At 31.0% G+C, this 57,671-nt stretch carries 35 protein-coding genes (1 of these 35 cut by a window edge); 21 read left to right on the forward strand and 14 right to left on the reverse strand.

Features of this window, described 5'->3' with window-relative positions; translation table 11 throughout:
• The 14 genes from CHB63_RS00680 to CHB63_RS00745 form a co-directional block, all read left to right on the forward strand.
• On the forward strand, positions 1-4,939 hold a 4,939-nt coding region (locus CHB63_RS00680), incomplete at its 5' end, for a pectinesterase family protein (protein WP_176420168.1).
• 6 nt (positions 4,940-4,945) lie between these two features.
• Positions 4,946-6,805: a right-handed parallel beta-helix repeat-containing protein gene (locus CHB63_RS00685; protein WP_089376515.1), complete on the forward strand. Its 1,860-nt coding sequence runs from the start codon at positions 4,946-4,948 to the stop codon at positions 6,803-6,805.
• 65 nt (positions 6,806-6,870) lie between these two features.
• The gene (locus tag CHB63_RS00690; RefSeq protein WP_089376516.1) at positions 6,871-7,818 is read left to right on the forward strand and encodes an alpha/beta hydrolase; all 948 of its coding nucleotides are present in this window, start codon (positions 6,871-6,873) and stop codon (positions 7,816-7,818) included.
• Positions 7,819-7,841: 23 nt separating this feature from the next.
• Positions 7,842-8,840, forward strand: coding sequence for a DUF4861 family protein (locus tag CHB63_RS00695; RefSeq protein ID WP_089376517.1), 999 nt, complete (start codon positions 7,842-7,844; stop codon positions 8,838-8,840).
• Between the two features lie 5 nt (positions 8,841-8,845).
• Positions 8,846-9,298 carry a cupin domain-containing protein gene (locus tag CHB63_RS00700; RefSeq protein WP_245856723.1) on the forward strand — a complete coding sequence of 151 codons (453 nt, stop codon included), beginning with the start codon at positions 8,846-8,848 and terminating at the stop codon, positions 9,296-9,298.
• Positions 9,299-9,310: 12 nt separating this feature from the next.
• The gene (locus CHB63_RS00705; protein ID WP_089376519.1) at positions 9,311-10,558 is read left to right on the forward strand and encodes a glycoside hydrolase family 88/105 protein; all 1,248 of its coding nucleotides are present in this window, start codon (positions 9,311-9,313) and stop codon (positions 10,556-10,558) included.
• Positions 10,559-10,564: 6 nt separating this feature from the next.
• Positions 10,565-11,614, forward strand: a complete 1,050-nt coding sequence (locus CHB63_RS00710; RefSeq protein ID WP_089376520.1) for a Gfo/Idh/MocA family oxidoreductase — start codon at positions 10,565-10,567, stop codon at positions 11,612-11,614.
• Complete coding sequence (locus CHB63_RS00715; RefSeq protein WP_089376521.1) at positions 11,611-13,236, forward strand: glycoside hydrolase family 43 protein; 1,626 nt, start codon at positions 11,611-11,613, stop codon at positions 13,234-13,236. The genes CHB63_RS00710 and CHB63_RS00715 overlap by 4 nt, the downstream gene beginning before the upstream one ends.
• 10 nt (positions 13,237-13,246) lie before the next feature.
• On the forward strand, positions 13,247-14,866 hold the full coding sequence (locus CHB63_RS00720) for a DUF5060 domain-containing protein (protein ID WP_089376522.1): 1,620 nt from the start codon (positions 13,247-13,249) through the stop codon (positions 14,864-14,866).
• 17 nt (positions 14,867-14,883) lie between these two features.
• Positions 14,884-16,008, forward strand: a complete 1,125-nt coding sequence (gene pelA / locus CHB63_RS17280; RefSeq protein ID WP_089376523.1) for a pectate lyase — start codon at positions 14,884-14,886, stop codon at positions 16,006-16,008.
• 17 nt (positions 16,009-16,025) lie between these two features.
• A complete protein-coding gene (locus CHB63_RS17285; RefSeq protein WP_089376524.1) occupies positions 16,026-16,922 on the forward strand; it encodes a pectinesterase family protein in 897 nt (298 codons plus the stop codon).
• A 40-nt stretch (positions 16,923-16,962) separates the two neighbouring features.
• Entirely contained in the window at positions 16,963-18,393 is a 1,431-nt protein-coding gene (locus CHB63_RS00735) for a Gfo/Idh/MocA family oxidoreductase (protein ID WP_089377535.1), read from the forward strand.
• Positions 18,394-18,440: 47 nt separating this feature from the next.
• Positions 18,441-19,193, forward strand: a complete 753-nt coding sequence (locus tag CHB63_RS00740; protein ID WP_089377536.1) for a rhamnogalacturonan acetylesterase — start codon at positions 18,441-18,443, stop codon at positions 19,191-19,193.
• Between the two features lie 4 nt (positions 19,194-19,197).
• Complete coding sequence (locus CHB63_RS00745) at positions 19,198-20,130, forward strand: alpha/beta hydrolase (protein ID WP_089376525.1); 933 nt, start codon at positions 19,198-19,200, stop codon at positions 20,128-20,130.
• Between the two features lie 7 nt (positions 20,131-20,137).
• Here the strand turns inward: CHB63_RS00745 and CHB63_RS00750 are convergent, their stop codons facing one another.
• The 12 genes from CHB63_RS00750 to CHB63_RS00805 all read right to left on the reverse strand — a co-directional run bounded on the left by CHB63_RS00750 (position 20,138) and on the right by CHB63_RS00805 (position 45,622).
• The gene (locus CHB63_RS00750) at positions 20,138-23,281 is read right to left on the reverse strand and encodes a glycoside hydrolase family 2 TIM barrel-domain containing protein (protein ID WP_089376526.1); all 3,144 of its coding nucleotides are present in this window, start codon (positions 23,279-23,281) and stop codon (positions 20,138-20,140) included.
• A 93-nt stretch (positions 23,282-23,374) separates the two neighbouring features.
• Entirely contained in the window at positions 23,375-25,744 is a 2,370-nt protein-coding gene (locus tag CHB63_RS00755; RefSeq protein WP_089376527.1) for a glycoside hydrolase family 95 protein, read from the reverse strand.
• A 33-nt stretch (positions 25,745-25,777) separates the two neighbouring features.
• Complete coding sequence (locus CHB63_RS00760) at positions 25,778-27,289, reverse strand: cellulase family glycosylhydrolase (protein WP_089376528.1); 1,512 nt, start codon at positions 27,287-27,289, stop codon at positions 25,778-25,780.
• 1 nt (position 27,290) lies between these two features.
• Positions 27,291-29,513 carry a glycoside hydrolase family 3 C-terminal domain-containing protein gene (locus tag CHB63_RS00765; protein WP_089376529.1) on the reverse strand — a complete coding sequence of 741 codons (2,223 nt, stop codon included), beginning with the start codon at positions 29,511-29,513 and terminating at the stop codon, positions 27,291-27,293.
• Positions 29,514-29,520: 7 nt separating this feature from the next.
• Entirely contained in the window at positions 29,521-31,674 is a 2,154-nt protein-coding gene (locus CHB63_RS00770) for a glycoside hydrolase family 3 C-terminal domain-containing protein (protein WP_089376530.1), read from the reverse strand.
• Positions 31,675-31,702: 28 nt separating this feature from the next.
• Complete coding sequence (locus tag CHB63_RS00775; protein WP_089376531.1) at positions 31,703-33,292, reverse strand: GH39 family glycosyl hydrolase; 1,590 nt, start codon at positions 33,290-33,292, stop codon at positions 31,703-31,705.
• A 25-nt stretch (positions 33,293-33,317) separates the two neighbouring features.
• Positions 33,318-35,318: a glycoside hydrolase family 97 protein gene (locus tag CHB63_RS00780; protein ID WP_089376532.1), complete on the reverse strand. Its 2,001-nt coding sequence runs from the start codon at positions 35,316-35,318 to the stop codon at positions 33,318-33,320.
• A 17-nt stretch (positions 35,319-35,335) separates the two neighbouring features.
• A complete protein-coding gene (locus CHB63_RS00785; protein ID WP_089376533.1) occupies positions 35,336-37,732 on the reverse strand; it encodes a glycoside hydrolase family 31 protein in 2,397 nt (798 codons plus the stop codon).
• Between the two features lie 16 nt (positions 37,733-37,748).
• A complete protein-coding gene (gene galB / locus CHB63_RS00790; protein WP_089376534.1) occupies positions 37,749-40,214 on the reverse strand; it encodes a beta-galactosidase GalB in 2,466 nt (821 codons plus the stop codon).
• 184 nt (positions 40,215-40,398) lie between these two features.
• Positions 40,399-42,402, reverse strand: a complete 2,004-nt coding sequence (locus tag CHB63_RS00795) for a DUF2264 domain-containing protein (RefSeq protein ID WP_089376535.1) — start codon at positions 42,400-42,402, stop codon at positions 40,399-40,401.
• A gap of 6 nt (positions 42,403-42,408) precedes the next feature.
• A complete protein-coding gene (locus CHB63_RS00800; RefSeq protein WP_089376536.1) occupies positions 42,409-44,346 on the reverse strand; it encodes a sialate O-acetylesterase in 1,938 nt (645 codons plus the stop codon).
• Positions 44,347-44,401: 55 nt separating this feature from the next.
• A complete protein-coding gene (locus tag CHB63_RS00805) occupies positions 44,402-45,622 on the reverse strand; it encodes a glycoside hydrolase family 88 protein (RefSeq protein ID WP_217898390.1) in 1,221 nt (406 codons plus the stop codon).
• A 450-nt stretch (positions 45,623-46,072) separates the two neighbouring features.
• Here CHB63_RS00805 and CHB63_RS00810 point away from each other — a divergent pair, with 450 nt between their 5' ends.
• From CHB63_RS00810 to CHB63_RS00840, 7 genes are all read left to right on the forward strand, one after another.
• Positions 46,073-48,574, forward strand: a complete 2,502-nt coding sequence (locus tag CHB63_RS00810; RefSeq protein ID WP_089376538.1) for a glycoside hydrolase family 9 protein — start codon at positions 46,073-46,075, stop codon at positions 48,572-48,574.
• A gap of 209 nt (positions 48,575-48,783) precedes the next feature.
• On the forward strand, positions 48,784-49,656 hold the full coding sequence (locus tag CHB63_RS00815; protein WP_089376539.1) for an AraC family transcriptional regulator: 873 nt from the start codon (positions 48,784-48,786) through the stop codon (positions 49,654-49,656).
• A 14-nt stretch (positions 49,657-49,670) separates the two neighbouring features.
• A complete protein-coding gene (locus tag CHB63_RS00820; protein ID WP_089376540.1) occupies positions 49,671-50,534 on the forward strand; it encodes an AraC family transcriptional regulator in 864 nt (287 codons plus the stop codon).
• 178 nt (positions 50,535-50,712) lie between these two features.
• The gene (locus CHB63_RS00825; RefSeq protein ID WP_089376541.1) at positions 50,713-51,585 is read left to right on the forward strand and encodes an AraC family transcriptional regulator; all 873 of its coding nucleotides are present in this window, start codon (positions 50,713-50,715) and stop codon (positions 51,583-51,585) included.
• A gap of 324 nt (positions 51,586-51,909) precedes the next feature.
• Positions 51,910-53,013: an SGNH/GDSL hydrolase family protein gene (locus CHB63_RS00830; protein ID WP_141107231.1), complete on the forward strand. Its 1,104-nt coding sequence runs from the start codon at positions 51,910-51,912 to the stop codon at positions 53,011-53,013.
• A gap of 7 nt (positions 53,014-53,020) precedes the next feature.
• Entirely contained in the window at positions 53,021-54,013 is a 993-nt protein-coding gene (gene mgrA, locus CHB63_RS00835; protein ID WP_089376543.1) for an L-glyceraldehyde 3-phosphate reductase, read from the forward strand.
• Positions 54,014-54,018: 5 nt separating this feature from the next.
• A complete protein-coding gene (locus tag CHB63_RS00840) occupies positions 54,019-55,392 on the forward strand; it encodes a sialate O-acetylesterase (protein WP_089376544.1) in 1,374 nt (457 codons plus the stop codon).
• A 102-nt stretch (positions 55,393-55,494) separates the two neighbouring features.
• Here CHB63_RS00840 and CHB63_RS00845 read toward each other — a convergent pair whose 3' ends face one another.
• Both CHB63_RS00845 and CHB63_RS00850 read right to left on the reverse strand, forming a co-directional pair.
• Complete coding sequence (locus tag CHB63_RS00845; protein WP_089376545.1) at positions 55,495-56,832, reverse strand: glycoside hydrolase 5 family protein; 1,338 nt, start codon at positions 56,830-56,832, stop codon at positions 55,495-55,497.
• Between the two features lie 8 nt (positions 56,833-56,840).
• Positions 56,841-57,671 carry the 3' portion of a glycosyl hydrolase gene (locus tag CHB63_RS00850; RefSeq protein ID WP_141107232.1) on the reverse strand. 732 nt of this gene lie beyond the right edge of the window, so the window shows 831 of its 1,563 coding nt (coding positions 733-1,563); the start codon falls outside the window, past its right edge — the gene reads right to left on this strand; the stop codon is at positions 56,841-56,843.

A 57,671-nucleotide genomic window follows, 5' to 3' on the forward strand; every position in this document is an offset into this window, starting at 1 on the left:
ATATCATATTTATGGTGATGGAGCAAAACCATCTTATTATAGAATAGTACGTAAAGATGCACCAACAATTGAGCTAACTGGAAACGTTGATATTACATCAGCAACAGAAATTCCTTCAGATTTTGCTATTAAGTTTATGAATGCCGCAGGTAAGACTTGGGAAACTACAGTTATTGATGGAGCATACCAAATAGAATTAGCTATTGATGCTACTTACGCCATTAGTTTAGTAAATGCAGATGGATACGAAATAGTTGGTAACTCTTTGCTAAGCATTGATGAAAACACAACTACTCTAGATATAACTATTATTGCAACTCCAAACGGATTACCAGATGTTTGGGATTTTGGAGCAGCGCAATTAGATGTAGCAAATTACAACAACATATTAACCGAAGATACTATCAACGCTTGGTATGAAGGAGTTGATCCAGGTACCGAAGGGATAAAAATACCTGATACTTTCACTAATGGTGTATTAACTTGGGTTGGTCAAGCAGATAAAGATAGATTAAGAAGTTCTAATACAAATCTAACTCGTTATGATTCAGATGCAAAATCTGAAGAATATGCAGGAAGATTCTATATAAATTCATCTTCTACAAGTCGTTATTTTAGTATAGAACTAAATGAAGGTGATGAGCTTACAATTTTCGCTTCATCGAGTGCAGATCAAGGTGAAATTCATTTTGTAAATGCAGATGAAAATGAAGCTCAAGATGATGTATTACAATTAGCAAAAGAAGGAGAGAGTGTTAGTGAGGTTAAAGTTATTGCAAAAACAACTGGAACATATCATATTTATGGTGATGGAGCAAAACCATCTTATTATAGAATAATACGCAGTGATGCACCATCAATTGAATTAACGGGTAATGTAGATGCTCCTAGTGATATTTCTGCAATTTATTCAATTCAGTTTACAAACGAAGATGGTCAGTCATGGGAAACTTTTGTTACTGATGGAATATATCAAATTAATTTACCAATTGGTAATACTTACAATGTTAGTTTAAACAATGCAGATGAATATGCAATTACAACAGATACTTTATTAAGTGTTGACGAGAACACAACAACACTTAATGTTACAATCTTAAACAAAAAAGATTTACCTGTTAGTTTACCAAATGTTTGGGATTTTGGAGCAGAACAACTAGATGAAGCTCTATATATTAATATGTTGAATGAAGATGCTATCAATGCTTGGTATAGTAGCGATATCGAAGTTGGTTCATCAGGAAATAACATTCCTGATTTTACTTCTGGAATATTAAGTTGGACAGGTAAGCCAACATCAGATAGATTAAGAACTACAAATACAAACTTAACTCGTTATGATGAAAACACATCTGGGGTTGAAGGATTTACTGGTAGAATATATGTGAATGGAGGAGGAGTTAGAACTCGTTTTATTAGTCTAGATTTAGATGAAGATGATGAAGTTACACTATTTGGAATATCTCAAAATGGTAATGGTAATTTTCATTTTGAATATGTAAATAATCCTTCTGTTCAAGATGATGAAATGGCAGTAGGTGCAGATATCACTGAAATAAAATGGGTTGCAAAAAATTCAGGAACTTATGAAATTTATGATGCAGTTGATAAACCAAGTTATTTTAGAGTTATTCGTACACCAGCAACTTATGTTTCATTAAAAGGAGATGTTGATACTTCTTTAGCAGAAAATATACCTACTGGATATACTTTATTATTTACTAATGAAGCAGGTAAATCTTGGGAAACTTCACCTAGTGGCGGAAAATATTTAATAGATTTACCAGCAGGTTATTCTTATGAAATGAGTGTTAACAATGCAAATGGATTTATTATTACTAGTGAAACAAATGTTAGTTTAGGAGAAACAACTACTATACATAATATTATTATTCAAGAAGTAGATCTTTATGAAGTTTCTGGTTCAATCGAAGGTCTAGGATCTAACATTGCAAATCTTAACTTAATTTATACTGTAGATAGTGAAGCCGACACATCTTTCGAACCAGAATCTGTAATTGATTTTGAAAATAGTACTTACACAGTACAATTAGAATCCGATATCGAATATACTATTTCAGCAGAAGGAGTGAATGATTATACAATTCCTGCAAATACAATTACGATTTCAACTAGTGATACAACAGCAAATGTTGTTTTTGAAGAAAAAGCAACTTATGCGGTTACTATTGAAACTCCAGGATTAGACACAGAACAACAAGGTAAACTTTCAATAACATTTTCTAATTTAAATGAAACAGATTATAGTTATACATTTGATGATATAGCTGCTGTTTCTTTAAGAGATGGAGTATATGCAATTACGGTAGATGGTTTAGATGAATATCCTATTGAGCTTGCACTTACTTCAAATTTAGAAATAGCTGGCGCTATAGCAACTAAAACATTAAACTTCAAACCAGTTACTAATTGGGCTTTTGATGATAAAATTATTACATCAAGTACTGCTTTTTATAAAGGATTATCATTTACTGGAACTGCTGGAACTATTAAAAATGAAATGGCAAAAGGTCATTTAGTATTTAAAACAGGAGGAGAAATTAATGTACCTCTTCAGCCTGGAGAAAAAATGATTGTTTCATATTATTATGCTGCAGATTTCTCTATTGAAGGAGGGACTGCAATAACTACAAATAGTGGAAGTACTTCTAATTTAGAAACAGTTGAGTATTTATATACTGGAGATGTTACTGGTATAGCAACAATATTAAGTAATGCTACATCATATATAACTAACATCGCCGTTGTAACAGTAGTTGACTACACTCCTGAAATAAGGGTTGGTGTTGATAAGGATTTCCAAACAATTAATGGAGCTCTTAAAGCTATTGCACAAATGGATAGACCAAATAATGAGCGTGTAACTGTATTAATTGATGCAGGTAATTATGAGGAAATGGTAGTGATTAATAATCCTAACATTACTTTAAAAAATGACTCTCAGGAACCTAGTATAGAATTAACAAATAATGGAGTAGATATTGATGATAATGCCGTACGTATCACTGCTTATTACGGTTATGGATACAACTACTTTAGTCAAGGTACAGATAACAAATGGAGTGCAGAATCTTTAGAAGTAAACAAAGCAAATGGATATCAAGAGTATACAAATGTTTCAGGTACAACAAATGCTTCTTATTGGAATGCAACTTTAGTTGTTTCTAGTGATGGATTTATTGCTGAAGATATTATTATTGAGAATTCATTTAATCAATACATTTCTCAAAAAGAATCTGAAGATGTATTAGTATTAGCAAGTGGAAATAAAGGTGTAAGACCAACTAATTATGGTAATACAGATGTTCAAAATCGTAGTTTCGTAGAGCGTGGCGCCGCAATTGGTGTAGCAAATGGTACAGACAAAGTGATCTTAGATAAATGTTTGGTTGTTGGTAGACAAGATACTTTCTACGGAGGTTCTGATTCCAGATTAGTAGCCTACAAAGGTGCTATGATGGGCGCTGTTGATTATATTTTTGGTGGTATGACAGCAGTATTTTATAAAACTGATTTAGTTTTGAATACAAGTGATACTAGTGGTGATGCTGCTTATATTACAGCTGCTCAACAAGGAAGTGGTAGAGGTTTCTTAATGTATGAATGTAATATAATATCAACAGTTCCAGGTGTAAACACAGCGTCTACACAAGGTGCTAAACCAGGCTTTTTTGGAAGACCTTGGCAACCAACAACAAGTGAAGTTGTATTCTACAATACCAACATAGATGTATCTACATACACTGGTTTTGCAGGAAAATCTTTGATTGATGCTGAAGGTTGGAAAAACTCATTAGGTGGAGAATCTGCTTTTATGTATGAGTACGGAACTAAAGAGAGTTCAGGTGAAAACAATTCAGGTAACCGTGCATCTTGGTCTACGGTATTATCTGCACCAACACTTACAGACGGTAAGGAAATAACTACATTCAATTTTACAAAAGGTAATGATGATTGGGATCCAATTCCTAGCCTTATTGAAAATGAAGATTCAGACAATGATGGAATATTGGATTCAGTAGATAACTGTATTAATACTTATAATCCGGATCAAGCAGATTTTGATAATGATGGAATTGGTGATGTTTGTGATGATAGTGATTTAGATGGTTTAGTGGATAGTGAAGATAATTGTCCAAATTCTGCTGAAGGTGTTACTATTGATGTATTTGGATGTGAAGTATTTGAACTTGGTGCAGAGAGCTTTAGTTTAGTTGCTACTTCTGCTTCTTGTAATGGAGGAGGTGACGGATCAATTAATATTAATGCATTAAATACAGATTACACTTATAATGTTTCTGTTAATGGATCTAGCACTAATGAAACCGGAACTTTATCTTCATCTAATGGATATACTTTAGATATTACAGGTCTTAATCCTGGAGCGTATGAAGTTTGTATTACAATTGAAGGAAAAGATAATTTCGAACAATGTTACAACGTAATTATTGAAGGTCCAGCACCACTTGACACATTCGCAACTGTAAATAAAGCTAATAATCAAATTACTTTAAACTTAGATGGTGCTTCTCTTTATTATGTTAATCATAATGGAAATTTAACAACAACTACTAAATCAATTGTTGTAATTGATTTGGTTGCTGGTAAAAATACAGTTGAGGTTACAACAGATTCTTCATGTCAAGGTAAATATTTCGAAGAGATATTTGTTTCAGAAGAGGTTGTTGTATATCCTAACCCAACAAAAGGGCATCTTCAAGTTTTTGTTGAAGGTATAGATACTAATGTTGATGTAATGTTGTTTGACCTTAAAGGAAATCAGTATATATCAATATCTAAAAGTGTTCCTTCTAATAGGGTAATAGAGCTTGACTTAACGAACTTAAATACTGGAGTGTATTCACTTTCGTTAAATTCAGATACAATTCGTCAATCAATAAAAATCATTAAAGAATAATTTATTATGAAAACCATAAAATATTTATTAAATACCAAAGTTCTTCTGGTTTTTATAGCCAGTATACTGATATTCTCTTGCTCAGATGAAGAAGAGGGTGTTCCAACTTATGAAACAACACCAGGTCAGGCTGTGTTGTTATTACCTTCACATAATCAAGAATGCGAGCAAGGTGAAGTAGTTGAGAACAAAGCGGATGTAACTTTTAGTTGGGAGGAATCAGCCGACACTGAAAGGTATAATATCACAGTAGTTAATTTAGTTACTAAAGATATTACACTTAATGTTGGTCTTACTTCAAATACAACAACTATTAAACTTTTAAGAGGCTACCCTTATTCTTGGGTAGTAACTTCTAGAAATTCGGGAGATGTTGTTACAACTTCAGAAGTATGGAAATTTTATGTGACTGGAGATGGAGTAGCTAATAGTATTCCTTTTCCTGCTACCTTAGCAAGCCCACTTTCTGGAGCAACTGTAAAACCAGTTGATGGAAAAGTAATTCTTGAATGGGAAAGTGAAGCTACAGACGTTGATGGTGATGAACTTACATTTACAATATTTGCTGATACAGTTGATGGTAATCAAGAACCAATTGAAGAATGGCAAAACTTAACAGAAACTAGCTTAGAAATCTCGGTTGAAGATGATACAATTTATTATTGGCATATAGAAGTGAGTGATGGAGTTAATACCTCAATTAGTTCTGTATATACATTTAGAACTGGTGATTATGACTCATCTGCTATTGATGGTACTGTAGTAAGTACTTCTCAAGAAGTTTTAGCGGCAATTGCTTCAGCTAAACCGGGTGAGAAGATTTATATTCACGGTGGAGATTATATATTTGATTCAACAATAGATTTTGATAACAGTGGAAGTACAGGAAATGTTATTTCATTACTTGTATATCCAGGCGACGAATCTAGACCAAAGTTTGATTTTTCTTCTATGTCAGAAAATTCTTCAAACCGTGGAATACAATTAAAAGGATCATTTTGGTATATAAAAGGTATTGATGTATTTGGAGCTGGTGATAATGGAATGTATATCCAAGGAAATAACAATATTATCGAATTCTGTACCTTTAGTGAAAATCATGATACAGGATTGCAAATTGGAAATGGAGCAGCAAACAATACTGTTTTAAATTGTGATTCTTTTTACAATGCTGACTCTACACTTGAAAATGCTGATGGATTTGCTTGTAAACTAGATGCTGGTACAGGTAATAAATTTATTGGTTGTAGAGCATGGCAAAACCTTGATGATGGTTGGGATGGTTATTTAAGAGGTGCAGATAATATTAGTACTATCTATGAGAACTGTTGGGCTTTTAAAAATGGACTCTTAAAAAGTGGAGCTGTAGGTGCTGGAGATGGTAACGGTTTTAAAACTGGAGGTAGTGATGATAAATCTTTAAAACACAATGCTGTTTATAAAAACTGTATTTCTGCGGGTAATACTCATGATGGTTTTGATCATAATAGTAATAGGGGTGATGTAACAATGTACAACTGTTCAGCTTATAGTAATGGTAATAATATCAGTTTTGGTACTGGAAATATTGCGAATTCGTTAACTATAAAAAACACTGCTAGTTTAGCTGGCGGAAGTTCTGATAGTTTTGAAGCTACAACAACTGATATAGCCAATAACAGTTGGCAAAATAATATTTCTATTGCTTCTGATGATTTTGTAAGTTTAGATATGGATTTATTAAGTAGCCCTAGAAATGTTGATGGTAGTTTACCAAGTATAGATTTTATGAAATTGGCAACAGGTAGTGATCTTATTGATGCTGGTGTTGATGTTGGAATTGAATTTACTGGATCTGCACCAGATATAGGTGCATTTGAAAAATAAATAAACTAGAAGTAAATATGCATTCTAGTAATTTTTAAATAATTGTGAATTATATAATAATTAAAATGAGTTTAAAATTACACTTGATAGCATTCTTTTTTTTAACGACTGCTGCAAGTGTAATTTCTCAAAATACCGCAAAACTTGATACAAGTTATTCAGTATATAGTTCATTTATTAAGTACAAAAAAAAGTTTCCACAAATTAAAATTGTAAAGCCGCAAACATTTGAAAATGTTGTTGTAAAAAAGGAAATTGTTTATAAAGAAATAGGTGAACGGAAATTACATTTAGATGCTTTTTACAATAATAGCGAGCAGTTAAAACCTGCAGTAATTTTAATTCATGGTGGTGGATGGAGATCTGGTAATAAATCTCATATGATTCCTCTAGCTCAAAGCTTGGCATCAAAAGGATATGCTTGTTTTACTGTTGAATACAGGTTGTCATTAGAGGCAAAGTTCCCGGCAGGGATTCATGATGTAAAAAGAGCCATTCAATTTATAAAAGCAAATGCAGATAACTATAATATTAATACTGCAAAGGTAGCTGTATTAGGCTCTTCTTCGGGTGGACAAATGGCTGCATTAATTGGAACTACAAATAACAATCCTGCTTTTGAAGAAATAAATAATAATTACATTCAATCCTCAAATGTACAAGCAATAGTTGATCTAGATGGTGTTTTAGCATTTAAACATCCAGAATCATCTGAAGGAGAAATGGCCGGATTTTGGTTAGGTGGAAACTCAACAGAAAAGCTTGAAACCTGGATGAATGCTTCTGCATTAACACATACAGATAAAAACACACCACCAATATTGTTTATAGGGAGCCAATATCCTCGTTTTCTTGCTGGAAGAGATGATATGATTAAAATATTAGATAAACATGGTATTTTCAATCAGGTTGAATCAATAGAAAACAGCCCTCATACTTTTTGGTTATTTCAACCTTGGTTTAAAGAAACTGAATTATATATTTCAACATTTCTGGATAAAATATTTAAATAAAATAAAAAGTAAAATTAATAGATATGAGATCATTAAAAATCGTGGCAATTTTGCTACTTATAAGTTTTGTTGGTTGTAAAAATCAAGATAAAAAAACAACAGTTGAACCCGAAGTTATTGAAGAAACGGAAACTTTAACAACGTATGCTGAAATCTCAATTAAAGAAGGAGGGCACTGGGAAGGTAGAGAATATATTGATGGAAATTTTAAGAATGTAACCGAACTTAAAGTACCTGTAGAACACACTGATCATTCTTGGTTTATAAGATATGAGGGACCAGGATGGGAAAGTAGTAAAGTTGGATACAGAATGTATTTAGACTGGAGAAATGCTATTGATATTTTTGGAAAAGTAACAGACACTATGGTGCTGTCAAAAGTAGGTTTAGATGGTTTTGATTCTTATCATGAAAAACAATCTTGGGGACAAGATATTTTAAAAGCTGGTAAAGGATTAGGAATTGGTTCTATTGGAAGGTTTGTAAATAATGAAGTTTTACACTTTAAGAAAGTAGATTCAACATTTGCAAAAGTTGAAAATGCAATAGGAAAATCAACTGTTATAACCGATTATTATGGTTGGAATACGGCAAATGAAGCAATTGATTTACATCAGGTTTTATCGATAACTCCAGATGTGCGATATACAAAACACAGTATTCAGCCGTCAAAAGAAATTGAAGGTATTTGTACAGGTATTGTAAAACACGGTGTTAATTATTTCACTAAAGAAAGTGAAAATAAAGAATGGGGATATATTGCAACTTATGGCATACAAACATTGGCTGAAGTACCTGATAATTTAGGAATGGCAATATTTTATGAAGTTGAAACAGTTAAAGAAGTAACTGAGTGGGAACACGACCATTTATTATTATTTAAACCAACAACAAATGAAATTTCATTTTACTTTTTAGGTGCCTGGGAGCAGGAAAAAGATGGAATTAAAACAGAAGCAGATTTTTTAACTTATTTAGATGGGTTATTAAATGAATTAAATACTAATAATTCTCTAAAATAAAATTGATGAGTAAATTTAAGCTTAAAAGTTTTTTCTTGGTTTTCATGATTTGTTTGTTTGTAGTTTCATTTCAATCGATTTCAGCTCAGGAAAGAAGTAATGATTCAATTACAAAATTTACAATAGAAAATTGTGTAAATCAATTTACTATGGATAAAACTGTAGAGACCAAAGTTGGTTATCAATACTGGTTTGCAGATAAAGAGTTTATTGATGGGCGCACTTTAAAAATGAGTGTGGTTGCTCCGCATAAATCAACACACGCGCCACATAAACATATAGAAGACGAATTCTTTTTTGTTTTAGAAGGAACTGCTGAATTCTTTTTGGATGGTAAAACTAAAACTGTTGGAGCATATACAAGTTTGTATTGTCCATCAATGGTTATGCACGGAATTAGCAATGTAGGAGATACAGAATTAAAATATTTAGTTATAAAAAAATATCAAAAGGATTAAAAATTAATAATTATGAATAATTATAAAAAAACAATTCAAGTTTTAGTAGGATTATTTTTTGTTTTAGTAGCTTTTTCAAGTTGTAAAGAAGTGAAAAAAGATAATCAGGAGAATCAATCAGTTAAAGAACTTGTAGTTTCAGACACGTTGAAATGGTCAGAAAGAATGATGCTTTCAGAAATACAACGCTTCCCAAAAGCTTCTTTATTAGATTTTAGAGAAACGCCAAAATGGAGCTATACAAATGGATTGGTTTTAAGTGCTGCTTCAAGAGTTTATGAACAAACTAATAATCAGAAAATTTATGATTATATATATGAATATGCTGATGAGATGATTGATAGTATAGGAACTATAAATACCTACAAATTATCAAATCAAAATCTGGATATGATTAAATCTGGAGATGTACTGCTGTATTTGTATTCAAAAACAAACGAAGAACGTTTCTTAAAAGCTATTGAAACTTTAAATAGTCAAATGGAAACACAGCCAAAAACATCAGATGGTGGGTATTGGCATAAAAAAATATACCCAAACCAAATGTGGTTAGACGGATTGTATATGGCTGAACCTTTTCATACTAAATATGCGTTGGATTTTGTTGAAGATAAAGATAAAGCCCAAAAAATATTTGATGATGTTGTACTTCAGTTTGATTTAATCCAAAAGCATAGTCGAGATGAAAAATCAGGACTTCTTTTTCACGGATGGGATGAAAGCAAAGAACAAAGATGGGCAAATAAAGAAACGGGAAATTCTCAACATTTTTGGTCAAGAGGAATGGGTTGGTACGGAATGGCAATGGTAGATGTTTTAGATTTTTTACCTGAAAATCATCCAGGAAGAGAAAGAATTATTACTTACTTAAACCAGTTTGCAGAAGCAATTACTGCAGTGCAACATGAAACAGGTTTATGGTATCAGGTATTAGATCAGGGAGATAGAGAAGGAAATTATTTAGAAGCTACAGGAACTTCTATGTTTACTTATGCATTCGCAAAAGGTGTTAGAAAAGGCTATTTAGATAAAAAATATTTAGCAGTTGCGGAAAAAGGTTATCAAGGGCTTTTAGACAATTTAATTTCTATTGAAGATAATGGAGTTGTGAATCTTAATAAATGTTGTGGTGTTGCAGGTTTAGGAGGTAATCCTTATAGAGATGGATCTTTTGAGTATTATATGAATGAAATTATTCGTTCTAACGATCCAAAAGGAACAGGACCTTTTATTATGGCAAGTCTTGAATTAAACAGATAATCTAAAATGAATAATTCTCCAATAAAAACCGCTTTATGTTCATTTGGAATGAGTGGTGTTGTTTTTCACGCGCCTTTTATTTCTGTAAATCCTAATTTCAATTTGTATGGAGTTTTAGAAAGGACAAAAAACCTAGCGCAGGAGAAATATCCAACTATAAAAACATTTAGAACATTGGAGACAATGTTAGCAGATGAAAATATTGAATTAGTTGTTGTTAACACACCAAGTGTAACTCATTTTGATTTTGCAAAGCAAGTTATTAATGCAGGTAAAAATATAATAATAGAAAAACCAATTACCGCAACTGCAAAGCAGGCGGAGGAGTTAATCAAATTAGCAAAAGAGAAAAATGTAATGCTTTCGGTTTATCAGAATAGAAGGTATGACAGTGATTTTTTAACGGTTAAAAATATATTGGATCAAGGAATACTTGGCGAAATTATAGAAGCAGAGATGCATTATGATCGTTTTGAACCAGGTTTAAGTTATAAAGTTCATAAAGAAACTCCAACTGCAGCCACAGGGACTTTGTATGATTTGGGCTCACATCTAATTGATCAGGCTTTGGTGTTATTTGGTTTGCCTAATTCTGTTTTTGCAGATTTAGACACCTTTCGTTTAAATTCAAAAGTAGCAGATTATTTTGATGTTAAATTGATTTATGATTCACATCGTGTAACTCTTAAATCTAGTTATTTTGTGAGAGAATCGTTGCCAGGAAATATTTTTCATGGTAGAAATGGTTCTTTTATTAAATCTAAAGCTGATATTCAGGAAAAAGAGTTGCAAGCTGAAAAAAAGCCAGGAACTACTGATTGGGGAATGGAGCCTGAAAGCGAAAACGGATTATTGCATACAGAGAAGGATGGTAGAATTATAATGGAATATATCCCAACCTTAAAAGGAGATTATATGGAATATTATGATGGAATTTATGGGGCAATAAGAAATAATAAATCAGTACCGGTTTCTGGAGAAGATGGTAAAAATGTAATTAAAGTTATTGAAGCCGCAATTAAAAGTAATAAAGAAAAAATGGTAATTCAACTATGAAAAAAAAAATAGCAATTTTGTTTTTATTTAGTTTTGTTTGTATAATGGCACAACAAACGGAAACAATTTCGCAAGTTTGGGTTGCAGATAATGGAGATGGTACCTATAAAAATCCAATTTTATATTCAGATTATTCCGATTCCGATGTTGTAAGAGTTGGAGATGATTATTATATGACTGCTTCCAGTTTTAACGCGGCTCCAGGATTGCCAATCTTGCATTCAAAAGATATGGTGAACTGGAAATTAATTAACCACGCATTACAAATACAAATTCCAGATGAAACATTTAAAGTACCACAACATGGAAATGGTGTTTGGGCACCAAGTATTCGTTATCATAATGATGAAATTTACATTTATTGGGGAGATCCGGACTTTGGAATTTATATGGTGAAAACGAAAGACCCTTATGGAAAATGGGAAGATCCTATTTTAGTTATGGAAGGAAAAGGATTGATAGACCCTTCTCCTCTATGGGATGATAATGGAGAAGTGTATTTAGTGCATGCATATGCAGGAAGTAGAGCTGGTGTTAAAAGTTTATTAACTGTCAATAAAATGAATCCTGAAGGAACTAAAGTTATAGATAAAGGGATTCATGTTTTTGATGGTCATGATAATCATGACACTGTGGAAGGTGCAAAATTTTATAAGAGAAATGGTTATTATTATATTTTTGCTCCTGCAGGAGGTGTTGCAACAGGTTGGCAACTTATTTTAAGGTCAAAAAACATTTATGGCCCTTATGAAGAAAAAGTAGTTTTAGAACAGGGTAGTACAAATATAAATGGCCCACATCAAGGCGCATGGGTTGATACTCCGAGTGGGGAATCTTGGTTTTATCATTTTCAAGATGTTGAAGCCTATGGAAGAATAGTGCACCTGCAACCTGTTGTTTGGGAAAAAGATTGGCCAGTAATGGGACAAGATTTTGATGGTAATGGTATAGGTGAGCCTGTTATGTCTTATAAAAAACCCAATGTTGGGAAAATTTATCCCATTGAAACACCTGTGGAAACAGATAATTTTGATAATTTTAATATAGGACTTCAATGGCAATGGAATGCAAATCCGAATGTTTTGTGGCATGCTAAATTACCTGGAAACGATTTTTTAAGACTTTTTTCAATTAAATCTGTTGAAGACTCAGAAAATCTTTGGATGGTCCCAAACTTATTACTTCAAAAATTTCCTGCTCCAAATTTTACAGCATCAACCAAAATTTCATTATATCCTGAAGAAGCTATAAGTGGTAAAACAGCCGGACTTATAATTATGGGAATGGATTACGCAACATTAAGTATATCTCATGACGAAAACGGGTATTTTATTAAACAGACAGAAGCAATTGGTGCTATAAAAGGTGTTGAGGAAAAAATAATTTCAGAAAAAAGATTGAAATCGAATTCAGCTTATTTTAGGGTGGAAGTAACTGCTCCAGATGCTATGTGTCAATTTAGTTATTCTGAAGATGGTAATAAATTTAATAAAATTGGAAAACCTTTTAAAGCGCAACCAGGTAAATGGATAGGCGCAAAAGTTGGAATATTTAATGTTAGCACACAAGAAGCCAAACGTGGAGGATATGCTGATGTAGATTATTTTAAAATAACAAAATAATAAATTCATTATGAAATTAAATTTCAAGAATTCAGCCATAATAATAGTGCTAGTTTTTTTAAATAGTTTCAAAATTTTTGCTCAAGAAAAAGTTGAACAATGGAATCGTTTTGAAATTAAACTACAACATCATAATAAAGGAAATAGTTTTAATGATGTGCAACTTTCAGCGAAATTCTTTAATTCTGACACCACCTTTTTTGTTAGTGGGTTTTACGATGGAAATGACATTTTTAAAATTCGTTTTATGCCACAAGAAATTGGTAAATGGAATTATATTATTTTAAGTAATATAGATTCATTTAATAATAAAAAAGGAAGTTTTGAATGTATAAAAGCAACAGGCAAAAACCACGGAATTATAAAAGTTAGTGATACTTATTATTTTAAACATGCTGATGGTAAAAATTACTATCCTTTTGGAACTACTGCTTATGCATGGCAACATATGGGAAATGAACTTCAAGAAGAAACACTTAGATCTTTAAAAAAATCAGGATTTAATAAAGTGAGAATGTGCGTTTTTCCGAAAGATTATACTTTAGTTAAAGAGGAACCAATATTTTATCCTTTTGAAGTTAAAAAAATAGAGACAGATACTAAAGGAAAGAAAGTATTTACATGGGATTTTGAGAAATTCAACCCTCTATTTTTTCAGCATTTAGAAGAAAGAATAGATGATTTAGCCAAACTTGGAATTGAAGCTGATTTAATTCTTTTTCACCCATACGATAAAGGTCGATGGGGATTTGATTCAATGCCAAATGATATTAATTTAAAATACTTAAAATATTTAACAGCTCGCTTAGCATCTTTTAAAAATATTTGGTGGTCGCTTGCAAATGAGTGGGATTTTCTAAAAGCTAAAACTGTTAAAGATTGGGATTTATTAACTAAGACTGTTGTAAAAAACGACCCTTATATGCATATGTGCTCTATTCATGGGTCAACGTCCACTTATTATAATTATTGGAAACCAGAATTTACACATGTTAGTATCCAAGATGAAGCACCTGTATTGAACTCATATTCTGCAGCAACCTTAAGAAATATTTACAAAAAACCTATTGTTTTTGATGAGGTTGGTTACGAAGGTAATTTAAAATCACGTTGGGGAAGGCATAGTCCAGAACAAATGACACATTTAGTATGGAATGGAATTATTGCAGGGACTTATGTTACCCACGGCGAAACTTATATGTTTCATAATGAAAAGGATACTATCTATTGGGCAGATGGCGGTTCATTTAAAGGAACTAGCTGGAAACGAATTTCATTTTTAAGGGATATTGTTGAAGAAGCTCCTGAACCATTATTTATGGCTGACATTAGTCGCGATTTAAATACGGCATCAGCAGGAAAAGGTTATTATTTAATATATTTTGGAAATGAAGTTAACGAATCTTGGTTTTTTAATTTGCCTAAGAAAAACGGTGATTTAGAAAAATTAAAACCTGGCACAAAATTTAAAGTCGAAATTATTGATACTTGGGATATGACTATAACTACACATCCAATAACATTTGAAACCAAAGCAATTGACAATTACCGCTTTTATGATAAAGATATGAAAGATATTCGATTGCCTTTAAAACCATATATAGCATTAAGAATTACGGAAATTCATTAAATAAATATTTAGAAATAATGACAATAAATAATATAAAATCAATTTGTTTTTATGCACTTTTTTTAATTATTGTAACTAATGTTCAGTCCCAAGTACATAATAAAAAGTGGGAAAGTATTACGAATAAAGAAGAAGGTTCTTGGTTTGCTTCAAATGAAGCCAAAGAAATAGCTGAAAATGTATTGTTGTATCAAAGAAATATTGGTGGATGGGAGAAAAATATCCAAATGCACAAACCATTATCGGATGATGAAAAGCAAGAACTGATAGATCTTAAAAATTCAACAAAAGGTTGCACAACAGATAATGGAGCAACCTATCAGGAAATGATTTTTCTTTCTAAAATGTACAGACAAGTACCTGATGAACGGTATAAAAAGGCATTTCTTTTAGGCTTAGATTATATTTTAGAAGCACAGTATAATAATGGAGGATGGCCTCAATATTATCCTTTAAGAAAGGGATATTATACGCACATTACGTATAACGATGATTCCATGGTTAACATTTTAAAGGTACTGGAAGAAATTAAAAATAAAACGAATTATTTTTCAATTAAACCATCTGAAGAAATAATTGAGAGAGCTAAAATTGCTTTTGATAAAGGTATTGATTGCATTATAAAAACTCAATATAAGCAACATGGTGTTTTAACAAGTTGGTGTGCACAACATGATGAAAATACTTTAGCGCCAGCCAAAGCTAGAGCCTATGAGTTGCCTTCTTTAAGTGGAAAAGAATCAGCTAAAATTGTGTTGTTGTTAATGACTCTTGAGAATCCATCAGAAGAGATAAAGATAGCTGTAAATAGTGCTGTAAAATGGTTTGAAAAAGTTCAAATTAATGGACTTCGTGAAGATCGAATTTATAATGAAAAAGGTAAAATTATTAATAAAATAATGGTTCCAGATGAAAATGCGAAACCAATTTGGGCTCGTTTTATGGAATTGGATGATAACACTCCTTTTTTCTGTGATCGTGATGGAATTAAAAAAGCAACCTTGGCTGAAATCGGGGCAGAACGTAGAAATGGTTATGCCTGGTATACAAATGAACCTAAAGAAGTTTTTAAGAAATATGTCAAGTGGAAAAAAAAGTATACTGTTTCAAAAGATAAAATTGAAACTGTAAAAAAAAACTAAAAAATGAATATAATGTAATTGTTTCTAAAGACGGAAGTGGAGATTATACCAGTATTCAGGAAGCAATTAATAATTCTAAATCTTTCCCTTATGAAAGAGTAATTGTAAACATTAAAAACGGTGTTTATAAGGAGAAAGTTCATGTGTATTCATGGAATACAAAAGTTTCATTTTTAGGTGAAAGTAAAGAGCAAACAATTATTACTTATAATGATTATTTCGATAAAATTAATTTAGGTAGAAATAGCACTTTTCATTCATCAACAGTTTTAGTTGAAGGGAACGATTTTATTGCTAAAAATTTAACTATTCAAAATACTGCAGGTGAAGTTGGACAAGCAGTTGCTTTAAGTGTAAATGCAACCAGAGCGCTTTTTGAAAACTGTGCATTTTTAGGTTATCAAGATACAGTTTATACAGCTGGAGAAGGGTTTAAGCAATATTTTAAAAACTGCTATATTGAAGGGAGCACCGATTTTATATTTGGAGAAGCTACTGTTTTGTTTGAAGATTGTACGATTCATAGTAAAGCAAATTCTTATATTACAGCAGCATCAACACCTGAAAATCAGAAGTTTGGTTATGTTTTTAAAAATTGCAAGTTAACAGCAGATGAAAATGTGACAGATGTTTATTTAGGAAGACCTTGGCGAATTTATGCTAAAACGGTCTTTATAAACTGCGAAATGGGAACACATATAAAACCAGACGGTTGGCATAATTGGGGTAAAAAAGACGCCGAAGAATCTTCATTTTATGGAGAATACAATTCTATTGGAGATGGTTCCAATCCTACTAAAAGAGTTTTATGGTCCCATCAACTTAAAAAATCCAAAGCAAAAAAATATACTGCTAAAAATATTTTAGTTGGTAAAAAAAATAGGGATTCAAATCCAATTTGGTATAATAATTAGGTTAAAATATGTAAATCAAAAAATTAAAATATTCTTTATTATGAATTCAAAAAGCAAAAATGAAATAACTCGCAGAAAATTTGTTAAAACAGCTGGAGCTGCAGTTGCAGGATCAATGATAATTTCCCCGGCTTTTAGTAATATTTTAAATGAAGCAACCGGAAAGAAACGAGTTGCTATGGTTGGAACCGGAAGCAGAGGAAACTCATTTTATGGTAAGTTTTTGAAGGAAGAATATGGCGATATAGTAGAATTTGTTGGTTTATGTGATATAAACAAAGGAAGACTTGAGTATTCTAAAAAAAATATTGGTGCTGATTGTCCAACATTTACAGATTTTGACGAGATGCTAAATACTGTTGATATAGATTTATTAATGGTTATAACTGTTGATGCTACCCATCACGAATTTATTGTAAAAGGACTAAATAAAAATATTGATGTAGTTACTGAAAAACCAATGACTACCGATGAAGAAAAATGTCAAGTAATTTTAGATGCTCAAAGAAAATCAAAAGGAAAATTAATAATGGCCTTTAATTATCGGTACGGAAAGGTTTTTACAAAATTGAAAGAAATTATTGAAACTAAAGAAATAGGAGATTTAATTTCAATTGATTTAAACTGGTATTTAAATACGTTTCATGGAGCTGATTATTTTAGAAGATGGCACGGAATTAGAGATAAATCTGGAACTCTTTTATTACATAAATCTGCTCATCATTTTGATTTATTAAACTGGTTTATTGGATCGGATCCGGTTGAAGTTTATGCAAATGGAGCATTAGAAAAGTATGGTAAAAATAACGCGTTTAGAGGCGAAAATTGCAGATCTTGTGAGCATACTAAAGAATGTGAGTTTTATTGGGATATCACCAAGAAACAAAAATACATGGATTTATATGTTCAGAATGAAAAGTACGATGGATATTTAAGAGACAATTGTTTATGGAGAGAGGAAATTGACATTTTCGATAAAATGTCCGTTTTAGTAAAATACGCTAATAATGTTGAGGTAACTTACTCACTAACAACCTACTCGCCATTTGAAGGATTTAGAATTGCTTTTAACGGGAAGGATGGAAGATTAGAAACTCATGAAGGGATTCCTTGGAGAAATACAGAAAATGAAGATGAGGCTAAACTTCATGAAAAGGAAATGGATAATTCTTCACATACAAAAATGGAGCATAAATTTCATGAAATAGTTACGCAGCGTAACTTTAAAGACTATAAAAGAATAGAATTTCCATATGTAAGATCTGGACACTGGGGAGGAGACAAATTAATGTTTGATGAAATCTTTAGAAGTAAAAGTGTAAATCCTGCATTAAATCATCCTGCAAATGTTAGAGATGGTTCATTAGCCGTTTTAGTTGGAATTGCTGCACGTAAAAGTATTGATACTGGTATGCCAATAAAAATTGCTGATCTAACAGATTTAGTCCCTCAAATCAATAAATGGGGCTAATTATGTTAATTCAAACTAAATTTAAAAATAAATTAAATAGGATTAATATGAGAATTAAATGGATGTTAATAGTTTCAATTGTGTTTTTATTTAGTAGTTGCGCGACAGCTCAACAAATCACTATTTATACAATTGGGGATTCTACAATGGCAAATAAGCCAAATCCAGAAGAAAATCCAGAAAGAGGATGGGCTCAAATACTACCAGATTTTTTTACAAGTGATGTTGTAATAGATAACAGAGCTGTTAATGGTAGAAGTACTAGAAGTTTTATCACTGAAAAGCGTTGGGATTCGGTGTTGAAAACCTTAAAAAAAGGAGATTATGTTTTTATACAATTTGGTCATAATGATCAAAAAGAGAAAGATCCGAAAAGATACACCAATCCACATACAGCCTATCGTAATAATTTAATTCGTTTTGTAAAAGAAACTCTAGAGAAAGAGGCAATACCAATAGTTTTTTCTTCAATAGTTAGAAGAAATTTCAATGAATTTGGAACATTAGTAGATACTCATGGTGCTTATCCAATGGAAGCTCGTTTGGTAGCCAAAGAATTAAATATTCCCTTTATAGATCTTCAATATTTAACTGAACAACTAGAAGAATCTTATGGAGTAGAGGATTCATTAAAGTTGCATTTACATTATAAAGCTGGTGAAATACCATATTACCCAGAAGGTAAAGAAGACAATACACATTTGTCTGAAAAAGGAGCAACTGAAGTTGCTAAAATGGTAATTAATGAGTTGAAAAAAATGAATAACTCATTGATAAATTATATCAATTTAAAAATATAATACTATGAAAAGCTTAAAGAAATATCTATGGATTAGTGCTGTGGTAATATCATCTAATTTTAGTTTGTTGGCACAATCAGAAATAATTAATTTATGGTCAAATACAATTCCGGGAGCTATAATTAATAAAGATTATCAAGAAATTGAAGTAATTAAAGATGGAGAATTAAGCGGGACTAGCAAAGTTGTGCAACCAACTTTATCGATATTTTTGCCAAATAAAGAAATTTCAAATGGAACATCTGTTGTAATTTGTCCGGGAGGCGGATATGGACATTTAGCTATCAATAAAGAAGGATTTAAAGTTGCTAAATGGTTTAATAGTTTGGGAGTAACAGCTTTTGTTTTAAAATACAGAATGCCAAGTGATATTATAATGAAAGATAAAACAGTTGGGCCTTTACAAGATGTTCAAGAAGCCATGCGGTTTGTAAGACGAAAAGCTAAAAAATGGAATATAGATGCTAATAAAATTGGAATAATGGGATTCTCTGCTGGTGGACATTTAGCAGCTACTTTATCGACACATTATAATGATGTTGTTTATGAGGTTAAAGATACCACAAGTGCCAAACCAAATTTTTCAATTCTAATTTACCCAGTAATTTCGATGATGGATGGAGTTACGCATAATGGATCTAAAACCAATTTATTAGGTGAATCACCTTCAGAATCATTAATCATTAAATATTCTAATGAAAAGCAAGTAAACTCAGAAACTCCAAAAACTTTTTTAATTCATGCAACTGATGATGGTTCTGTTCCTGTTGAAAACAGTATCAATTATTATCTTGCATTAAAAGAAAATAAAGTTTCTGCAGAAATACATATTTACCAAAATGGCGGTCACGGTTTTGGGTTGGGTGTTAAAAGTACCAGCCAATATTGGCCAACAGATTGTGAGAACTGGTTAAAAATTAATAATTTAATGGAATAATTAAAACTTAATTACTTGTTGGCGTTATTTTAAACTTAAGTGAATAGTTTTTATCGGTTAACCTATATGGTTCCAATGGCCACGCACCCCAGGAATTGACACTTCCTAAGCCCATTTGTTTAAAGTCAATGGCTACTCTGGTTAAATCTCTTTCTGAAATTTCGCCAGCATGACGCTGATTTTTTTCTAAACCATCATCTAAATCTTCATTTAAATAATGTAGAGCAGTTATTTCTAATAATGTACTTCCTTCAAAAGTAATTTTTTGAGTATCATTTAATAGTGAATACCAACGAATATCAGTTTTATTTCCTGTTTCCTGTGGTCGAATATATGGGAAGTATTGTTCAGAAACTGTCTGCTCAAAAACGCCAACATTTGTACAGAAATTTCTATCTATATAATTTTCATGAGGTCCTCTTCCATAATATTTAATGTTGTTGAAATCCTTTGGTAAAACCAGTTCCATTCCAAATCTTGGTAACATTGGCACTACAGCATCTTCATCTATTTTAATTTCCTGATGTACTAGTAATTCACATGTGCTTGAAAATTCGTAGTTAATAATTAAGTCAGCAAAAACTTGTGGAAGTCTATAAGTAGCTTTCGCAAATAGTTTATTATTTGCATCAATTTTATGAGTAAATTCTTTGAGAGATATGCTGTCAACAGCATTTTTCCAGGCACGTAATTTAGTCTGTAAAGAAGCGCCCATATCATTATCTGTTGGGGATCTCCAAAAGTTTGGTTTTAATTCAAATCCGTTTTTAATAATAGGTTTATTATTGTGTGAATAAGAATTTATAAAACCTGTTTTGGTATTGAAAATTAGTTCAGATTCATTACTCGTAAAAATTAAACTATTCTCTTTTTTTGAAGTTTTTATAGTTTCTTTTCCAGTAACTTTGATAGAACTACTCCAATTATCTACTAATTTTAATTGATTTGAGGCAATTTCGTGATCTTTTGCTAAAAATGGTTCTTTAGCTTTTAAACGATACGAAAAATTTACAAGAGCTTCTTTAAAATTGCTTTTTGGTAGTTGAAAATTTAATTTAAATGTTTTCTTTTCCTGCGGCTTAATATCCAAATTTTCAATAATTCCTTCGGTAAATTTTTCTCCATCAATTAAAAGCTCCCAGTTTAAAAATACGTTGTCTAAATTTTTAAAGAAAAACTCATTAAATACTTCAATATCTCTATTTTCTTTAGCTGCCCAGGATGTCCAAATATTTTGCTGCACTTTTTTAACTTCAAATGCATGTGGATTTGGTTTTCTGTCTGGAGAAAAAACACCATTATTTAAAAAATTATTATCACTTGGTACGTCCTTTGGACCATAATCGCCACCATATGCAAATATTTTAGTGCCATCTTCCTTAATTTTTAATAAAGATTGATCTACCATATCCCAAATAAAACCACCTTGAAAATTGTGGTATTTCCGTGTAATATCCCAATAATCTTTGAAGTTCCCTATAGAATTACCCATAGCATGTGCATATTCACATTGAATAAACGGACGTGTTTGTGTTTTGTTTTTTTCGGCATATGAAACCATCATTTCTGGAGAAGCATACATCGGATCTATAATGTCAGAATTCCAATCGAAATCTAAACTATGATAATTTAAATGTGCTCTTTCATATTGCACTGGTCTTGATGAATCACTATTTTTCATCCATAAATAACCTCGATAAAAATTATAACCATTTCCAGCTTCATTTCCCATACTCCAAATAATAATTGAAGGGTGGTTTATATCACGTTCAATCATACGTTGCATTCTTTGTAAATGTGCTAATTCCCAAGAAGGTTTGTTACCAAGAGTTTTGTCAGTATCATAGCCAATACCATGAGATTCAATATTAGCTTCATCAACAACGTACATTCCGTATTTGTCGCATAACTCATAAAAATATGGATCGTTAGGGTAGTGTGATGTTCTAACGGCATTAAAATTAAATTCCTTTAAAACTTTAATATCCTTTTCCATGGCTTCTTTAGAAATAGTTTGACCAGTAATTGGATCTGTTTCATGGCGATTTACTCCTTTTATATAAATGGCTTTTCCATTTACCAATAAATGACCATCTTTAATTTCTACTTTTCTAAACCCAATATTTTTATGAATAACTTCAATAATGTTGCCTTTTGAATCGGTTAAAGTATAACTTAGTTTATATAAATTTGGAATTTCAGCACTCCATTTTTTAGGATTATTTACTGAAAATTCTATAATTGGATTTTCAATTAAATCATTCAATTTTGAAATTTTTTCAATTAAAATAGTTTTACCATCTTTTAGTTGAAATTTCACTTTGAATTTGGTCTTCTTTTCTGTTGAAAATGAAGTAGTTATTTTTAATTTTCCGTTGATATAGTTATCATCTAAATCGGGAATAATTTCAATGTTTTTTAAGTGGGTTTTATTTCGGGCATATAAATAACAATCTCTTGTAATTCCGCTAATTCTCCAAAAATCCTGACATTCTAAATAAGAGCCATCGTTCCATCTCATTAATTTTAAAACAATAGTATTTTTACCTTTTCGTATATAATCATTGATTTTAAATTCTTGAGGGAGTTTACTATCTTCTCCATATCCAACATAAGTTCCGTTTACCCAAACTTTTAAATTAGATTTTGCGGCCCCAATGTTTAAATAAACATCATTTTTAAGCCAATTTTCGCCAACAGTTACTGTTTTACGATATACTCCAGTCGGGTTATATTCTGTAGGAACTTTAGGCGGATTTATAGGTATTAAATTATTAAACTCGTAAGGAATATTTGTATAAATAGGGTAACCATAACCGTTAACTTCCCAGTTTGCTGGAATTTTAAAGGTATCCCAAGTACTATCGTTATAATTGGTTTCAAAAAAATCTTTAGGTAAATCAGTTGGTTTTTCAACCCATTTAAATTTACAATTACCGTTTAAACTTATGTAGTTGTTAGATTTCGTCCAATCGTTTTGAAGGGCTAATTTTTCGTTTTCATAAACAAAATAAGAAGAATGCATCGGTTCTCGGTTTTCTTCATTTTTTGTTTCATCTAGCCAATTTGGCTTTTCATTTTGACTAAAAGAAAAATTAAAAGTGAATAGGACAGTAAGTGTTAATATGATTTTTAAAACTAGATTTTTCATTATCTGAATTTAAATATAATTATGTAGGCTTTAGATTGCCTGATTTTCTTTTATAAAGTTTAATTACTTTATGGAAAAATCAATAGGATAAATTTAAAACTTTTCAAGTTTAAAATTAAATGTATTTGGTACATCTTTTAAAAGATTTACTTCTTTTTCAATTTCACCATATTTAACTTTAATTGTTTTTGAACTTTCAGACTTTAATGTTAACTCTTTTAGGTTACCATTGTTCCAGGAAATATCAATGGTAATATTCCCACGAGCTTTTAAACCTTTTATAGTCCCATTTTTCCAATTATTTGGCAAAGCTGGTAAAATTCGTAAAAAACCTTCGTGTGATTGTAATAACGCTTCAGCAACTCCAGCTGTAAAACCAAAATTCCCATCTATTTGAAATGGAGGGTGAACGTCTAATAAGTTACCATATAGAGAGCGTTGCATAAATAAATTGATATTTTCTTCAACTGCATTTTTATCTAGTAATCGAGCAAAAAAGTTGATAATCCAAGCTCTGCTCCAACCAGGACCAGCGCCTCCATTATCCAATCTAAATTGAATGGTTTTTTTTGCTGCCTCAAATAATTCAGGATTTTCACTTGTAATATCGTCTCCAGGGTGTAGTGCGTATAAATGAGATATATGACGATGTCCTTTTTCAGGTTCTTCATATTCTCTATCCCATTCCATCAATCTGCCATCTGATCCAATTTTAATTCCAGAATGTAATTTGGCTCTTTTTTGTTTTATATTTTTAGTGAATTCATCATTTATTCCTAATATTTTAGCAGATTCTAATGCATTGTCAAATACTTCTGCAATAATTTGATGTCCCATTGCATTTCCATTTGAAACAGCCGCAGGTTTTCCATCTGATGCTAAGTATGAATTTTCAGGAGAAGTTTCAGGTGTTGAAATTAATGTTTGATCTCTTTTATCTAAAACCAACCAATCTGCATAAAATTCAGCATAAGATTTTATTGCAGGATAAGCTCTTTCACGCAAAAAAATGGTGTCTTGGGTAAATCTAAAATGTTCCCAATAGTGCTGAGCAATCCAACCTCCACCATGAATCCATGAACCCCAATATGGTTTTGCAGCTCGCATCCACGGCGCTCCCCATAAATCTGTGGTGTGATGAGCAACTGTTCCGTTCATTCCATATTGCTCTTTTGCTAAAATTTTACCTCTTTCAATCAATCTATCTGTTAAATCAAATAAAGGCTCGTGGCATTCACTTAAATTAGTAACGTCAGCCAGCCAATAGTTCATTTGTAAATTGATATTTAAATGATAATCAGCGTTCCAAGGTGCATTAATATGTTCATTCCAAATGCCTTGTAAATTTGCTGGATTTGTATTTGGACGAGAACTTGAAATTAATAAATAGCGACCGTAATCAAAAAGTTTTTTTGATAAATCTATGTCTTCTTTTCCTTCTTTAACTAATGTTAATCGTTCATTTGTTGGTAAAGTATCTAATTCGTGATGTCCTAAATCTAGTGTTGTTCTATTGAACAAATTTTGATAATCCTTTATATGATTATTTAGAATCTCGTCGTAACTTTTAGTATTTAATTTATGAAGTGCTTCTGTATTTTTTTCTTCATAATTATCGAAATAAAATGAAGTATTACAAATAATATAAATGGTAGCGTCTTTTACATTTTCTAAAGATAAACCCCCATCAATTGGCTGGATAGTTCCAGAATTATTTTGAACTTGTAAAACGGTTTCAAATTTAACACCGTGGTCAACTTCAACAGGAATGGAATGTACCATTCCGTCATATTGAGTTACCATTCCGTTCATTTTAATGGTGTTATTTGTTGGCGTTGAAACTACAACAGTTTTATGGCCTTTATTATCTGGTCTGTTTAATTTTAAGTTGTAGTTCAATCCATCTGGATTTGTAGTAGAAATTTTTATTACTAAAACATCATCAACTGCAGATGAAAACACTTTTTGGGAAACATCAAATCCATCTACTTTATAAGTTGTCTGGGCAAAAGAATTACTTAAGTTTAATTCTCTTTTATAATTTGAAGGTTTTTTTTTATCGAAATTTATAAATAAATCTCCCATTGTTTGATGCGACCTTGCAACCCATTTATATGAAAATCGTTCAACTATTAAACTGTCTGCCAAATGAACATTTCCAGTTTTTATAAAGTTTCTTATTTCAGCCAAATCTGCTGGAGTTCCTTTTGAATTTCCCCATTCTGGACCACCAGACCACATAGAATCTTCGTTTAATTGAATGCGCTCATTTATTGGGTTTCCAAAAACCATCGCACCTAAACGACCGTTTCCAACTGGTAAAGCATTGTCCCAATTTTCAGCAGGAGAAGTGTACCATAAAATTTGTTCAGGTATTAAATTCCTTTGTTCTATGATTGTTTTTTTACAACCATAGAACAACATAAATAAGGCCGGTATAAAAATTTTAAAAAGTATTCTCATTTAATTATGGTAGTTAAAAATAATAAACCAATTTTAATTTAAACCTTCTAAAAGCGCTTCTAAAGCTTGTGTATCAAAAACAGTATTGTCATTTCTATTAAAAATTCCACTTGCAAGATTCCCGATACCACCATTGTCCCAATAAAAAGGTAGCATTCCATTTACTTTAGCTTGTTTTACAACATACTTTAAAAAATAGGCTCTTGAATTTAAATGCAATGTTAAATCATCTCCGGTTAAAGTAGTTCTTCTTGTAGCATCAAATTCACCCAAAATAACAGGGATATTATTGTCTACAAATTGGTTTTTCATCAATTTAAAATAGGCATCTAATTCACTTTCTTCACCCCAAGTTGCATTGCGTTCTGGATCAGTTGTTGAATGGTAATCTGCTCCCCAATAATATGCCATTTTACCCCAGCTAGCATCTTCTTCCAAACCGCAAAATTGCCAAGGTGTATAATAATGCACTTCAACCATCATGCGATTAGAAGCAGTATCAATTGGCAATGTTGTCATTAAATTATTCGTTTTTTCAATATCAGTAGAAGGTCCTTGAATAACTAAAGTACGATACGCATTTTTACCGCCAGTGGATCTAACTGCGTCAATAAAGGTTTGATGATACGATGTTAATACATCCATTTGAGTTGAATCATCAACATTTGGCTCATTTGTACCAGCAAATAATAAATGCTCATCAAAGTCTCTAAAATGAGTAGCTATTTGCTCCCAAAAGGCTTTTTGTTTGTAATTATTTTCTTCTTGTTTGGCTTCAGTAACATTATTTTCAAGCCAGCCACCATCCCAGTGAATGTTCACTAAAACGTACATATCATTATCAACACAATATTCAATCACTTCTTTCACTCTTTCAAGCCATTCAGTTTTTATTTCTGCTGTTGAACTATTTGAAAGATATTGATTCCAAGAACAAGGAATTCGAATTGCATTAAAACCATTTTGTTTAACTAAATCTATTAATTCCTTTGTAATTTTTGGATTTCCCCAAGATGTTTCACTTCCTGAAGCCTCTAATGAGTTTCCAACATTCCAACCTAAAGATATTTTTGCTGCAAGTTCTGTTGCTGAACTACTCATACCTGTTGCATCAGCAGGAATAGGATTCGTATTGTAGCTTGGGTATAAACTTTCATAAGCCGCTTCACCAGTTTTTTGTGTTACAGTAATTTTTACTGCAGATACTTTGTTTGCGCTTATTGTAATAGTAGAAGTTCGTTCTTCACCAGTATTTTCTAAGGCAGTTATTTTAACAACCGAACTTCCTTTAATTCCAGATGTTTTACTTAATTCTATCCAACTAGTACTTGAACTGCTAATAGTATAATTATCTACATTTGTTGTAATTGTAATATCATAGCTACTTTTTTCTTTTTCAAATTCAATACTGTTGGCACTAACTTCAAGAGTTAGTACAATAGTTGGATCAATAACTTTGTTCGGTTCAGAGGTTTCTTTTGAACAAGATCTTAAACCAACTAGTATAAAAAAAGTAAAAATTAATTGTTTAATAAATAGTTTCATATTATTTAATAGTTACAGAAATTTCTTTTAAAATGTTTCTTGATGAATTTCCAATTTTTAAATTATAAGTGCCAGTTTCTACAATCCATTCCTTTTTTTCTATGTTATAATATGCTAATTCTTTTACAGGTAATTGAATTGTAACTTTTTCGGAAGTACCACTTTTAACAAATACTTTTTTGAATCCTTTTAATTCTTTAGCAGCTTTTTCAACTGAAGAAGTCGGGTTTGAGACATATAATTGAGCAACTTCCTTTCCATCAACATTTCCAGTATTTTTTATAGTAAAGGTAACCTCAATTGAATCATTTGAAGAATAGCTTTCTTGATTTGTTTTTAAATCTAAAATTTCAAAATTGGTATAGGACAAACCGTACCCGAATGGGTAGAAAGGTTCAATATTTTTAGTGTCAAACCAACGATATCCTACTAAAATACCTTCTTTATATTCTACTGTTTCATCACCTGGAAAACTGTTTGTTGCGTGTGCAGGAGAATCTTCAATGTTTTTAGGCATTGTCCAAGGTAATTTACCTGAAGGATTTACAGTTCCCATTAAAACATCAGCCAAGGCGTTTCCACCTTCAGAGCCGTTAAACCAACTCCAAACTAGGGTAGAGGCATTTTTTTCTACATCTTGAAGGTCAAATGGAGCACCAGCTATCATAACCACAATTGTATTTGGATTTATGGCTATTACTTTTTTAATTAATTCTTCTTGACCGAAAGGTAATTTTAGATCTCGGCGATCAGATGCTTCCGTTTCATAATCACGGTTAGAACCTGCAAAGATAATTGCCATATCAGAGTTTTTGGCAGCAATTAAGGCTTCTTCTAATATATTTTGGTCTAATTGGTTTACAGTGGTAGGTCCGTGTAAAGTAACTTCTTCCTTTTGGTCATTTTCATTTTTAGAATATCTTTCTAAATAACCCTCAGCATAATTAATTTTAATATTTTCTGGAAGCCTATTTTTAAGTCCTTCTAAAGGAGTAACCTCTCTTTTTGTTTTTACTCCTGCTCCAAATCCACCTAAAGCGTTTTTCTTTTTAGCATTGTTTCCTATAACTGCAATTGACTTAATATTATTTAATTTTAAGGGTAATGTATTTTTCTCGTTTTTTAACAATACTACAGATTCTGCAGCAATATCATAAGCATCTTTGTAGTGTGCTTCTGTTGCAATACTTCCTTTAACTCTATCATCGCCTGTTATCGCTTTAACTTGATATAATACGTGTAAAATTCGTTTAACGTGTTTATTAATTTCTTCTTCTGAAATTTCTCCAGCTTTAGCAGCTGCAATTAATTTATCAGCTAAAAAGAATTCGTTAAATGGTTTTGGTGTTCCCATTTCAATGTCCAATCCGTTTTTTAACGATTTTACTGTTGAATGAACCGCAGCCCAATCAGAAACAACCACTCCTTTAAATCCCCATTCATCTCTCAATACTTTGTTAAGCATATAATCATTTTCACATAAATAATCACCTCTAAATTTATTATAGGCTCCCATAACACTATGTGCATTTCCTTCTGTAATTGCGGCTTTAAAAGCTGGTAAATATATTTCTCTTAATGTTCTTTCATCTGTTATAACATCAACAGTTCCACGATTTGTTTCCTGATTGTTAACAGCAAAATGTTTTACACAAACCATAACATCATTATCCTGTACGCCAACAATAAATGGAACAGAAAGTTTTTTATTTAAAAAAGGATCTTCTGTAAAATACTCGTAAGTACGCCCTCCAAGTGGGGTTCTAATAATATTGATTGCAGGTGAAAGTAACATGTCTTTTTCACGAGCACGTGCTTCTTGTCCAACACTATTTCCTAATGTATAAGATAATTCTGGATTCCAAGTGGCGGCTAAACCACCGGCTGCAGGATAATAGGTAGCAAAGTCATTATCCCAACCCGCATTAGCCCAACTATTTCTTGAGATTTCTTCTCGAATTCCTAATGGCCCATCTGCCATTTTTAGTTCTGGGATTCCTAAACGTTCAACACCACCAGAGGTAAACATGCTGTTACCATGAAGCATTCCTATTTTTTCTTCAATAGTCATTAATGAAATTAAACTGTCAATTTCACTTTCGTTTTTTAAAGAAATAGTATCTGAAGAATTTGCTAATTCTTTAGCTTTTTTAGATTCTTGGTTACACGAAATGATTAACAATAGGGTTAATAAGAGCGTAATATTTTTAACAGAATTTCTCATTTTATTTCTAATTTAGTTTTATATTTTTTTTAATTTTTATATTGTTTGATGCACTTCCAATTTGCAATTGAATGTTTTCTTTTTCCAATTCAAATTGTTGATTTTTAGTATTCCAGTATTTCAAATCAGCTGCATTTAATGGAATAGTTACATTTACTTTTTTTCCTGCTTCAATAAAAACTCGCTTAAATCCTTTTAGCTCTATTATTGGTCTTTGAATGCTAGAATTTAAATGTTTAATATACAATTGAATAACTTCATCTCCATCTATTTTACCAGTATTCTTAATATCAACGGAAATACTAATTTTTTCATTATTTGAAATACTTTTTTTAGTTAATTTTAAATTTGAATATTCAAAATTTGTATAGCTTAATCCAAAACCAAAAGAGTATAAAGGATCTTTTTTGGAATACATATAAGTTCTTCCTTTTGTTATGTCATAATCTAAAAAATCTGGTAAATCTGTAATAGATTTAACCCAGGTTTGGGTTAATCTACCTGCGGGATTGTAATCTCCAAACAGCACATCAGCCAATGCATTTCCTAATTCCTGACTATTATGAGTTAAATGCACAATTGCAGGGACGTTTTCTTGAGTCCAGTTTATAGCATAAGGAAAACTACTAATTAAACCTACAATGGTTTTAGAGTTTGCCTGATACACTAATTTTATTAAATCTTCTTCTTCCAAGGTCAACGATTCTCTATCAACAGCTTCTTTTCCATTACTTGGTTTTGGACATTTTGCCCAACCAGCATCGCAAGTAGGATGATTACCAACTAAAACAATTACAACATCAGCTTTTTTTGCATATTCCACGGCTTTACCATCAGTATTGTTTGGCGTGAATAAAATTTCAACGTTATCTCCAACTTTGTTTTTAATTCCTTCCAGAGCCGAAATTGTATAAGGAGGCGTTCCGCTATACCAATCTAAAAAAACATTGCTTGCGTTGTTTCCAATAACGGCAATGGTTTTAATTTTTTCTTTATTTAGTGGTAATAATTTTTTATCATTTTTTAATAGTACAATTGATTTTTGAGTAGCTAATAGGGCTAAATCTTTATGTTTTTGAGTTAGCCAAGGATCAATAGAATCATCTTTTCCAATTTGACTGAATGGATTTTTTTCTTCGGAATCTAGCATTCCAAGTTTAATCATTATACGGTAAACACCTTTTAACTTTAAATCAATATCGGATTCTGTTAAATAACCATTAGACAAAGCACCATAAACACCTTCTGTATGATCATCTAAAAATTGATTGATACCTGCTTTAATAGTTGCCGCAGCTCCTAAATATTTATCTGCATAATACTTATGGTCGCTTAATAAAAGTCTATAAGCACCGCCATCAGTACAAATAATTCCATTTTGACCCCATTCTTTTTGAGTAATATCTTTTAGCATTGGATGCACCATTGCTGGTATTCCATTTACTTTATTATAAGCAGCCATATACGCTCTAGAACCTCCTTTTGTAACTCCCATTTTAAATGGAAGTGCATAATACTCTCTCCATAATCGTTCACTGAATTCAGAATTTGTATAAGTTCTTCCATTTTCATTACTATTTGCTAAAAAGTGCTTCATTAAAGAAGCTGTTTGCCAATAATTGGGATTATTACCTTGCAATCCTTTTATAAATGCAACCGTTAAACTTCCTGTTAAAAATGCGTCTTCACCATAACTTTCTTCTGTTCGTCCCCACCTAGGATCACGAGCTAAATCTGCGTTTGGAGCTCTAACAACCAATCCACCTCTATTGTATTTTTGAAAAGCATATCGAGTTTCATAACCTTCAACTTCAGCTACTTTTTGTAACAGTTCAGTATCCCAGGTTTCACCTAATCCATAAGCTTGTGGAAACATAGTTGTTGGCATTGGTTCATTATTTTTCCCACCCCAATGTGCTGGACCACCTAAAGCCAAACCGTGCAATCCTTCAACATGTCCTGTACCTTTAACACCTAAACGAGGAACTTCTGGATTTGTACTTAAAGCTTTTACTTTTTCATCAATTGTCATTAATGAAAGTAAGTTTGAGATTCGTGTTTCAACATCTAATTCTTGATTTTGAAAAGAATGTTCAGTATTTTGAGCAGATAGTTTAATAGCTGCAATTAAAATTAAGATATAACTGAAAACGGTTTTCATATTTTATTTTACCAATTTTTATTTATAATTATTGTTTAATGAAATTGAATAAAAAAACATCATTTTCATTCATATTAATATCCTTAACATAAATTCCTTTTGAATCTATTTTTAGAGTTTCTGAAATAATTGGCGTTCCATTATTTTGCTGCTTTAGCTTATTTACTTGTTGTTTTGTAAGCTGATTAGGTTTATCCATTGCTAAATAGTCGGAATAAACGTCATTCACTTTATAACCAACTTTGTATATTTCTAATGTGTATTTCCCTTTTTTTAAACCAGTAACTTCTAATTTAACTATGCCTTTGGATTGTGCAGGTAAATCTTTTAAATAGTAGGTCTGATTAAGTTCAGAATCTCCAGGATGCGTATTTGTAAAATCCCAGAAAAGTAACTGTATGTCACCATTGGATTTTTTGCTAGCCCAAGAAGATGTATCTGTTTTTTTAAGTTCTGTTTTACCCAATTTGTTCATTAAATAATAGGAGAAATAAGCTGGTTTTTTAATTCCTTGAGTGTTCAACAATCCAAAACCACCGTGAAAAGGAGTAAATCTTGGACCAGCTTCTTCAAAAATATCAGTAAAAACCCAATAAGACATAGAGTTAGCAGCATCGCCGACTTGCTTTAATTTTTGAAGAATATAAGCAGCAGAATGATAACTATCGTGAATAGGATCTGCAGGTGTGTATGAAGAGCTCCATTCTGTATAATGTAATTCTAAATTAGGTTTTGCTGAATTTGAAATTTGTTTACGAGAATTTATAACATCACCACTTACGCTTGCTTCATCTTTATTTAAGATAGTTCCAGAAGTTCCAAATTCATCTAAATAACCATGTTTTACACCATATGTATGGGTTGAAATAAAATCAATAGGAACGTTAGAATTCTCGCAAAATTCAATAGTTTCAGGAACCCAAGCAGCTCCAGCAGTTGCAGGTCCGCCTACTTTGTATGCTGAATTTACATTTTTTATAGCTTTTGTTGTATATTCATACAATTTAAAATATTCTTCCTGAGTACCAGTCCAAAATCCAGGAGTTAGGTTGGGTTCATTCCAAACTTCAAAATACCAAGATTTAACTTCTTCAGCTCCATACCGTTCTGTAAAATGAGTAGTTAAGTTGCTAATTAAGTCGGCCCATTTTTTATAATCTTTAGGCGGAGTTACATTTCCTTTCCACCAAAAAATAGTTTCAGGACCACTTGCTAAAGCAGATGGCATAAAACCTAATTCAACAAAAGGTTTCATGTTGATACTTAAGATAAAATCATACAAGGCATCAATATATTGATAATTATAGTTTGGATTTCCTTTTTCATCCTCACTATAAACACCCATATCATCAGATAATAAACCATGCATTCTAATGTATTTAAAATCGCATTCGTTCTTTACCATAGTTAATTGTTGCTGCCAATCTGCTCGTAAACCTTCATTTGCTCTTCCTGCTCCAATACATTCATTAAACATAGTGTTTAGGTCGCCAGCAATATTATTGTAATCTATTTTTATTGTTCTATAATAATCGTTTGTTGAAAACGACGTTTGCGATTTTGTTGTTTGAATAAAAAGGCAACTTATAATTGAAATAAAAAATAGACACTGTTTCATTGATTTTTATTTTTAAAACTGAATTTTATAATTTCTTAAAACGTATTGCAGTTCCTCCACCTTCACTAAGATTAATTTTTAAGATATCAGATGATTTTACTTCTTTAGATGTTATAGCTACTTTCGTTGCGTTTTTATTCCAAGTTGTGCCAATTTCATCAGCATATATTTGAGCTTCATATGTTACATCTTTATCAAGAAAAGATAAATCAATATGAAAAGATCTACTTTCTTCATTAGTTAAACTTCCTAAATACCAGTCATCACTGTATTTATCTTTTCTAACGGTTGTAATATATTCTCCAATTTCAGCATTTAAAACTTTGGTATCTTCCCAATCTACAGGTACATCTTGTAAAAACTTAAAAGCAGGGTTTCCATCATAATTTTCTGGTAAATCTGCTAACATTTGAATAGGAGAGTACAAGACAACATATAAAGCAAGTTGTTTTGCTGCAGTTGTATGAACATCTCTGCCTTCATATCCTTGTTTAATTTCAACATCTAAAACACCAGGAGTAAAATCCATAGGCCCGGCAAGAAATCTAGTAAAAGGTAAAATTGCGGTATGGTTTGGGGGATTTCCATCACTCCAGGCATTATATTCCTGACCGCGAGCGCCTTCACGAGCCATCATATTTGGATACGTTCTTCGTTCGCCGGTATCTTTAATTGGTTCGTGGAAATTAACTGTTAATTGATATTTTGCTGCAGTTTCTAAAACTTGCCTGTAATAATTAACTCCAAATTGTCCGTGATGCCATTCTTTCATATTTAATCGTGAACCAACTTGACCAATTTTTACATCGTGGATTCCATTTTTTTGATAAAGTTCCATTCCTTCATCAATTTGAGCTAAATAATTGATGATATTTGAACCTGTTTCGTGATAACCAATAATACTAACTCCTTTAGATTTAGCATATTCTGTAACCTTCTCTAAATCGAAATTATCAGCTTCTTTAGTGAAATTAAATTGATGCATTGCATTTTCATACCAGGCAGGAGTCCAACCTTTATTCCACCCTTCAATTAATAAATGATCAATACCTAGTTTTTCACAATAATCAATATGTTCAAATGCATTTGTAGTAGTTGCTCCTTGAATTGGACTTTCCCAAAAAGAATATTTTCCAATATGCATTCCCCACCAAATTCCTAAATATTTATGTGGTTTTATCCAACTTGTATCTTCGAATTTGTTAGAATCGTTTAAGTTTAAAATTAAATAGGATGTTATTAAATCCCCTGGTGTTTCAGCAATTTGCAAGGTTCTCCAGGGAGTTGTAAAACTGCCATTTGTTTTTACTTTGTCTCCATCTGCCCATGGCACTAAATTACTTTTTAAATTAGTTCCGTTAGTTCTTTCTAAAGTCATACTTGCAAAGTCTTTCAAATTTGCTTCATGAAAACTTATTGAAAGGCCATTTTCACTATTAATAGTCAAAGGAGTATGAACGGTGTCTAAGGTGCTAACAGGCGATTTTGTTGTTAAATATTCATATCTGTTATCTTGATATGCTCCAATCCACCAGGCATCTCCATCGTCTTTTAAATTGAATTGTGTTAACTCATCCATAATAAAAACACTGTCTTTTCCTTGTTCAGGATAAATATATCTAAAAGCAATTCCATCATCAAAAGCTCTGAATTGAACTTCTAAATTTCGCTTGTTTTCAGATTTTTCCTGAAGTAAAACAGATAATTGATTGTAATTATTTTGAATAGATTTTTTCTCTCCCCAAACTTGTTCCCAAGTTTCATCAAAAGAAGTAGTTTCCATTTTAATAACTTCAAAATTTGAACTAAGAGAATCATTATTTTTAAATACAAAACCTAATTTTGAAGGAGAAATTACAGATTTTTCACCATGTGAAACTGAGTAAAAAGGAACCCCATTATTTAATTCAAAAGTGATGTTGTTTTTTGAATTTGGTGAATTTAATTCTTGTGAAACCTTTTTAGGCTGTTGATTACAAGAGATTAACAATAATAGTAGAAATGCTGTTGAAAGTTGCTTTATCATTTTAATTAAAATATAAATTATTTAATAGTTGAAATTTTAAATTTAGTTTTGCTTTCAAGAGGATTTTTAACCAATTCAAATGTGTCTCCTTTTTTTACAACTTCTAAGTTGTATAAGTTACTATCATTTGGAATGTACAATTTACAACTAGCCGTAGTTGCATCAGCAGCAAATACTTTTAATTCTAAAGAGCTCCAATCCATGTCTTTAGTAGATTGAGCCAATTTAATGTGTGGTAAAATAGTTCCATCTTTAACTAGCATAATAATTGGAATATCACCAGCTTTAATAGAATGCCAACCACCTTCATAAACTTTGTCGGTCTGATAATCAATCCATTTTCCTTTTGGTAAATACACATTTCTTTCAGCACCATTTTCAAATAAAGGAGCAACTAAAATATCCGAACCAAATAAGTATTGATCATCTACTAACCAAGATCCAGGATCGTTTGGAAATTCAACAAACATGGCTCTTAACATTGGCAATCCATTTTCTGATGAATGTTTAGCCTGACCATAAATGTATGGCATTAATTGATAACGTAAATTATCCGCATTTCTAAAATCTACTAAAAATTCTTTGCTGTACTCCCAAGGTTCAGTTGGTGGTTCACCGTGACTACGAACGTGTGAAGTCAACATTCCAAATGGAGTCCATCTTCTATATAAATCTTCAGGAGATTTTGTAACAAAACCACCTACATCATGACTCCAAAAAGTAAATCCGGATAAACCAAATGATAAACCTCCTCTTAAAGTTGCTGCCATTGCAGTGTTTGTAGTTGCAGCATCTCCACCCCAATGTAATGGATATCTTTGGCTTCCGGCCCAAGCGCTTCTCGCCCAAATAATAGAGTTTCCTGTAACTTCTTTTGTGATTTCAGAAACCGCTTTGTTATACCTTAGTGGATATAAATTGTGTTCATAAAAACCAGTTTTCCCATTGCTGAATATTCCTGTTGCGGGAGCTGCTTCTCCAAAATCAACTTTTATAACTCCAACACCTTGTTTTAAGAGAGATGCTATTTTATTTTGATACCAAGTTACCGTTTCAGGATTTGTAAAATCTAAAGTAGCATCTTCATAAGGGATATTTCCTTTTCTATCTTTTACAGCTAACCCTTTTTCAATAATTTCATTAAACAACGTATTTCTTGGCGTAAAATAAGGTAATTGCCATAAACAAACGTTAAATCCGTCTTCTTTCATATCAGCAATCATATCAATAGGATCATTGAATCTGTTTTTAGAGAATTCGTAATTACATCTCCAATCTGTTTCAAACCAACCTGTATCAAAATGAATTACATCACTTGGAATTTTATGTTTTCTTAAATTTTTTGCGATTTCTCGTCCTTCTGTTTCAGAAAAATAAGTGATTCTACTCATCCAAAAACCAAACGACCAAAGTGGTGGCATTTCAGCTTTTCCAGTTAAATCGGTGTATTCATCTAAAATATCTTTTGGTTCACCAATAAATACAAATAAATCGGCTTCATCATCACCAATCATCATAGAATTAGCGCCATTAAAATATTTTCCAAAATCAACAGTAATAGGAGTGGAGTGATGCATAAAAACACCGTAACCACGGCTGCTCATATAAAAAGGAATTGGTTTGTACATAGTTTCATTTTGCACACCATTTGCATCATCTGTCCATAAAATAACTTTTTGCCCACGTTTATTAAATTGCGTAAAAGATTCACCACAACCAAATATTTTTTCTTCAGGAGACATAGAAAAAACAGCGTCCATACTTCTTGAATAATCATCTGCTCTACGAACAAATGAAAATGGCGTTACAGGCGTGTACGTGCTTTTAACATCATCTAAATGTAACGTGCTAGTTAATAGTTTTCCTTGAGCATTGTAAATAGAAACGTGCCAAGGTTTTTCTGTAATTACAACAGAACCTTTGCTACTTGTATATTTATGACCTTCGGTGATTTTGGAGTATTTCCATAAATTTCTAGCATCTTTTGCAACACCATTAACTAGCATTAATGATGCTTCTTGTTTTTTAAATTGTGGACCAGATGAAGTTTTTATTCTAATGGTTCTGTCTGAAATAAATTCAATTGAAAATGGTAATTCAGGAGAATCTGCATATTCAGTTGTAGGAAATTCATTTGCAGGAGCAGGTACAAGTCTACTCAGCATATTATCAAAAGCTTGTCTTGTAGCAAAATTGTGACGTAAATATTTTATAGTTCCTTCTCCAGTTTCAGGATTGAATGATGCCAATTCATCAGCTAAATAATAAGTATTTCTAAAATCTTCAAAATCCTTACTAATATCTGGTGGTTCGTTTAAAACGTTTGTATTTTGAAGTTGAGCAGACGCAACGCTTATAAAACCAACGATTGTTAAAAGCGTTAACAGGATTTGTTTATTTAATTTATTTTTCATTTTATGAGATGAACTTTTAATTATTATTTAGACTAATATTTATTGATGATTCTTCTAACCCTTGTGAATTAGCTGAAAGTTTTATAATTCCGTCTGAATTTAGAGATTGTACAATAACCAAACATTTACCGTAAAAGGCATTTCTATTTGAAGCTTTAAATGATGCATGACTTGTAGGATCTCCGTTATCAACACCTACAATTTTTCCTGGGCCGTCAATTGTGAATTCAATATTATTCATTGCATTTGGCACCATTGTACCATTTTTATCTAAAACTGAAACTGTGATAAAAGATAAATCTACACCATCGGGTTTAATGGTGTTTCTATCTGCATTTAAACTTATTTGAGATGCCTCTTCCGCTGTTTTTATTTCTTTTACAAGTACTACTTTGCCGTCTTTTCTAGAAATTGCTTTTAACACACCTTTTTTAAATGGAACTCTCCACATTACGTGCAATTCATCTCCTTCTTTTTTCTTAATTCCTAAAGATTCATTATTTAAAAATAATTCAACTTCATCTGCTTGTGAATAATAAGCCCAAATATCTACGTCATTTCCAACTTTCCAATTCCAATGTGGAAATACGTGAAGAACTGGTTTATCTGTCCACTCACTTTGATACATGTAATAAACATCTTTTGGAAAACCTGCCAAATCAATAACGCCAAAATAAGAACTTCGTGAAGGCCAAACATATGGAGTAGGTTCGCCTAAATAATCAAAACCAGTCCAAATAAACATACCAGAAAGATAATCGTGTTTTTTAATAACTTTCCAAGTTTCTTCGTGGGTTGAACCCCAAGGAGTACTTACTTGATCATAAGATGAAACTGTATTATCGGGATTTCCACCTGTAAAAGCGATATCCCAACGAACCGGCCATCTTTTCAATGTATCTGATTTTTGATCGTAATACCCTCTAGTTTGTAATCCTGATGTTGTTTCAGTAGCTATAAAAGGCGTGTTAGGGAAATTTTGTGGATGATACTCAAATGTTTTATGGGCATAGTTATATCCTATTAAATCTAAAACACCCGAAGCAGCTAATGCATTATAGTTTACGTTGGCTTTGTCGAACTGAATAGTAACATCTTGATTGTCCATGTTTACTGGAGGATTCATTCCAGCAGTGATTAGCCTAGTGGTGTCTAAATTTCTTACAATTGCTTTTAACTCTTTTGCAGTTTCTACACCTTGTTCATTCCATTGTTCTTGAATTTCATTACCTATACTCCAAATAAATACACTAGGATGATTTCTATCTCTTTTTATAAAATCTTCTAAATCCTTTTTATGCCATTCTTTCCAGGTGATAGCATAATCATATTTTGCTTTTGCATTGTTCCAAACATCGAAAGACTCATCCATTACAATAAATCCCATTTTATCACATAAATCTAAAAGTTCAGGTGCGGGTGGATTATGAGCGGTTCTAATACCGTTAACGCCCATTTCTTTTAAGATTTCTAATTGGCGTTCTAATGCTCGAGTGTTAATTGCTGTACCCAATGCTCCTAAATCGTGATGATTACATACCCCTTTTATTTTTACTGATTTGTTGTTTAAAAGGAAGCCTTTATACAAATCAAATTTGAATGTTCTTATCCCGAAAGGAGTTTTATAAGTGTCAACTAATTGGTTGTCAATGTAAACTTCAGAAAGTGCTGTATATAATTGTGGATTTTCAACAGACCATAATTTTGGACTATTAATTTTTAATTCTTCAGAAAAAGTGAGTTCATTTTTAGTTGTGATATTTAAATGATTACTGTTTTCTGTAATTTTTTCATTATTAAAAAGTACTGTTGTTTTTAATACTATGTTTTTCGTTTCGTTATAATTGTTAACTATTGAAGTTTCAATATTAACAGTTGCACTATCTACAGTTACAATAGGAGTTGTAACATAAGTACCCCAATTATTTATGTGAAGTTTATCAGTTTTTACCAACCATACATTTCTATAAATTCCAGAACCGGAATACCAACGTGAATTTGGTTGTTGAGAATTATCTACTTTTACTTTTATCTCATTTTCTTTTTCTCCAAAATTTAAATAAGGAGTAAGATTATATCTAAATCCAATATAACCATTTGGTCTTTTTCCTAAATAGTGATCGTTAATCCAAACCTCACTATTCATATAAACACCATCAAAATCAATATAAAATTCTTTTAGTTTATCAATTTCTTCGACTTTAAAAGTTTTTTTGTACCAACCGATACCACCGGGTAAAGCTCCACCATTATAGGTTGCAGGATGATTTTCATTAAAATCACCTTCAATACTCCAATCGTGAGGTAAATTTAATTGGCACCAAACCGCATCAGTTTGTTCTAAATAGGAACTATCTTTTTTAGCTTCTAAACTAAATAGCCAATTGGAATTAAAATTTTCAACAGTTCTTGTTTCTTGTGATTTATTACACCCAAAGGTTAGGATTAAAATAAGAAAGTACCAAAGCAATTTAGCTTTCATTATATAAGTTTTTAGTCATATTTAACGTAATCAAATAACAATAAATGTAAAACACACATTTATTTATCAAAAGTAAATTATAAAAATGTTTTTACCTAAAATAAATATAGCATTGTATGATACTATTTTTGCTATAATATTTTTTTTAATTAAATATAAACCTTTAGTATTAGTAAATAGTTAATTAATTAAATAAGATTTCTTTTTTAGAACCATCTTTAAAGAAAACAATAACTTTATTAGTTGTAAATTTTAAATCTTTAATAGGGTATAACTCCTTTTTAGTAAATTTTTCACCTGCATTTTTCCAAAGCATTAACGTTATATGGTATTGTGTTTTGTCTTTATTTGGAATATAATTAGTAGTGACATTTAAAACAGTACTTTCATTACTTTCGGGATGCAACCCAACGGAATTAATTATTTCTGTTGTATCCCAACCTAAAACAGGAATCATTGCTAATTGATATTTACCGTTATTAATAATTTTTATTTGGTGTCCTTTAATTATTTTGGAGGTAGTTTTTATTTCCTCATTTAACTTAGGTAAAGCATAGTGGCCTAAGTGCATTAAAACATCATCTGAACTGCTATTTTTATCAACTCTCAAAATACCATTTGGCAAAGGAACATCAGCAAGATTTAGTTTTATATTTTCATTTGTTTCTAAAACGGCATCTCTATAATAAATGCCATTTTCAAATTTTTTGAAGGTGAAAAGGCGCAACGCTTCCCATTGCAGTTGCTTATTTTTAAAAACATAGTTCATTGCTACTTCACCATTTTTACCATCAGCTTGCCAAGGAAAAGAGCTATTATATGACAATCTATTATAATTTTCGGTAGATCTATATTTTTGCCAGTCGTCCTCCACTTTTTCATGGCACCAAGCTCTAATTTCTGAAGCTCCAATATTTGGGTAATCAGTTATTAATATTTCAGATACACCTTGAAATTTATTATAAACATTATCTTTTTTAAATTCTGTTTCCCAAACACCATTGTTTTCAATAGCTTTCCAAAACGGATTTTCATCTGGTACAAGTAGCCCTAAAAAGGCTTTTCCCATCCAAAAAACACTTCCTCTACAACTATAATTTTGAACGGCAGGTTCAAATTCTCCGTAAAATCCTAAGGTTGGAATATTGTCTTTTAAAAAATCGGGGTGTTGTAAAAATTGTTTTATTACACTTGAAGATATTCTCCTCATCCAACCAAAATTTGTATTACTATCATCTTCAAATCCCATTAATGGAAAAGGAACTATTGCTCCAATTCGGTAACTAATGCTGCGTCCCCACATTATCATTTTACCATTTTTTCCAAACATAAAAGGGTAGTTAGATTTTACATTTTTAAAATTCTCTTGAAACTTACTAGCATATTTAGGGTAATATTCTTTTCCAAAAAATTCGGACCATACCATTCCATACATTTGAAAAGCCCACATACTATAATAATCGTATGCTGGATTGTCGTTATACCAACCATTTCCTCTATAATGGTCTAATGATCTTTGAAGATATTCTTCTAATAAAGGTTCATTAACGGCATATCCTTGTTGTTTAAAAAAGCTCATTACAAAAATATTGAAGAACTTCCAGTTAGAAGGTACTGTTGGACCATCAGCATAACTTAACATTGTATTTGCCAATGCATCTTTTTGAGCTTTTGTTAAAGGCTCCCAAAGTACATTTGGAATTACTAATAATGAAACCGCCAATGCTCCAAATTCAACTAAATTTTGACTAATATTTCCATCTATTGCTCTTGGAATTATATACGAATCACTTTCTAGATCAATTAATTTTACAATTTGATGCCGATAGTATTCTGAAACATTGATGTTATTAACTACTAATGCAGGATTTTCTTTTAAAAGTGGAGCAGCAACAAATAATGTTCTACAAAGTCCTTCCAGTTTTTCTGTAGGAATTTCTGATGCTAGATTTGGATACGTTTTTCCAGATTGTTTTGGAAATTTCATAGCATCATCTAATGTGTTTATATAGCTAAAAGCACCATCTAATAAATACAATGCGGCATCTTTCCAATGCTGCTTTGTCATTCCAGTATGCGGACTTATTTTATAATTTGGGTTTTCAACTTCAAAAACCTTCTTTTCAGATTGAGAAAAAACCAATGTATTTATGAGAAATAATAAAACTAAAATCCTAAATTTATACATAAGTTGTTAATTGTCAGTTCTAAATGGAGTTGTTGGTAAATTTTCTTTATTATATAAATTTGCATCATCTGGATTATCGGCCCAGGCGTATCGTACATATAATGGTTTTTCTATAGTTTCATTCCAAACGATTACATTGTTGTTTTCAATAGTAGCTTTTGCCCAAATAAATTTCTTATCGGCTCCTGCAATTGAGAATCCTTTTACATAACCATATTTATCCTTTGTTTGAAGCCCAGATCCAATATTATTAAAACTTACTACAATTTTATTGTCTTTTATTTCCTGACTTTTAAACGTTGGTCCCGAATAAACGATGTTTTGGTTATAAGCAGTTTTTCTGGCTGCCAATGATAATCTATAACCAACATCTTGTTTGTTTTTTGGGTGAATATCTCCAGCTTCACCTAATTCAATAATTACTGCCTCACCAGTATTTGATAATTGTAATGTTTTTGATTGAGATTCTCTTAAAACCGCCCAATTACTTTCAACTGAAGGTTCTTGAGGCTCCATATAATTAGCTAATTGTACCCATAAAAATGGGAAATCTCCAATTTTCCAGTCTTTTCTCCATTGTTTAATCATAGTTGGAAATAACTCACTATATTTTTTAGCTTCTTCCAAGCTATTTGCATTCGATTCTCCTTGATACCAAATTGCTCCTTTAATTGGAAAATTTAGTAATGGATAAATCATTTTATTATATAGTAATGTAGAAATTTGATTTACACCCATATATGGCTTTCTGTAAGAGCCAACTTTAAAAGACCAATTTTTTGCCAATGAACTTGTTCTTTTTGAAGTTTTTACAAATAAATCTGTAGCATCACCATAAATTCCACCACCGCCACCAGTATCGTCAACTCTTATTGCAATTGTATTTATTCCTTGTTTTAAGTTTTTAGCATCAACTTCATAAACACGAGTAGAGCTGTATTCCTGAATAGTTTCACCAACTTTATTTCCATTAATCCATACATAATCTGAATCGTCAATTTTACCAAGACCAAGAGTTATTTTATTTGCGGCCTCATCTTCAGTTAAATTAATGGTGGTTCTGTACCAAGCAAAACCATCTAATCCTTCAAAGCCTTCATACTCCCACATAGCGGGAACTTTAATTTGAATCCAATCACTTTCATCTAGATTTTCTTTAGCCCAAATAGGTTCGTTATTTACAAAACCTTGATCTTCTTCTGTAAGATTTGGAAACACCTTTTTGTAGACATCAACTTGTTTCATAAATTCTGTATCCGATTTCTTTTGAACGTTATCAAAAAAGTCCTTAGCATTTTTAATACCTAAAACTTCGGCACTCATCCAAGGTTCAATTCTACTACCTCCCCATGAAGTGTTAATTAAGCCAATTGGTACATTGCTATTTGATGCTCTTAAATTTTTAGCAAAGAAATATCCAACTGCAGTAAAATCACCTACGTTTTCAGGATTTCCAATATTCCATTCTCCACCAGCTAATTCTTTTTCTGGTGAATTTGCCGAAGATAATGGTACTTTGAAATGCCTTATATTTAAATCGTTTGCGTTTTCAATTTCTGCAATTGCGTTGTTTGAATTTTTAACAATCCATTCCATGTTAGATTGGCCAGAACAAATCCAAACATCACCAATTAAAATATCATTAATTATAATGGTTTCTTTACCTGATTTAATCGTCATTTCTAAAGGACCTCCTTCTTTCATTTTAGGAAGGGTAACTTTCCAAGCTCCTTTTGAATTTGATTTGGTTTTGTAGGATTTATTGTTGAATTTAACAGTTATCTTTTTACCTTTTTTATGTTCTCCCCAAACATTTATATCATGGTTTCTTTGAATAACCATATGGTTGTTAAAAAGTTTGGATACTTTTAATTGTGAAAACATACTTGTACTAACTAATAGTGTTATTAAAACTAGAAGGAGTTTTGTGGCTTTAAATTTCATTTTTCTAAATATTTTAATGCTATTTTTATTTTTTAATTTGGATTTTAAAAGCTAGTTAAAACTCTTTTAATTTTTTATATCTCATTAATGCTTCAACAAAATAATAATCAGCATAAGTTAATGGAACATCTACTTCGCTATTAGCTGGTAAATGACCAACCCCGTGCTTAAGAATAAAATTGGCGTTATTCCCTAAAGCATTGCGATATTGTGGCGAACTTAATGTACGAATTTGAGTTTCTACGGTTTTTAAATATGCTGCTGAATTATTGCTATTTGTATATTCGCTTAACTCTAAAAGAGCTGAGCACATAATTGCTGCAGCCGAAGCATCTCTATAGGTATCTGGTATGTTTGGAGCGTTAAAATCCCAAAACGGAATTTTATCTTCAGGTAAATTAGGGTGGTTAACCATAAATGAAGCAATATTTTCAGCCTGTTTTAAATATGTTGGGTCTTTTGTAAAACGGTACATTAACGTATAACCATACAATCCCCAGGCCTGACCTCTTGCCCAAGCCGATTCATTATTAAACCCTTGTGCTGTATGTTTAAATTCTGCTTGGCCAGAAATCGTATCATAACTTATAACATGATAAGAACTATTGTCTTTTCTGAAATGATTTTTTAAAGTTGTATTAGCATGTGTTATGGCTATATTTTTAAAATTAGGATCATCAAATTTTTCTGAAGACCACATTAATAATTCTAAATTCATCATATTATCAATAATCACTGGATATTGCCAAATATTGTTAGGACCTCCGCTATCCCAAGATTTAATTGCTTTTGTTGTAGTGTTAAAACGTGTTGATAATGATTTTGATGCGTTGAGAATGGCCTCTTTATAAGTATCATCTTTGGTTAATCTATAGGCATTTCCAAAACTGCAATAAATCATAAATCCAACATCGTGGTTATCTGTTGTATACTGCTCATCCTTGACACGTAAAGTGTACTCATGAGCCCATTTTTTAACCTCCTCATTGTTGGAGTATTCATACAAATACCATAAAGTACCTGGAAAAAAACCACTTACCCACCATTTTGACTCACAAGTTTCTAAATTTCCAAAACGATCTGTTGTTTTTGGTAAAAAATTAGGCTTGTCTTTTAGAGATTCAGCCATTTTTAAACTTTGTTGTACGGAAAATTCGAGGGCTTCGTTTACAACAGTTTCCATTGAAATTTTGTCTTTTTTAGTTTCTTTTTTACAAGAAGTAAAAAAAATAAAGATTGAAGCAATTAAAACTGATATTGTTTTTTTGATAATCATTTTGTTCATATTCTATAGTTTCAAGTAGTGGATTGTAAATGTTTTTGTATTTATTTGATTTATAAGAAATAAAAATACTACAGAAAAAAATGATTTCATCATAACAAATATAAAAATTCAAGCTTAGTTTAACTAAACATTTATTGCGTTTAATTAGACTTTTTTTAGCATTTTTAAGATGTGAAAAACCATTTTTATTTTTTTTTAAAAAAACTGATACAATTTTTTAAGGTTTAATCTTTACAAAGTTTTTAACATCTAATAAATCGAAAAAAAAATCAAAAAAAAGTAAATTCAGATTAAGATAAATCATAATTTTAAACAGTATAAAGATAGCATATTTACCTAAACTTATAGTCAACTGCAGATATCATATGCTATATTGATTAAATAATACTAATCATAACTTTTAAGATTAGCCTAATTTTATTGAAACTAAATTAATCTATTATGAAATACTATTTCTTTTCGCTATTTGTATGCTTTTTTTTAAATGTAAATGCTCAAACTATAGCCGATTCGAGTTCTGTTTTTAAAATTAATAATCAGGAGTATTTAGAAATGCGAGGTGCAAATGTAATGTTGGCACATGATTTTTATCCTGAAAGTCATCAAGGAGGTGTAGGACTTATTCAAAACGGAATTAGAGTTGCAACAAATGGAGATTTAAGATTAGAACCAACTCCAGGTCAGTGGCAACCAGTTCCAAAAGTTAGTGAACGCAAGGTTGATTTGGAAACTCAAGAAATTAGTGTTCATATGGAATATCCAGATCCGTCAAAAGATAGAACAGGTTTTAATCCAATTATATATCCCAAATTAAATTTAGGCTATACATTAAAAGTAAAACCATTTGGAAAATCATTTAAAATAATAGTGGATTTAGATGCACCGTTACCTGAAGAATGGGTTGGTAAAGTAGGAATGAATATCGAACTTTTTCCTGGGTATTTATTTGGGAAATCATATTATATGGATGATAATTTTGGTTTGTTTAACCGTCAGGCAAATGGTCCGGGTTATATTGATGCTGATAAGGAATATCAAATTACTCCAATGGCTATTGGTAGAGAATTGGTTGTTGTTCCAGAAGACAGCAAGCAAACATTAAGCATAAAGAATTTAAATGGAGGTAATTTAGAATTAATAGATGGCCGTGCAAAACATAGTAATGGATGGTTTGTTGTAAGATCTATTGTACCAGCTGGTGTTACTAAAAATGCCATTGAATGGTTAATAACTCCAAATGTTGAAGAAAATTTTACATATAGTCCAGTTGTGCAAGTTTCACAAGTAGGGTATCATTCCCAACAATCTAAAATAGCTGTTATAGAAACGGATAAAAATGACATAATTAATAAGCAAGTTAAATTATTAAGAGTAAATAATAAAGGTGGTTTTACTCAAATACTTTCTGAAACTCCAAAAGAATGGGGAGATTTTTTACGCTATAATTATTACCAGTTTGATTTTTCGGAAATTACAGAACCTGGAATGTATGTTGTAAATTATGGAGATTATACAACAAATCCATTTCAAATTAATGACAACGTTTTTAAAAGAGATGTTTGGCAACCAACTTTAGAGTATTTTTTACCAGTTCAAATGTGTCATATGCGTGTAAATGATCGATATAAGGTTTGGCATGGGCGTTGCCATATTGATGATGCGAGAATGGCTCCAACTAATCACAATCATTTTGATGGGTACAAACAAGGTTCAGAAACACTAACAAAATATCAATCTGGAGAACATGTTCCCGGAATAAATGTTGGCGGTTGGCATGATGCTGGAGATTATGATTTAAGAGTTGAATCACAAGCTTCTACGGTTCGAGGTTTGTCGCATATTTATGAAATTTTTAAAGTAGATTATGACAATACGAACATAGACCAAAAAACTAAAACTGTTGAAATGTTGCAACCAGATGGAAAAGCCGATATGTTGCAACAAATTGAGCACGGCGCACTTTCAATAGTTGGTGGTTATAAATCTATGGGGCGTTTTTATAGAGGTATAATTGTACCACATAAAAGACAATATATTTTATTAGGAGATGCAGTATCACATAGTGATAATGAAATTTATTCAAATACTAATAATCCTACAGATTTAGATGTTAAAGCTATTGAAATAGGAGAAAAAGGCGCTCCAGATGATCGCTGGGTGTTTACTGAGGAAAATCCATATAGAGAATTAAATGCTGCTGCTGGATTAGCTGCTGCTGCACGAGTTTTAAAAGATTTTAATGCTGAATTAGCCGCTGATTGTCTTAAAATTGCTGAAGAAATTTGGGAGATAACAAAAACTGAGAATCAATTAATAAAAACGAGTTTAGCCGTTGAATTATTAAAAACTACAAATAACCAAAAATATGCTCAATTTTTAATTGATAATACAGATGCAATTATAGGTAAAATTGAACGAACAGGTTGGGTTGTTGGGCCAGTTTTGAATTTAGTTAACGATAAAAATTTCACCAATAAAGTAAGAACGTCAGTTAAAGAATATTTAATTCAAGTTAAAGAATTAGAAAAGAAAACACCTTATGGAATGCCTTACGAACCAAATATTTGGGGAGCTGGTTGGGGAATTCAAAATTTTGGAGTTCAACAATACTTTTTACATACTAGTTTTCCAGATATTTTTCCAAATACTTATATGTTAAATGCTATGAATTTTGTTTTAGGTGTGCACCCAGGAGTAAATATTTCTTCATTTGCATCAGGTGTTGGATCTAAATCTTTAACCCAAGCTTATGGAATAAATAGAGGAGAAAACTCTTTTATTCCTGGAGGAATAGGATCTGGAACAGCTTTAATTCGTCCTGATTTTCCTGAATTATTAGAATGGCCATTTTTATGGCAGCAAACTGAATATGTTTTAGGAGGAGGAACAACAGATTATATTTTTCTAATTCTAGCTGCAGATCAATTATTCAATAAAAAATGAAAATTATGATTAAAAGATTTTAACATTTTTTCTATCATTCAATCCAATAAGAAAGCTTTTTTATAGTGTTTGTTTGTTATTCTCTAATTTAATTCAATAATACAATTAATTAGTACTTTTTTGTCAAAATTTTACTATTTTGCAATACTATTGTTATCCTTAATGATAGTAATTTAACTCAATAATTATAAATAGAACTTATATTTTATATGGATAAAAATTTCCACAGAGAAATTACACCAATAGCACCTGAAGATAGTTTTCAGGTTTTTGATCGTATAAAAGATGATTTTGATTTTCCTATTCATTTTCATCCTGAATATGAATTGAATTTTATATTTAATGGAAAAGGTGTTAGAAGAGTTGTAGGGGATAGTATGGAAGAAATTTCAGAAATTGAATTGGTGTTAATTGGCCCTAATCTTGAACATTGCTGGGAATTGCACAATTGTAAAAGCAAAAAAATTAATGAAATTACAATTCAATTTCATAACGATTTATTTGATGATAAAATGCTTTCAAGAAGAATCTTTAAACCTATTAAAGATATGTTTGAAAGATCTAATTATGGGATTTTATTTTCAAAAAAAACTTCACATGATTTAAGAGAAAGAATACAGAAATTATCTAAAATAGATAGTATAGATTATTTAATGGAGTTGATATCCATATTACAAGATTTGGCAAATTCTAGAAATCAACGTTTGTTGTCAACATATACTTCTCAAAATAAAAAATTTGAGAATAGTGATAAAATTAAAAAAGTATATGAGTATATACAGGAAAATTTTAACCATAAAATTTCACTATCAGAAATATCTGAAATTGTAAATATGAGTCCGGTTACTTTTAATCGATTTATAAAAAAAAGAACAGGTAAAACTTTTGTGGAATATACAAACGATACACGAATTAGTTATGCCACCAGATGGTTAATAGAAACAGATTTAAGTATTAGTGAGATAAGCTTTAAATGTGGATTTAATAATATAGCCAATTTTAATAGAGTATTTAAAAAATGTAAAAGCGCAACACCAACAGAATTTAGAGAAAAGTTTGAAGGAATTAAGAGAGTTCTATAACCTAAAATTTTAAAATGAGTAGAATAATTAATAGAGAAATCACTCAATTAGAGCCGGAAAATGGATTTTTGGTTATTAAGAGAATGAAGCAAAAATTTGATTTTCCAATTCATTTTCACCCGGAATATGAACTTAATTTTATTCAAAATGGTAAGGGAGTTCGAAGAGTTGTTGGAAACAGCATGGAAGAGTTGGAAGAAATTGAGCTCGTTTTAGTTGGGCCTTATGTTGTTCATGGTTGGGAAACACACAATTGCAAAAGTGATAGTATTTATGAAATGACTATTCAATTTAATAATTCAGTTTTTGATGATGAACTACTTTCATTAAGAATGTTTAAACCAATTAAAGATATGTTGGAGCGTTCTAAACATGGAATACTTTTTTCAAAACAAATATCACTGGAATTAATGCCTCAAATAAAGGAATTTACTAAAATTGAAGATGTCAATGATTTTATTAAGCTATTAACACTTTTACAAGGTTTAGCAAATTCTAAAGATCAAAGAATGCTTTCTACTTCAGTTTCAAATAATAATGAATATGAACATAGCAAACGAATTAAACTTGTGTATGAGTATGTTCAAGAAAATTATAATAGAAAAATATCATTGCCAGAAATTTCAGATATTGTAAATATGACTCCGGTTTCTTTTAATAGATTTATTAAAAAAAGAACGGGGAAAACTTTTGTGGATTATTTAAATCATACCAGATTAAGTTATGCAACTAAATGGTTGATAGAGACAGATTTAAATATAGGTGAAATAGGATTTAACAGTGGTTTTAATAATATTGCAAATTTTAATAGAATTTTTAAAAAATTTAAAAATTGTACTCCAAATGAATATAGAATGAGATTTGAGAGAATCAATTAAATATTTATACCTTGCTAATTCTTATTAAACCAATTTAATCGTTTTTAACAAATTGGGTGAAATTATTGTTTTTTACACCAATAATATGATATCCTTTTCCTTTTAATTTATAATAAGTTTTCATGTTTTTCATTAAAAAGTTACTATTTTGTGTCTGAAATTTTTAATATTATAAAGTATGAGGAAAGGAATAAATAGGGAAATTACACAACTCGAACCTGAAAATGGTTTTTTGGTAATTAATGGTGTAAAACAAGAATTTGATTTTCCAATTCACTTTCATCCAGAATATGAGCTAAATTTTATTGTAAACGGAAAAGGTATAAAAAGATTGGTAGGGAATAGTGAAGAAGAATTAGATAATATTGAACTTGTGTTGTTAGGGCCTCAATTATTACATGGATGGGAGACTTATAATTGTAAAAGTAAAAACATAATTGAAACAACCATTCAGTTTAATAATACCATTTTTGATGAGAAATTACTTTCTTTGAAAATGTTTGAACCAATTAAAGATATGTTGGTGCAATCAAAAAACGGAATTCTATTTTCTAAAAAGACTGCACTTAATTTAAAAAAAAGGATTCAATCATTATCTAAAATAGATAATATTGATAGTTTTATTATATTGTTAGGTATCCTTCAGGAGTTGGCTAATTCAAAAAAACAAAGGTTACTTTCTACTTCAATTTCATATAATAATGAATATAAGCATAGTAAAAAATTAAAAATGGTTTATGATTTTGTTCAAGAAAATTTTCATCGTAAAATTTCTTTAGCAGAAGTTTCTGAACTAGTAGAAATGAGTCCTGTTACTTTTAATAGATTTATTAAAAAGAGATTTTGCAAAACTTTTATTGACTATGTAAATCATACTCGATTGAACCGCGCTGCAAATATGCTTGTAGAAACGGATTTAAATGTAAGTGAAATTAGTTTTAAATGTGGATTTAATAATATCGCCAATTTTAATCGAGTTTTTAAGAGATTTAAAAATTCTACGCCAACAGCCTTTAGAGAGAAATTTGAAGGTGTAAGCAAAGATTTGTAGTTTTTAAGAATTAGTTAAATTCTGATCTGAAAATGTGTGGTATTTCTAATTTGCTTATTTATTAAGTTTAAATTGAAAGCAATCTATGATTTTGGGAAAATTAATAATATGCTAGGAATAATTTTTGAAATTATTCCTAGCATATTATTCCTGCTCTTTCAAATATTTAGCATTATAAAAATAAAATAAGCATTAATTTTTTTAAATATTTACAAAGTGCTTTTTTATTTTAAATGACTGTTTTTATAATATTATGTTTTGATTAATTTCGTTGCAAATAAAAAAACTGAATTATTTAACTTTAAAAAATTCAAAAATATTAAAATGAAAGCACGTTTTATAGTTCCAATATTGTTATTAACCTTAATTGGTTGCACTAAAAAATCAAATAGTATTTTATTATATAAGAAAGCAAATAATTCTTCCTTTTCTTATCAGGGTAGAACTGATGTGTTAAAAGATAGTTCTGTTGCACTTATAAGTTCAGCTGCTTCAGTTGAGTTTATTGTTGAAGGAGATTCTATTAATTTACACTTACAATCTGGTAACAACTCACATAATTATATTGTAGTGTCAATTAATGATGAATATCAAAAAAGATTTAAAATTGATGCAAAATCAATTACAAGTATTCCATTAAGCTTGCCTAAAACTGCGCAAAATAAAATTGGAATCTTTAAAGCTACGGAAGCGGGTAGTGGAAATGTGATATTTCACGGTGTAGAAGCGGCAAAAATAAGTCCAATAATTAACGATAAAGAATATTTTATTGAGTTTATAGGGGATTCAGTTACATGTGGAGCTGCAGCAGATCCGAACGATGTACCTTGTGGTACAGGAGAATATTTAGATCAGCATAATGCATATTTAGCATTTGGGCCAAGAATTGCGCGAGCTTTAAATGTCAATTTTATGTTGAGTTCAGTTTCTGGTATTGGAATCTATAGAAATTGGAATGATGAAAATATAGAAGAACCAATTATGCCTCAAGTATATAATAATTTGTATTTAAATACTGATGCTACAAAAAAGTATGATTTTTCAATAAAACCAGCTATTGTTAATATATGTTTGGGAACAAATGATTTATCAAATGGAGATGGGATTAAAACACGGCTACCTTTTAATAAGGAAAAGTTTGTTTTGAATTATATAGAATTTGTAAAAACTGTTTATTCCCATTATCCAAACACAAAAATTGTGTTGCTAAATAGCCCAATGATTATTGGAGAAACAAATGATTTATTAGTTTCCTGTTTAAATGAAGTTCAAAACTATTTTTCTACAAATACGGATAAAAAAGTAACAATATTCCAATTGGATAAAGCGTATAATAGTGGATGCACAACACATCCTAATGTTGAAGAACACAAAGAAATTGCTGAAAAATTAACACCTTTTTTCAAAAACCTTTTAAATAATAAATAATCACAGAATGGAAAAATATACAGCGAAAAATGAGAGATATGATACAATGGAATATAGACGATGTGGAAAAAGCGGATTGTTGCTTCCTGCAATTTCATTAGGGTTGTGGCATAATTTCGGAGATGTTGATAACTACCAAAATGGTAAACAAATTTTGCATACTGCGTTTGACAATGGAATTACGCATTTTGATTTAGCTAATAATTATGGACCACCTCCAGGTTCAGCAGAAGAAAATTTCGGTAAAATTTTAAAAGAAAGCTTTGTAAATTATAGAGATGAATTAATTATCTCATCAAAAGCTGGTTGGGGAATGTGGCCAGGTCCTTATGGAGATTTTGGTTCAAAAAAGTATTTAGTTGCAAGTTTAGACCAAAGTTTAAAAAGAATGGGACTGGATTATGTCGATATTTTTTATCACCATAGGCCAGATCCTGAAACACCTTTAGAAGAGACGATGGGAGCTTTGGATTTAATCGTACGTCAGGGAAAAGCACTGTATGTTGGTATTTCATCCTATAGTGCAGAAGATACTTTAAAGGCGTCTAAAATGTTAAAAGAATTAGGAACACCTTGTTTGATTCATCAGCCAAGATATAGTATGATGGATCGTTGGGTAGAAAATGGATTGTTAGACGTTATAGAAGATGAAGGAGTTGGATCAATAGCTTTTTCTCCACTTGAACAGGGAATTCTAACAAGTAAATATTTAAAAGGAATTCCTAAAGATTCCAGAGCGGCTAAAAGTACTGGATTTTTACAAGAAGATCAGGTAACGGAAACTGTAATTAATAAAGCAATAAAATTAAATAAATTGGCTTTAAAAAGAGGTCAGACTTTAGCTCAAATGGCAATCTCCTGGCTTTTGAAAGACAAAAGAATAACATCTGTGTTAGTTGGGGCAAGTAGCTCTAAACAGTTATTGGATAATTTAGGTTCGTTAAAGAATTTAAGTTTTACTGCTGAAGAATTACAGGAAATTGAAGCTATTTTAAAATAAATAAAATGTTAAAAAAAATATCATATATATTATTGTTGTTTGTGCAAGTTTCATTTGCAAATGTAACTTTACCGGCACTGTTTTCAGATCATATGGTTTTACAACAAAATGATGATGTGAAATTTTGGGGATGGGCAAATCCAAATGAAGAGGTTGTTATAAAAGCGTCTTGGAGTGAAATAGCATATAAAATTAAAGCAAACAATCAGGCATATTGGGAAATAAAAATTAAAACTCCAAGCGCTGGTGGACCTTATATTATTAAAATTAATGGGTATAATGAAATTATTTTAAAAGATGTTTTAATTGGTGAAGTTTGGTTATGCTCTGGGCAATCTAATATGGAAATGTCTGCAGCTTGGGGAATAAAAAATGGAGATAAAGAAGTTGAAAAAGCAAATCATCCAACTATTCGTTTTTTTACAGTTTCAAAATCCTCGGCAACTTCACCTCAAAATGATTTATATGGAAATTGGGAAGTTTGTTCTCCCGAAACAATGAAAAATTCAAGTGCTGTTGCTTATTATTTTGCACAAAGATTACAAGAGGATTTAAAAGATGTTCCTCTTGGTTTAATGGTTTCGGCTTGGGGAGGAACTCCTGCAGAAATTTGGATGCCAGAAGAGGTAATTGAAGAAGATAATGTTTTAAAGGAAGCTGCAAGTAAATTACAACCTGTTGAATGGGGGCCAACGGAACCTGCGAGAGCATTTAATTCTATGATTAATCCATTAATTGGCTATAACATTGCTGGTACACTTTGGTATCAGGGTGAAGCAAATGTTGGGGCATCTAAATATGACAAAACTCTGGAAGCATTAATTAAATCCTGGAGAGCTAAAGGGGAAAATGATTTTCCGTTTTATTATGTTCAAATTGCTCCATTTGATTATGGTAAAGATCATTCTGGCGGTGTAGAAATTAGAGATGCTCAGCGTAAAGTTTTAGATAAAGTTTCTAATGTTGGTATGGTTGTAATTAGTGATGTTTCACCAACAGATGATATTCATCCAAAAGATAAAAAACCAGTAGGAATTCGATTGGCCAATTTGGCATTAGCAGATCACTATAAAACCTATTTTAAAGAAGTAAATGGACCTTTGTACAAAGGAATATCTATTAAAAATAAAAATGTAATTGTTCATTTTGACAATGCAGAAGGACTCTATTTCACAAATAAAAAGACATCATTATTTGAAATTGCAGGGAAAGATAAAATATACCATACTGCAAAAGTAAGATTAAAGAAAAATGAAATTACTATTTTTTCAAAAGAAGTTAAATCGCCAAAGTATGTCCGATTTTCTTGGGGAAATACAAGTGTTTCAAACTTATTTAATAAGGTTAATTTACCAGCATCAAGTTTTACAACAGAATAATTGGTAAGTATTAAATTATAAAAAAAAGGGGGTTGATATTTTATCAACCCCTTTTTGTCACCAAAATAATTATTCAATCAAAAATATATAAAGTTAAATTGGTTATTTTTCAATTAATTTGTCGTTTGCAGTTTTTATAAGTTCAAGTGTTGATACATCTGAAGCAAATACAGAGTTTAAACCTTGTGGTTCTTGAGGTGGATCTGCTGTAAAATCATCGCCGTGTAGCCATTTCCCGTTTTCTGCATTCGTTTTAGCATAACCTGCAAATCCCCAGAAATTTAATCCAGCTAATTCGCCATTGTTAATTTTACTTTCATTAATCCTTTCAAAAATAGCTTTATAAAAAGTATCTCTATTTTCAACTGAAGCATCGAGAGATAAACTTTCTTTTTCACGAGGAAACCCAAACTCTGACATAACAATAGGTTTTTGCAGTTTTTTTGCAACAACAATATGTTCATTCATATATTCATTTGCTCTTTCTATAGATAATTGAGTTGTTTCTTTTTCGTTATTAATATCATACCATCCCCAGTTTTTTGGCCACATATGCATTGCTAAGTAATCAATATCTTTATTAACATGTAATCTTTCATACATTTTAATATCTTGTAAAAATCCGTGTTTTCCTTCGGTTCCAGTTGAAATTAAATGTGTTGAATCTAATGATTCTATAATTGAAACTGTTTCATTTAACCAAGCGCCAAATGCTTCTTCGTGATCAGGAGTCATTAATACTCTTGGCTCATTTGCAACTTGCCAAGACATAATGGTATTATCGTCATTATACTTTTTCCCTGTATATGCATTTGTTCTTCCTATAATAAATTTTAAATGCTCATAAAATGCTTCTTTACAAGGTTCACAAGAATGAAATTGCTTTGTGTAATTCATATATTGATCCCATGTATATTCTTCTAAAAATGGGTTTGGAACTTTTCCATAACCATTCCATTCTAGATATTGAGACATTCCACCAGACCAAATCCAGTTATTATTTAAATATAACACAGCATACATATTTCTTTTGCGCATTTCTGCCATTAAGAAATCTAAACCATCCAATAAATCTTCATTATAAACACCTTGTTTCGGTTGTAAAGCCGGATGAACTCTAGAATCTTCTCCTGCTCCTTCAGCTCCAACTAAAATACGTAGGTTGTCTATACCTACTTCTTTCATTAAATCTAGTTCTTTTATTAATCGGTCTCTATCGCCAATATTTTTTGCCGCAATTAGAGGTCCATACCAATAATTTGTGCCGACAAAATAATAAGGATTGTCTCCTTTAAAAAATTGAGATCCTTTTACAGATATAAGTTCAATGTTGTCTTTTGAGTTTTCGCTCCCTTTTTGAGCAGTTACTTTAGTATTTTCTTTGCAAGAAATAAGTAAAAAGATACTTAAAAATAAAAGGATTGAGTTGTTAATTTTCATCGTATTTGTTAATTAGGTAAGTTGTACATGTCAGGTAATTCATTTTGTAATAAAGCACCTTCTTTATTTGTAAATTCAATAAAATCAGCAGCATCTGATGTTCCTGGAGTAGGAGTATAGTAGCCATCATTGTTATTATTCCAATACATTACAAAACCAATTTCAACATCGTTATTTGTTAAAGTACTATAATAATAAGTTGAAAATAAATTGGCAATTGGACTTGTTCCACTGGTAACTCGGTAGCCGGTTTCGGTTAATGCTGCAATTTTAACTTTATCAATAGCTAAATCAGAAATAATTTTAAGTCTGCTATTAGCTCTATTTGCACCAGTTTGCCCTTGATTACTAAAATCGCCGTAATTATCCATACCCAAAATATCTACATATTCATCGCCAGGATAACGTTCTAAATAAACTCCTTCGGAATCGTAATGGTTATCAGGAGAAAATGCAAATAACATATTATCCACTTGTTTTTCATCTCGTAAATATTCAACCGTAAATTGATATAGTTGAATATATTCTGCAGCCGTACAATAATTATTACCCCACCAAAACCAACTTCCATCAAACTCGTGAAATGGTCTAAAAATAATTGGAACTAATTTACTGTCTGCCCCAACCATTCCTTTAGTTACTTTAGCTACTTTGTCTAATTTAGTTTTATAATAGTCGTGATTTGCTCCTCCGGGTAAGATACTTTTTAAAGCATTTTCTCTTTGGAATTCGGTCATATCATCTGCATAAAAATGCTCGCCTTCGTAAGGTTCTCTTATATGCCATGAGAATGCGTTTACCATTCCTTTATCATAAGCTTCAATGGCATCTGCTGTAAT

The sequence above is a fragment of the Lutibacter flavus genome, from assembly GCF_900188355.1.
Classification (GTDB): Bacteria; Bacteroidota; Bacteroidia; order Flavobacteriales; family Flavobacteriaceae; genus Lutibacter; species Lutibacter flavus.

Bases quoted from the DNA above. Each gene is read 5' to 3' on its own strand.
- CHB63_RS00685 (WP_089376515.1), top strand. From the start codon at position 4,946: ATGAAAACCATAAAATATTTATTAAATACCAAAGTTCTTCTGGTTTTT.
- CHB63_RS00690 (WP_089376516.1), top strand. From the start codon at position 6,871: ATGAGTTTAAAATTACACTTGATAGCATTCTTTTTTTTAACGACTGCT.
- CHB63_RS00695 (WP_089376517.1), top strand. From the start codon at position 7,842: ATGAGATCATTAAAAATCGTGGCAATTTTGCTACTTATAAGTTTTGTT.
- CHB63_RS00700 (WP_245856723.1), top strand. From the start codon at position 8,846: ATGAGTAAATTTAAGCTTAAAAGTTTTTTCTTGGTTTTCATGATTTGT.
- CHB63_RS00705 (WP_089376519.1), top strand. From the start codon at position 9,311: ATGAATAATTATAAAAAAACAATTCAAGTTTTAGTAGGATTATTTTTT.
- CHB63_RS00710 (WP_089376520.1), top strand. From the start codon at position 10,565: ATGAATAATTCTCCAATAAAAACCGCTTTATGTTCATTTGGAATGAGT.
- CHB63_RS00715 (WP_089376521.1), top strand. From the start codon at position 11,611: ATGAAAAAAAAAATAGCAATTTTGTTTTTATTTAGTTTTGTTTGTATA.
- CHB63_RS00720 (WP_089376522.1), top strand. From the start codon at position 13,247: ATGAAATTAAATTTCAAGAATTCAGCCATAATAATAGTGCTAGTTTTT.
- pelA (WP_089376523.1), top strand. From the start codon at position 14,884: ATGACAATAAATAATATAAAATCAATTTGTTTTTATGCACTTTTTTTA.
- CHB63_RS00735 (WP_089377535.1), top strand. From the start codon at position 16,963: ATGAATTCAAAAAGCAAAAATGAAATAACTCGCAGAAAATTTGTTAAA.
- CHB63_RS00740 (WP_089377536.1), top strand. From the start codon at position 18,441: ATGAGAATTAAATGGATGTTAATAGTTTCAATTGTGTTTTTATTTAGT.
- CHB63_RS00745 (WP_089376525.1), top strand. From the start codon at position 19,198: ATGAAAAGCTTAAAGAAATATCTATGGATTAGTGCTGTGGTAATATCA.
- CHB63_RS00750 (WP_089376526.1), bottom strand. From the start codon at position 23,281: ATGAAAAATCTAGTTTTAAAAATCATATTAACACTTACTGTCCTATTC.
- CHB63_RS00755 (WP_089376527.1), bottom strand. From the start codon at position 25,744: ATGAGAATACTTTTTAAAATTTTTATACCGGCCTTATTTATGTTGTTC.
- CHB63_RS00760 (WP_089376528.1), bottom strand. From the start codon at position 27,289: ATGAAACTATTTATTAAACAATTAATTTTTACTTTTTTTATACTAGTT.
- CHB63_RS00765 (WP_089376529.1), bottom strand. From the start codon at position 29,513: ATGAGAAATTCTGTTAAAAATATTACGCTCTTATTAACCCTATTGTTA.
- CHB63_RS00770 (WP_089376530.1), bottom strand. From the start codon at position 31,674: ATGAAAACCGTTTTCAGTTATATCTTAATTTTAATTGCAGCTATTAAA.
- CHB63_RS00775 (WP_089376531.1), bottom strand. From the start codon at position 33,292: ATGAAACAGTGTCTATTTTTTATTTCAATTATAAGTTGCCTTTTTATT.
- CHB63_RS00780 (WP_089376532.1), bottom strand. From the start codon at position 35,318: ATGATAAAGCAACTTTCAACAGCATTTCTACTATTATTGTTAATCTCT.
- CHB63_RS00785 (WP_089376533.1), bottom strand. From the start codon at position 37,732: ATGAAAAATAAATTAAATAAACAAATCCTGTTAACGCTTTTAACAATC.
- galB (WP_089376534.1), bottom strand. From the start codon at position 40,214: ATGAAAGCTAAATTGCTTTGGTACTTTCTTATTTTAATCCTAACCTTT.
- CHB63_RS00795 (WP_089376535.1), bottom strand. From the start codon at position 42,402: ATGTATAAATTTAGGATTTTAGTTTTATTATTTCTCATAAATACATTG.
- CHB63_RS00800 (WP_089376536.1), bottom strand. From the start codon at position 44,346: ATGAAATTTAAAGCCACAAAACTCCTTCTAGTTTTAATAACACTATTA.
- CHB63_RS00805 (WP_217898390.1), bottom strand. From the start codon at position 45,622: ATGATTATCAAAAAAACAATATCAGTTTTAATTGCTTCAATCTTTATT.
- CHB63_RS00810 (WP_089376538.1), top strand. From the start codon at position 46,073: ATGAAATACTATTTCTTTTCGCTATTTGTATGCTTTTTTTTAAATGTA.
- CHB63_RS00815 (WP_089376539.1), top strand. From the start codon at position 48,784: ATGGATAAAAATTTCCACAGAGAAATTACACCAATAGCACCTGAAGAT.
- CHB63_RS00820 (WP_089376540.1), top strand. From the start codon at position 49,671: ATGAGTAGAATAATTAATAGAGAAATCACTCAATTAGAGCCGGAAAAT.
- CHB63_RS00825 (WP_089376541.1), top strand. From the start codon at position 50,713: ATGAGGAAAGGAATAAATAGGGAAATTACACAACTCGAACCTGAAAAT.
- CHB63_RS00830 (WP_141107231.1), top strand. From the start codon at position 51,910: ATGAAAGCACGTTTTATAGTTCCAATATTGTTATTAACCTTAATTGGT.
- mgrA (WP_089376543.1), top strand. From the start codon at position 53,021: ATGGAAAAATATACAGCGAAAAATGAGAGATATGATACAATGGAATAT.
- CHB63_RS00840 (WP_089376544.1), top strand. From the start codon at position 54,019: ATGTTAAAAAAAATATCATATATATTATTGTTGTTTGTGCAAGTTTCA.
- CHB63_RS00845 (WP_089376545.1), bottom strand. From the start codon at position 56,832: ATGAAAATTAACAACTCAATCCTTTTATTTTTAAGTATCTTTTTACTT.